Source organism: Dyadobacter pollutisoli (assembly GCF_026625565.1).
Classification (GTDB): Bacteria; Bacteroidota; Bacteroidia; order Cytophagales; family Spirosomataceae; genus Dyadobacter; species Dyadobacter pollutisoli.
In genome coordinates this window covers 2,597,719-2,655,389 of the sequence record NZ_CP112998.1, presented here as the reverse complement: position 1 = coordinate 2,655,389, position 57,671 = coordinate 2,597,719, and the positions used below count along the sequence as shown (strand labels likewise).

Genomic DNA, 57,671 nt, shown 5'->3' with positions numbered 1-57,671 from the left:
CACAACGGGAGAAGGATCGACCAAAGAAACGGCGAAGGAAATGAATGAAGCCACGCTGGAAAGTCTGATCGATTTTATCGGGGCGGCTAACCAGTTTGATGACATTACGATGTTGTCGCTGAGGTATTTGCCTAGCTAAATTAAAAAATGCAGCGTACTAACATTGAAAATCCCGGTCTGAGAGATCGGGATTATTTATTTAAGAGAAATAAATCATTGCGACACCAAAACAAGTTGTTACCAATTTGAGATGCTACGTCTAAATGAATGATTGAAATAATTATTCATCTTAAACTAGCTTTTCATGGAGTTGTTTGCCCGAGTTAAGAAATGCGTTTACGTCCCTGTCTTTAAGCGAAAAGCAATTTTCAAGTGGGTTCTCCCAACAATATCGATTGTGTTTGTAGCATTAAACCTGAACGCGCAGACCGAAAGCAAAAACTACATACTATCACGTCATTACAAACAGACAGGCGCCGATCCTAACGATGTAAGCAAGGTCAACATTCAGGTACAATATATCGACGGGTTAGGCAGGCCATTGCAAAATGTAGCGGTCGGGCAGAGCCCTACGGGCGCTGATTTAGTAGAGCCCATTGAATTTGATGCTTTTGGCCGCCAGGTAAAGCATTACCTTCCCTACGCAGCCCCGGGCAACGGTGCATTCCAGCCTGCCGCCCCTGCTGCCCATGCCGGGTTTTACGCTGCTAACGTCCCCAATTTAGAGCCTACTGACCTGGCCAGGGCTTACCGGGAAAAACTTTTTGAGCCTTCGGCACTGAACCGGCCGTTATCAGAAAGGGCCCCCGGCAACAAAAGTGCCTTTTCTAACATCAGTTACGGTGCTAACATGGCCGGTGAGGTAAAACGCTACGACTATGTTACCAATGCCAATATCCTGCTGACCGTCAGCAGCCAGGGTGAATACGCGGCAGGAAAGCTGTACCGGGTTCAGGCTATTGATGAAAACGGTAAGACTACCATCGAGTTCACCGACTTACAGGGAAGGCTTGTCTGCCGAAAGGTGGCCGCTTCCGCCAATGAAATACTGGCTACCTATTATGTCTACGATGATTATGGCCAGCTCCGTGCCGTCTTGCAGCCCCAGTACCAGGACAATGACACCACCGCTGACTACGCTTTCCTGTATGAGTATGACAACCGTGGACGCGTGGTAGTGAAGAAAATAGCTGGTGCAGACCTTGTAAATCTGGTCTACGATAATTTTGACAGGCAGGTACTCTCCCAGGACGCCGCGCAGCTTGCCCGAGGCGTTTGGGGTTTCACCAAATACGATGCATTGAACCGTGCAATACTGACTGGCGAGATCGCTTCTGCATCCAGCCGCGCTACTTGGCAGGCCAGTATCAATGCCAGCCAGGTGCACCATGAAGACAAGGCTGCGGGAGGGATTGGTTACTCGCTCGCCAATACACTTCCCAATATCGCCGAGGCCAATGTACTGGTAGTCAACTATTATGACGATTACTCTTTCCCAAAACCAGCTAACCTGGGCTATGTCAATACTTACAGCGTCAATGCATTAAACTCCGCCAAGGGCCTGCAAACCGGAAGCCGGACTCGGATGCTGGCAGGTGCCAATCAGTGGCTGACGAGCGCAACCTACTATGATGCTGAGTACCGGCCTGTCCAGACAGTCAGGGAACTTCACGATCTCGGTGCTGGTGCCATTGAGCGGGTTTCAATGCAATATAAATATGACTTGGCACCGGTGGTTGCCCAGGAAAAGACTGAGCAGGTCATTGCTACCGGTACCAATGTACATTTGAAAACTTACGATTACGACCATGCTGACAGGCTTTTGAGTATCAAAGAAAAGGTTGTCAATGGCAGCAAGTCCAGGGAAGCAGTCACCCTTGCCCAGCGTTACAATGCATTGGGCCAATTGCAGCACAAGTGGTTTCATTCAGAGGATGGCATTAATTTCCGCAGAAGGACCACCTACACCCATAACATCCGTGGCTGGCTTACCCAGGGACAGACTTTTTACAAAACCAAAGAAAACGAGCCAGATTCTTCATTCTACAACTTTGCGCTCAGCTATGCCAACGGGAACAACTATACCAATGGCAACATCAGCCAAATGCAATGGAGCGGAAAAGCAGAAAACAGTTTTACGAAAGGGCTGGCTTTTACCTATGATGGAGCTAACCGGCTTTTAGGGTCTACAGGACTGAACAATTACGCGGAAACAGAAGGCGGGATCAGTTACGATAAGAATGGGAATATCAAGACATTGATCAGGAGCGGCGTTGTTTTGGATAATTTGAGTTATGCTTACGTCGGCAATCGGCTTTCGGCTGTCACGGATGGGTCAGGGAGCAACTTGGGTGTGAAGAATGGGGTCAGCAATTATGGTTATGACGGCAATGGCAACATGACCGGCGATGGAAACCGGGGAGCAGTACTGACTTATAATTATTTAAACCTGCCCAAAACAGTGACCATTGGCGGCAAAACGCTAACTTATGACTATGATGCCGCCGGTACAAAGCATAAATATGTAGCTGATACATTGACTGCTAAGTACGCTGGTGGTTTTGAGTATGATCAAAGTAATGTATTTAAGAGGCTGGCGACTAGTGACGGGCAAGCTGTTTTCAGGAAAGACACCATTCGTTTTGATTATTTCCTGAAAGACCATTTGGGTAATGTGAGGGTGGTTTTTGATGAGAGGGGGCGGATTTTGCAGAGGACGGATTACTATCCTTTTGGGTTAGAAATTGATCGGAATGCGCCGTTGCAGATGCCTTCGGCCAGGAACAATGTGAACCGGTTGCTTTATAATGGGAAGGAGTTGCAGGTTGGGAGCGGGTTGGTGGATTATGGGGCGAGGATGTATATGTCGGAGATTGGTCGGTGGGGGGTGGTTGATCCGATGGCAGAGTTTTACCAGAGCCTATCCCCTTATAATTACACGGAAAACGACCCGGTCACAAATATTGATCCCGATGGCATGATGTCATTTACTGTTAATGGCTCAGATGACGAAATTTTAAAACGCGGAACACGGTTTGGGAGTATGGACAAGCGGGTAATAGGTGACTGCCCGAGCTGTCCCAAGGACAAAGCGTATGATATTTACCGGGATTCCAAGGAATTATTTACTTATGATGGGAAAACCGCCAGCGTATACAATAGCAAGGGGGAAATGGCAGAGCGGGCCGCAAGGCCTTCCGAAGCCACCACCATCGGCCTGCCCTTATGGTATAGTTTGGGCACCTTCGCCGAAAATGCACCACAAGTAGGCTTGAATGTCCTTAAGGTGGGTGTAACAATACCTTTGATGACGCTAGCTTTTGTTTTGAGCCCGACACCAGCTGGAGAAAATTCGACTGTAGATCAGTATGTTTTAAATTCGCATCAGGGGGCCAGAAATTGGAGAGATGACAAATTACTAAGTCCAGGTGAAATCAAGCAACTAGAAAAAAAGGGATGGAGTCATCATGACAAAAAGGGACGTGGCGGACAAAGAGATTTGTATAAAGACAAACAGGGAAATGTATATGAAAAACCTAAAGGGGGAAATGGCCCAGGGGAATTAATAGATTATGATCTAAACTAACTATAATTACATATGACTAAAAATAAAATACACCTTAGTTTCTGTATCTGGGATTTCGAAGATATAACTCATGATAAAATCACTGAATTGATCGGCAGAAATCCAAGTAAAATTTACAATAAAGGAGAAGCAAGAAATAAAGAATTCCCTTTAAGGATAACAAAAACAAACGGTTGGATATTGGATTCTACCGCCGATAAATCTATCCCATTTGAAGAACAAATGGATTCTCTTTTGGACATTCTCGAATCAAGAAAAGAGCTTTTAAAACCTATATGTAATAAATATTATTGTGAGTTTTCACTAGCACTATATATATATAGTGACGAGGAAAGTACACCAAGTGTTCATCTTTCTTCAAGATATCATGCGCTTGCAAAGGAGTTAAGCTTTGAATTTGATCTGGATTTGTATTGTTTGCAAAATGCATAAATAAACCACTCACCTGCCCAAAACTGTAACCATGCCGGTAAAACCCTAACTTATGTGAAGGACAGGTCGTTTACCGAAAAGAAACAATCCGTTTTGACTATTATCTGAAAGAACATTTGGGCAATGTTCGGGTGGTTTTTGATGAGAGGGGGCGGATTTTGCAGCGGACGGATTACTATCCTTTCGGGTTGGAGATTGATCGGAATGCTCCGGTGCAGACGCCTTCGGCTAGGAACAATGTGAATCGGTTTCTTTATAACGGGAAGGACTTACAGGTTGGGACGGGGCTTCTGGATTATGGGGCCAGGATGTATATGCCGGAGATCGGGCGATGGGGGGTGATTGATCCGATGGCAGAGTTTTACCAGAGCCTAGCCCCTTATAATTACACGGAAAACAACCCGGTCACAAATATTGATCCCGATGGCATGATGTCATTTACTGTTAATGGCTCAGATGACGAAATTTTAAAAGCGGAACACGGTTTGGGAGTATGGACAAGCGGGTAATAGGTGACTGCCCGAGCTGTCCCAAGGACAAAGCGTATGATATTTACCGGGATTCCAAGGAATTATTTACTTATGATGGGAAAACCGCCAGTGTATACAATAGCAAGGGGGAAATGGCAGAGCGGGCCGCAAGGCCTTCCGAAGCCATCACCATCGGCCTGCCCTTATGGTATAGCTTAGGTGCCTTTGCCGAAAATGCGCCACAAGTAGGTTTGAATGCCCTCAAAGTGGGTGTAACAATACCTTTGATGACGCTAGCTTTTGTTTTGTCACCGACACCAGCGGGGGGAAATTCGACTGTCGATCAGTATGTTTTAAATTCTCATCAGGGGGAAAGAAATTGGAGAGATGATAAACAATTAAGTGAAGGTGAGATACGGAAGTTAAAAAGAGATGGATGGGACCACCGTCAGAAAGGCAAACATGGGGGGCAAAGGGACTTATATAAAGACAAAGATGGTAATGTTTACGAAAAGCCCAAAGGAGGTAATGGACCAGGGGAACCAACAGGCTTTAATCTAAAAGAACTTTAACACAAATATTCTATGGATAAGAATGAAATACATCTTAGTTTTTGCATCTGGGGATTCAAGGATATAACCCATGATAAGTTGTCAAAGATATTAGAGATTGCTCCATCCAAAATTTTTATTGAAGGAGAAAGGATGAATCCTAAATTTTCGCAATTGGCAAAAGAAAATGGCTGGTTTTTAGATGCATCTACCGATAAGTTCACGCCTTTTGAGCAACAAATGGATTCTATTTTAGACTTACTTACGCCCAAAGTAGAACTTTTGAAACCCATCTGCGATATATATTACTGCGAATTCTCACTAGCCCTTTTCATTAATAATAATGAAGAAAGCACGCCAAGCGTACACCTATCTTCAAGATATCATGATCTTGCAAAAGAACTGAGATTTGAATTTGACCTGGATTTGTATTGTTTGCAAAATGCATAAATAAACCACTCACCTGCCCAAAACTGTAACCATGCCGGTAAAACCCTAACTTATGTGAAGGACAGGTCGTTTACCGAAAAGAAACAATCCGCTTTGATTATTACCTGGAAGAACATTTGGGCAATGTCCGGGTCGTTTTTGATGAGCGAGGGAGAATTTTGCAGCGGACGGATTATTATCCATTTGGGTTGGAGATTGATCGGAATGCTCCGATGCAGACACCTTCGGCTAGGAACAATGTGAACCGGTTTCTTTATAATGGGAAGGAGTTTCAGGTTGGGACGGGGCTTCTGGACTACGGGGTCAGGATGTATATGCCGGAGGTTGGGCGATGGGGGGGGGTTGATCCGTTAAGTGAAAAGATGCCAGCCTGGTCTCCATACAGTTACGGTTTCAATAACGCAATTAGATTTGTTGATCCTTCGGGGATGGCCCCTGATGACTTTGTATTTAATGAGAGTGGTAAATTTGTACGAATAGACGAAAACGATCAGCCAGATAAACTGGTCGTTGAAAACTCAAAAACGGGAGCAAAGCAAAATTACGACTTTGCGGATCCTCTGGCAGACCCTAAGGATATTAGAAATGGGACCATTACGACTCTCACTTTTGTTAGTGAAAAAGATATTCAAGCAATGATGGGCGGACAAGGGGCATTTGGATCCGGAAAATTAAATTTCGGATGGGAGAGCCAGGGAGGAGGTGACTTTGATTATTCATTCACAATACTTCCAAAGAAATACCCCGATGCAAATTTTGATGACAACACCATGAAATCCAATTCGTTGTTCCTCCCAAGCGGGGATAATACAGCCCATAATTTAATGAATTTTGGAAACTATTTATGGGCTGCAACTGGATATACAGTGGGTTTCAGCTACGGTGGCTTGCAGGTTGGTGCCCATGCAAATAGCAGACCCTGACCTTCCTTTTTTCGGTTTTGGACTCAATTACGCAAACGGTGGCAACTATAGCAATGGCAACATTTCTCAAATGCAATGGCTTAATAAAGACGAAGCCGCTTTTACCAAGGGACTTGGCTTTAATTATGATGGTGCAAACAGGTTAACCGCATCCGCGGGATTGCTGGGGTATGTTGATACGGAAAGCGGCATTACTTATGACAAAAACGGCAGCATTAAAACGCTGGCGCGGGCCGGAGCTGCGGTTGATAATCTGGGTTATGCCTACGTCGGCAATCGGCTTTCGGCTGTCACGGATGCTTCGGGGAGCAATTTGGGTGTGAAGAGTGGGGTTAGCAATTATGCCTATGATGGTAATGGAAATATGGTCACGGATGGGAATAGAAGTGCTACATTGACCTACAATTACCTGAACCTGCCCAAAACGGTAACCATTGCTGGCAAGACACTTACTTACGATTATGACGCGGCTGGCACCAAGCATAAGTATGTGACGGATACGCTGACTTTGAAGTATGCAGGGGCTTTCGAATATCGGGAGGTTGGGGCCGTTAATGCATTGTACCGGGTTGGGCTGAGTGAGGGGCAAGCGGTTTTGAAAGCTGGCAAACTGGCTTTTGAGTATTATTTGAAAGATCATTTAGGTAATGTAAGGGTGGTGTTTAATAACGACGGGGAGACATTGCAGCGGAGTGATTATTATCCTTTTGGGTTGAGTATTAATCGGGATGGGGCATTGCCGAAAGTGCAGAACTGGGTAAACAGGTATCTTTACAATGAGAAAGAATTGCAGGTTGGGAGTGGGTATTTGGATTATGGGGCCAGGATGTATATGCCGGAAGTTGGGCGTTGGGGTGTTGTGGATCCGATGACGGAGAAAAACAATGATCAAGCAGGTTACACCTACGCCATCAATAATCCCATCTTGTATACAGATCCTTTTGGGTTAGATACATCCAGCGCTAATGCCAACAAGCCTGTTCATCAGGGAGATGTGATTGTCTTTGACAACGGATCGCGTGCGACTCAAAGCGTGGGTGAGGCCACGGTATCTGGGCATGGGCGCAATGATCAATCGGCTAGTGTGACGATGCTTATACCAGGCGCTTTTTCTCCTATTTTCGGCCCTAGTTCTATACCAACGACTATGCCACGGGCATTACCTTTGTTGATACCGGTTGGTTATGCTGGGGTTGATGCCTATTTGAGAGGTCCTTCGGTTATTGAGGATATTGCCCGGCTTTTGGAGGGAATGGGGGTCGATAGTGAGGTTTTGAGGGGGCCTGAGGTTTTAGATTATAACTCCCCGCCAAAAACATTGCCTGGATTTCCGGATGCGAAAAAGGTACCCTCAAAAGATCAGAGAACAAGGTGGGTTACACCTGATGGTAAAATTTTGGAATGGGATTATCAGCGCGGAGAAGTAAGATTTAATCGACGAAATATTGTTTGATATTCCTATTGAATCTTTAAAGTCAATTTTTACCCCTTATGAGAATGATCCCAACTTAATTATGTCATACGACATAGCCGAAGAACAAGCATCTCAGTTGCAATTATTTAAAAGTATAGATTTTCACTTTTTCAACAACATATATCAAATGGAATGTTATCAAAAATGAACCCAAAACATCTCAGATGGAAAATTTTCTAACCTTTATCTGACACGACCCTTTAACGCGGTGAAAATATTAGACAAACACCACCCCTCAATACAAATCCGCCACAGGCTGATACCGCATTAATGCCAGCTTATAATTCTCGTGGTAGCGTTGTTGCAGTTCCGACCAGCAGAATGTGTCCAAAATGTGTTTTGGGAGGCTAGCGCGGGGGATGTATTGGTTTTTTTCAAATGTTTCGACGAAGTCATGGAGCGTTTCTGTGAGCTGCGCTATCGCCTCTTCTTCGGATTTCCCTTGCCGGTCTACGATTTTTACCTCGTGGTCTTTGTCGGACGGAACCATGGTCCGGATGTATTTTCCAAAACCGGAAAGATCGCTCGTGACCACAGGCGTCCCATGCATGATGGTTTCCATGGGCGCGTAACCCCAGGGTTCGTAAAGCGAAGGGAAAATTCCCAGATGGCAACCTCTTACAAATTCCAGATAGTCCAGAGAAAACAATGACGTTGTTCTTTCAATAAAATCTGCGTGGTAGATCACTTTCACAGGGTTGTGGGCCTCATTGTTGAGTCCATTGCGTTGGCAGAATTCGGCGATTTCGTCATGGTTTTCCAACTGATGGGTGGATACCGGTGGTAACCCTTCTCTTTTAAAATTGGCAAGCGCCTGGCGCCAGGTTTGTTGCAGGTCTTCGTCGATGAGTTCGTTCAGGTCAGGCAGCTTGTGACCTGTCGCACTGGTTACATTGGAATATATCCTTGGCCCAAGCTTGGCACTGATACTTTTGCAGATCTTTTGCAAGTCATGAAAACGCTGCCTGGCTTCCAGCACATCGGGACGGATGGTTTGGAAGGGTTGTTTTGAAATCATGAAAAACACAATCGTGAGATCAGACTTCCGGCGGATCAGCTCGGCGTTGAGCCTGGCCATGCTTTCCAGCGTAATGTTGAATCCCTTATTACGGAACTCGTACCTACCCGAGGAGAAAAAATAGAGCATTTTCTCCGTTTTGATGTGATAGCTTGGGAAAAATACAGCTTTCACAAACGCATCGATTTTGGCCCTGTGGAGTAAATGTTGTTCAAATACCTCGTGACCGACTCCCGGTTTTTTATGGATCCCGCTTCTGATCACGTTGTCGGGTGAACGTTCGAAAAAAGCTTCACATTCACGAGCAGTAATGTCACTATTGGCTACCAGGGTATGCGCGCTACGGGCAGCTGTTCTTTCCAGCGCAACCCTGCTTTCAATGCCGTACTGCTTCGCCTTTTGCAGCCAGTTGTATGAATGCTTTTTCGGGCAGTAGTGCTCCTCATTCGGTGCCAGATACCGGCCAAGTAGGGTAGCATGAGCCGTAAAAACAGTGGCAAGCCTTATTTTTTCCCGCATCAAACCGGTAAGGCTGCCCGCCGACATCCATTCGTGGTAATGGGCAATCACATCCTGAGAGATTTCCAGGTTTTCAATAAATTTTGTCAGCAATATTTTTGTGATTTCCCCGAATGCAATGACCTGATCCGTGAGCGGGTCTTTTTCAATCGTCGAAATGCCGTGGTTTTTCCAAAGTGTAGTTTTGGCGTCGTTTAAATGTTCACCATGAATTGAGGGCTTGATTAGCAGCACCTTGGGCCTGGCTTCGTTAAGCAGCCAGTAGCCATAATGTACCTCGTAACCCAGGCTGCGGACGTGTTGTACTGCCTCCGCCAGGGCAACATTTTCTATTTCGCGCACCGGACGGAAATCCAGTTTTGCTTTCTCCGGAATGTAAGGGCCAATCAGCATATAATTGTCCCCGTAAGTATCGAGCATGGTAGGAACTTTCGACTTGATGTACGTGAAAATTCCGCCGATCTGATTACAGACTTCCCAGGCAATTTCAAACAGAAGGGTATTCGGTTTCAAAATGATCAGAGGATTCGGCTGGTAAAATTTAATAACGTTAAGCTTCGACCTTCGGCGTGCATCGTTTTCTGCTCAGTAAAGCAGGATATTTCAATTAAATTTAATCACTTAAAGAAGTTAGCGTGAGAGATAAAATGCTAAGCAGAAAAATCGGAATGTAAACCTGACAAAAGCGGTGCTGAGATGTTAATGGCCTCTGATTGCATTGTATTGAGGAAATAAATTACCTTCGGAATCCCTAAACCAATGATTTTATAAAATGCAAAATTCAAACCCTCCTTCTCTCCGGCTGGATTCTATTGATGTTTTCAGGGCGTTAACCATGTTCCTGATGATTTTTGTGAATGATCTCTGGACTTTGGAAGATATTCCTGGCTGGCTGCTGCATAGTAAAGCGGCAGAAGACGCAATGGGGCTTTCAGACGTCGTTTTCCCGGGTTTCCTTTTTATTGTCGGGCTGTCCATTCCTTTCGCTATCGCCAACCGGAAAAAGAAAGGGGACAGCGATCGTACGATCGTTATGCACATTGCCGAGCGCACTTTCGCGCTGCTTTTGATGGGCGTTTTTATCGTCAACCTGGAAAACGCAATGGACCCCGGCATGGTTATTAGCAAGGATGTCTGGGGCATTCTAATGGTCGTAGCCTTCTTCCTGATCTGGAATGTGTATCCATCGAATCCTGATAAGAAGTTGTTTTACAATGGTTTGAAGATCGCAGGATACTTACTGCTGATCGGGCTCGCTGTCTTATACAAAGGCGGTACGCCCGAAAATCCTTCCGGAATGGGGACACGGTGGTACGGTATACTTGGGCTGATCGGCTGGTCTTATCTCCTGTGCGCACTGACCTACTTCTTTACACGTGATAAATTGCTTTTCGCGATCACTGGCTGGCTGTTTTTCGTATTATTCAATCTCGCAGATTTTGCTGGCTTGCTCGATTTTCTTGATCCTGTCAAGAGGTACGTTTGGATCGTTGGGAGCGGTTCAATGCCTGCTTTCGGAATGGCGGGAGTAGTAGCTTCCGTAGTTTACCGTCACTATATGAAGCAAACCGGCATCAGTCAGACCTATCTTTTGATTCTGATCGCATTGGGTGCGGTATGCCTTTTCTACGGTTTTGGAACGCGGCCATTCTGGGGAATATCGAAGATCAGGGCTACTCCTGCCTGGGTGGGAATATGCAGCGGGATCAGTTATTTTGCATTTGCCGCTCTTTTCTGGCTTGTTGATTTGAAAAAGACAAAAAAATGGGCGGAAGTACTGGCACCCGCGGGCACCGCCACCCTCACATGCTATCTGGTACCTTATATATGGTACGCCGTGATCACGATCCTGGACATCAGCCTGCCAATGTACCTGCGTACGGGTGTGGTTGGGTTGATCAAATCCGCCTGTTTTTCTCTTCTAGTGATTATTTTAACAGGACTCATCAACCGGTTAGGAGTCCGTCTTAAGATTTAGGCGGATAGGTGGTAAATTTCAGAGTCTTCGTCTTTATAGAATAGCAGTCAATTTTAAATTTAACGTAATGAACACGAGAAGATCATTTGTCAAAAAGAGTTTCGCGGGCCTGGTGGCGGGAAGTTTGGTATCGTTCCCTGACAACAGCAGCGCCGGCACTCTGAAAGAGAAAAAAGAAGATACATTCAAGCTGGCAATGGCGGGTTTCAGCTTTGTTAATTTTAAGCTGGATGAATCCATTGAAATGATGAAAAAGACTGATGTTCATTATTTATGTATCAAGGATTTTCATTTACCATATAAAAGTACCGCCGAGGAAATCGCCGCATTTCATGCCAAATTGAAGGCAGCCAACGTTACCGGATATGCCGTCGGGCCGATCTACACCAAAACGCACGAAGATATTGACAATGCTTTTGACTATGCCAAAAGGGTAGGTGTGAACCTGATTGTGGGCATACCGAATCATGAGGACCTGAAATATGTGGAGCAAAAGGTGAAGGAATACGATATCCGTTACGCGATCCATAACCACGGCCCGGAGGACAAGCTTTACCCAAATGCGACATCTGTTTACAATTTTGTCAAAGATTTGGACCCGCGCGTAGGACTTTGTTTTGATATGGGCCATAACAGAAGGGATAACCAGGATTCGGTCGCGGATATGGGCAAATATGCCAAACGTATTTTCGATATACATTTGAAAAACGTGACTGCGGCTACCAAAGATGGTAAAACCTGTGAGTTGGGCAGGGGAATTATTGATATTCCTGCTTTTGTCAAAATGTTGAGAAAAGTGAAATATTCGGGGTCTTGCGCCCTTGAATATGAGAAAGATATGAAAGATCCATTGGCTGGTATTGCCGAATCGGTGGGTTATTTCAAGGGAGTTTGTGACGTAGCTTAGGCAGGAAAAATCGTGTAAACTGCTGTAAAGTCATATTTTTGCAAGATCAAGGTTGATTTTTTACCATAACGACATAAGAAATGCTCAAAAACGTGCCCTTTGATCAATTGTCTGCTTACAAAAAGCTGAAAACGCATCACAAAACGATATCTCAAAAGCATTTAAAGAATCTGTTCGAGGAAGAGACAGACCGTCATAAGAAGTTTTCCATTCGGTTTGGCGACATTCTGCTGGATTATTCCAAAAACCGGATCACTTCCCGTACACGCTCGTATCTGGTACAACTTGCAGAGGAAGCGGGCCTGGCCGATGCTATTGAGCAGATGTTTACCGGTGAGAAAATCAATGCTACCGAAGGACGCGCAGTATTGCACACTGCCCTGCGTAACCGTTCCAATGAGCCTGTGCTGGCCGACGGAAAGGACGTAATGCCTGACGTGAATGAGGTCCTCGCCAAAATGAAGGACTTTTCAGGAAAGGTAAGATCCGGTGCCTGGAAAGGTTATTCAGGAAAAGAAATCACCGACCTCGTTAACATTGGTATCGGCGGAAGCGACTTGGGCCCGGTGATGGTGACCGAAGCTTTGAAAGCATACGGCAAGGTCGGATTGAATGTACATTTCGTATCCAATGTGGATGGTACCCACATTGCTGAAACGGTGAAGGCGCTGAACCCGGAGACGACGTTGTTCATGATTGCTTCTAAAACGTTTACTACGCAGGAGACTATGGCGAATGCACACAGCGCACGCACCTGGTTTCTTGAAAAAGCAGTAGATCAGGAGCATGTTAAGAAACATTTCGTCGCCATATCTACCAACCAGACCGAAGTTGAAAAATTCGGTATTGATCCTGAAAACATGTTTGGTTTCTGGGATTGGGTAGGTGGCCGCTATTCATTGTGGTCTGCGATCGGGCTGTCTATCGCCTGTTTTGTAGGTTTCCAAAATTTCGAGCAGCTATTGTCAGGTGCTCATGAAATGGACAAGCATTTCCGTACTACCAAGTTTGAACGTAACATTCCGGTCATTCTGGGACTCCTTGGAGTTTGGTATAACGACTTCTTCGATGCGCAAACGCAGGCGATCCTGCCTTACGATCAGTATATGCACCGTTTTGCAGCCTATTTCCAGCAGGGAGATATGGAAAGCAATGGTAAAAGCACCGGACGTAACGGGCAACCGGTTGGATATCAGACGGGCCCTGTTATTTGGGGAGAGCCTGGTACCAATGGTCAGCATGCCTTTTATCAGCTGATCCACCAGGGTACCAAGCTGATACCATGCGATTTTATTGCTCCGGCTGTGAGCCACAATCCCCTGGGTGACCATCATAAAATGTTGCTTTCCAACTTTTTCGCGCAAACCGAGGCATTAATGAACGGCAAGACTGAGGAAGAGGTACGTGCAGAACTAAAAGCCGCGGGTAAGAGTCAGGAGGAAATTGACTTTATCACACCATTCAAAGTATTTTCCGGAAACAGGCCAACCAACTCAATCCTGGTGAAAAAAATCACTCCGAAAGTTTTAGGAAGCCTGATTGCCATGTACGAACATAAAATCTTCGTTCAGGGTATTATATGGAACATTTTCAGCTTTGATCAATGGGGTGTTGAGCTGGGTAAACAGCTTGCTAACAAGATTTACCCTGAACTTCAAAACGATTGGCCGGTTACTAATCACGATAGTTCAACCAATGGACTGATCAATCAGTACAAGCGCTGGCGGTAACGATCCAGGACCATTGTTTTGATCCCCAAACCTAAAATAACACCAACAGCGTCTGCTACGGCGTCCCACCAGTCAAAAGTGCGGTCAAAGGGCAGAAGCTGTTGGTAAAATTCCAACCCCAGGCCATAAGCCATCCCTAATAGTACCAACATCCGTGTTTTTTGAGGATATGCCAGCAAAAACAGGATAATCCAGACCATGAACAGGCTGGAATGTACGATTTTGTCGAAGCCCATAATAGGAGCTGCCGGAATGTCCTTTCCTGGCCAGGTACAGGCCACCAAAATTAACAAAGTCCAAAACCAACCCAGCCAGCGCTGTCTTGCAATAAAATCAGTAATTGTAGAAATCAAATTAGACATCTTTGTTTTGAGTTAAAGAGGCAATTTAAAAAGCATTTTTCCAAGTTTAAAGCTTTGGATATTATATTGATTTTATTAATTATCTGCGACTTAGTTTTTAATTTTTTTTATTAAGTTTAGGTTTGATAAAATCGTTCCCTTATTTCAGATGAAGAAATTAATTTTTACATTCATTTCACTGTTCCTATTCCTTTCAGCGTCTGCGCAGGTTGTTTACCATTTTGAAGAAGGGTTGGGTGTTGGCCCGTGTCATCAGTATGGTCGTGAAGCACTTTACACCGACCAACTGGCGTATCAGCTATATAAAGGAATACTAGCTAAACCGCAGGACGGAATCTCGCTTTTGAAAAATGCCAAAGGTGAAGACATAAAATGGCGCAAGGTACAGGCCGACTCGACGCATCGTTTTCGCGGCGATTCTTTTTCCAATGGTTATGTTTATTTGACCTACGAATCCAAAAAGGAGCAGACTGCTATCCTGACGATTACCGGACACGATATGGTTTTTGTCAATGGCGTTCCGCGTGGTGGTGACCAGTATCGGTACGGCTGGATGCACCTTCCTGTTGTTTTGAAAAAGGGAAAAAATGAACTCTATGCCCGGGTGGCACGTTTCGGAAGATTCGGCGGCATTACTGCGAATCTCACCTTTCCTGCCAAACCTGTTTATTTGAATACTGAGGACCTGACCGTTTCGGACATTGTCCCAAGTCTGAAAAATGATTCTTTGTGGATTGGGCTGGTAGTTCAGAATGCTACTTCCAAAGCACTGGCCGGATTGCAAATAAAATCACTGCTTTCGGGAAAGGAAGTTTTGACGAACATTCCTGCTATTCCGCCAATGAGCTCTCGGAAAGTAGGCGTGGTTGTTAATGGATCCGACATTACTTCTCCTGGAAAACAGGATGTGGCTGTGACATTGATCCAGGCAGGCAAAACCATTGATCAGACAAAAATCGCTGTGCAATCTGTTGAAGAAGGCAAGCAGTACAGTCGCACATTTGTGAGCGACCTCGACGGAAGTGTGCAGTACTACGCAGTTTCTCCTCAAATTAAGGGCGGCGCATCTGGTCAGCCGGCACTTTTCTTTTCGGTTCATGGTGCAGAGGTTCAGGCGATTAGCCAGGCTCGTGCCTATAAGCCAAAGGATTGGGGCGTTTTAGTAGCACCTACCAATCGCCGCCCGCGTGGGTTCAACTGGGAGGATTGGGGAAGACTTGATGCGCTCGAAGTTTTAGATATCGCAAAAAAGCAGTATAATCCTGATCCGTCACGTATATATCTCACCGGACATTCAATGGGCGGGCACGGAACCTGGTTTCTGGGTGCTACTTATCCTGAAAAATGGGCCGCGATCGCACCATCAGCCGGCTATCCTACATTGTCTTCCTACGGCTCACACGACGGTATGATTCCTGACAGTGCTGGCTCACCGATTGAATCCATCTTGTTGCGTGCGAGCAACCCAAGCAATGTGCTGGCTCTGACTTCGAACTACAAAAGCCTGGGTGTGTACATAGCGCACGGTGACGCGGACAGGACCGTCTCGGTTAATTATGCCCGCCAGATGCGTGACATTCTCGGTAAATTTCACCGCGATTTCAGTTACTATGAGCACATTGGAGGAGAACATTGGTACGGTGATATCAGTGTAGACTGGCCGCCTATTTTCAACTTTTTCAGCTGGCATTCCATTCCAAAGGATACCGCTGTCAATACGATTGATTTTACTACGGCTAATCCTGGTATTTCTTCCAAAATGAGATGGGCGGGAATTCAGCAGCAAATTACTGCCTTGAAATACAGCCGTATTCAGCTGACAATGAACAAAAAAGATTCCGGCATTCAGGGCTTAACGAGTAATGTCTCATTGCTTTCGCTAAACCTCGATGCTTTTACGGTTGGCTCAAAAGTGAAGATCGCATTGGATAGTCTTGCCCCTCTCGAATATCAGGTAAAAGGCCAAAATGAGACTATTTATCTCAAAAAAGGAACGCAATGGCAGTTTGCATCAGCGCCCGCGTCAAGTGAAAAGAATACATTGCGGAATGGTACATTAAAGGACGCGTTCAGAAATAGAATGGTTTACGTGTATGCAACGGGTGGAACGAAAGAAGAGAAAGACTGGGCATTTGAAAAAGCAAGATATGATGCTGAGACCTGGTATTTCCGTGGAAATGGTGCTGTGGACATAGTCGCCGACAAAGATTTCGATCCCCGGAATTTCAAAGACCGCGGTGTGATTCTATATGGTAATAAAAGTACGAACCTGGCATGGGATAAAGTTTTGAAGAACTGCCCGGTTAATGTAATCAGTGGAAAAATTTCGGTAGGAACTCAGGAATTTATCGGCAATGACCTGGCGGCGTATTTCATCTGGCCACGTGCTGATAGTGATATAGCTTCGGTAACGGTCATTACCGGAACTGGCAAGAATGGATTTCAGGCAGCGAATGCCAACCAGTATTTCAGTGGAGGAAGCGGTTTCCCGGATCTGATGATCTTTTCAGCTGAAATGTTGAAGTCTGGAATGAAGGAAGTAAAGATGTCCGGATTCTTTGGCAATGACTGGTCTGTTGAAAAAGGCGAGTTTGTGAAGCAGTAATGTGATTGAAATATAATGAAAAACGTCAGGTGAGAGCCTGACGTTTTTTTATTGCTGATGAAGAATAATGTTGTTGGGTCGGCTAGCCATTATCGGCGAATTCCGGGTATAGCGTCATTCCGCCGTCAATGTAAAGTGTTTCTCCATTGACGTAATCCGAATCATCCGAGGCAAGCCAGCCTACTGCTTTCGCTACGTCCTGCGGAGTACCGATCCTTTTGTATGGTATCAGATTTAATAAGCCTTTGTACTTTTCGGGATCAGACCAGACTTCCTGGTTAATAGGAGTTTTGATTGCACCGGGACTTACCGAATTGACACGGATTTTGTGCGGCGCAAGTTCCTGGGAAATGGATTTCATGAACATCATCACGCCACCTTTTGAAGCGGCATAATTCACATGTCCTGCCCAGGGAATTACATCGTGTACCGAGCTCATCATCACGATCTTACCAATGGCAAGTTCGCTGTGGGAAACCTCGGAAGCCTCTTTTTCCTGCGCTACAAATTGTCGCGCGGCTGCACGGCAACATAAAAACATGCCGGTAAGGTTAACATCAATTACCTTTTGCCACTGTTGAAGGCTCATTTCCATGAATGGAGAATCTTTTTGCAACCCGGCATTGCTTACCAGCACATCCAGCCGACCAAATGTAGAAACGGTTTCCCTGAAAAGAGCCAGTACGTCGTCTTCTCGGCTCACATCTGCCTTCACCAGGATTGCACTTCCGCCATTGGCCAGTATTTCCTCCAATGTTTTTTGACCTTCCTCTGCATTAGAGGCATAGTTCACCACTACGTGAGCACCCTGATTTGCAAAATAGATGGCACAGGCTTTACCGATTCCGGAACTGGACCCGGTCACGATCACAACCTGTTCCTTAAATTTCAATTCGGGACCTATCATATGATTTCTTTTTCTATGGACTTTAATTTTTTCCAAACGCTGCGGTTGACATTTTTAACTGCCCAGTTTTTGGCAATTAAAATTGCTTTTGAAACCGCCTCGCGTGGAGAGATGTTGTTTGTTCTTAAAAGGTCTTGCGCAATAGCAACCGCTTTTTCGCGGGTAGTAGGAGATAAATACATCAACTCTGGTAATGCGATCCTTGCGTCCATATTTAGATTGAATTTTTAGTAACAGGTTTTTTAATTGATGATTTGTGTAATTCGTCTCAATAAAATTTAGTGCCAGTTATTCAGCGTGTGATTTAGTCATTAAAACGAAAGTGCGCTCCCCAATTTGCAGCATTGCGTGTAAAAAAAATCCCCATCTGGTTAAGGACGGGGATTTTTTCAGTTGAAGTCTTATTTAACTTCTTCAAAATTTACGTCCGTCACATCGTCGGTAGCGCCATTGCTATCGGCAGCACCCGCATTACCGGGGTTACCGGCAGGTTCGCCTGGTTGGCCTTCGCCACCCTGAGCGTACATTTCCTGCGAAGCCGCTTGCCATGCGCCGTTCAGTTTTTCCATTGCTGTGTCGATACCGGCTACGTCCTGGCTTTGGTGGGCAGTTCTCAATTCTGCCAATGCGCCTTCGATAGCTGATTTATTTCCAGCTGAAAGTTTGTCTCCAAATTCTTTCAATTGTTTGTCAGTCGAAAATATCAGGCTGTCCGCAGCATTGATCTTTTCAACTTTCTCACGCTCCGCTTTGTCAGCAGCTTCGTTCGCTTTTGCTTCTTCACGCATACGGGTGATTTCAGCATCGGTTAAACCGCTTGAAGCTTCAATTCTGATTTTTTGCTCCTTGTTAGTTCCTTTGTCTTTCGCCGAAACGTGCAGGATACCATTTGCATCCACGTCGAATGTTACTTCGATTTGCGGGGTACCACGTTGTGCTGGTGGAATATCCGACAAGTGGAAACGTCCAAGTGTACGGTTTTGAGTTGCCATAGGGCGCTCTCCCTGCAAAACGTGGATCTCAACAGAAGGCTGGTTATCAGCAGCAGTCGAGAATGTTTCTGTTTTCTTAGAAGGAATGGTTGTGTTCGCATCGATCAGTTTGGTGAAAACACCACCCAATGTTTCGATACCCAATGACAAAGGAATAACATCCAATAAAAGAACGTCTTTCACTTCACCTGTCAATACACCACCCTGGATAGCCGCTCCAACTGCAACAGCTTCGTCAGGATTGACGTTTTTAGAAGGTTTTTTGCCAAAGAATTTTTCAACTTCTTCCTGTACTCTTGGAATACGGGTTGAACCACCTACCAGGATCACTTCATTGATATCACTGTTGGTATATCCTGCATTTTTCATCGCCCTCTTGCAAGGCTCCATCATTCTTTGGAACAATGAATCTGCCAGCTGCTCGAATTTCGCACGGGTCAAAGTACGGACAAGGTGCTTTGGAATACCGTCAACAGGGAATATATATGGTAAGTTAATTTCAGTTTGTGTAGAGCTTGATAGTTCTACTTTCGCTTTTTCAGCAGCTTCTTTCAAACGTTGCAGCGCCATCGGATCTTTTCTCAGATCAACAGCCTCGTCTTTTTGGAATTCGTCTGCAAGCCAGTTGATAATAACCTGGTCAAAGTCGTCACCACCAAGGTGTGTATCACCATCCGTTGATTTTACTTCAAATACGCCTTCGCCCAATTCAAGGATTGACACGTCGAAAGTACCGCCACCCAAGTCAAACACAGCGATTTTCATATCGATATGCTGCTTGTCAAGACCGTATGCAAGCGCTGCCGCAGTAGGTTCGTTGATAATACGTTTCACATCCAAACCTGCGATCTGACCTGCCTCTTTGGTAGCCTGACGTTCCGCATCATTGAAATAAGCAGGAACAGTGATAACTGCCTCTGTTACTTCCTGGCCCAGATAATCTTCCGCAGTTTGTCTCATTTTCTGTAAAATGAAAGCAGAAACCTCCTGTGGCGTATATAACCTGTCACCGATGGGGATACGAGGCGTATTGTTAGGTCCTTTTTCTACGCTGTACGCAACCGTCTTCATTTCGCCGGTTGTGTCATCGTATTTTTTACCCATAAATCTTTTTATGGAGCTGATAGTATGCTTGGGATTAGTGATCGCCTGACGTTTGGCCGGTGCTCCTATTTTACGTTCACCGTTGTCCATGAACGCAACTACAGAAGGAGTTGTACGGGCACCTTCGCTGTTTGCAATTACAACCGGCTCATTGCCCTCCATGACAGCCACGCAGGAGTTCGTTGTTCCTAAGTCTATGCCAATAATTTTTCCCATTGTTCTATATTAAAGTTAAGTATAATTTGATGCTGTTTCCGTGACTGCACCGATCTTCATTACGGTCGTCCAGAGTTTTGTTAAAAACCCCGTACCAGAATCTTTAAGATAAAATGGGAGTGACAAAGTGTCAGGCCGGATTCGGCCTGACGATGGGATAGGGGGATTAGCTGATCATCTGACCCATAAACGGATCGCTTTGGCTTGCTGTGCCGGTTTCCACGTGACCTGCATAACGCATGATCAGGTCTGGTTCGCCTTTAACTTCAATGGAGAAGTCGTACCAATTGAAGCTTTTATCTAAAATGACGGAAACAACATTTCCTTTCATTACTTCCTGCGATTTGCGCGGGATCGTTACTGTTTGATTTTCAGCACCATATGCGTTGTCTTTTACTGTAACCGTACATTCTTTTGATGGATTGTTGTTTCTGATATCCAGTAAAATATTGCCCGTTGGCTTTTTGTTTTTACCGAGTTCATACCTGGGCGTAACCTCTATATAAGAGTTGTTTTTATTTCCCGAGTATTCCCTAAAAAAACCATTTGGTCCATACACCCGCAAATGGTATTGTCCATTTTCAAAATCGGCCAGATTCCACGCGCAGTCTATCGAATCACCTGCCTTCACAGCGTAATTCCATACTTTAACATTTTCGTCTTTGTATTTTCCAGGTGCATAAATGGCAAAAGGAGAACCGGCAGCTTTGTCGTGAAATATGTCATTTCCGGCTTTCAGTTTGATTTGAAATGCATTTTTGGCAGAGTTGTAAAAACTGCTAGCGTGCAATTCGTAAGGCAAAGCACAGGAAATACGTGTTCCTTTTTCCTGCTTTGGCATTACAGGTGATAGCAGCGGGTTTTGATTGACAGCATTAATCTCTTCCTGGGTTAATGCTTTATAGCCATTCGGGAGTTTTTTGAATCTTGCATTGTAAATACTTTCCATAAACTCATTCCTTTCCACAAAAGTCGGAAGCGGTATTTGCTGCCCGTCATATGGGGTAAATGAAGAAGTAAGGTCACCACAAATGGTACGTCTCCATTCACTGATGTTGGTTTCCTTGATCTGTTTTCCAGATTTATGGCTCACAAATTTCTCCAAAAACTGCAATATAGATGTATGATCAAAAACCTCCGAGCATACCTGACCACCACGGTTCCAAGGCGAAGCTATCAGAAGCGGCACGCGGAAACCAAGACCAATCGGACTTTCGCGACTGTCCTTTTTAGGCTTTTTGGTCATATCCTGTTCCAGCGTTACGAATTCCGTTTTGCAGTCAATTCCCTGCGAAACGGCACCAGTATCAGGTTTATATGGATTTGGAACCGAAAATGGAGGTACGTGGTCGAAATAGCCGTCATTTTCGTCATAGCAAAGAATGAAGATCGTTTTTTTCCAAACCTCAGGATCGGTGGTGAGGATATCCATTACTTCCGACACATACCACGCCCCGTACCAGGGCGAAGTAGGGTGGTCGGAGAAATTTTCCGGCGCTACCAGCCACGACACAGTAGGAAGGCTCCCACTTTTGACATCCGCCCTGAACTGATGGAGAATGTCTCCCTGCGGTGCTTTGGCCTCATGTTCAATGTCACCGTCGTGGTATTTTACGGTAGTTACTTTCCGGTAATCCGGGTCATTCTTGTTAGTTGTATATGCTTTTTGATGCAGGTTTTTGCTGCGTTTCGAGAGCTTTTCATAATTCTCGGGACTCCATCTCACCAGCTCTTCGCCTGCAAGTTGCAATAAGGCTTGTTTTTCCTTGATGGTTTTGGCCAGTGCATCGGCATCTTTTCCAGCTGCAACCGTTTTTAATTTTGCCTGGGCCTGCTCAATTTCAGCAGGTAATGCACCTTTTCTTTCTTTGAGATATTTCTGATAGCCGGTGTAAAAACGAATATTGTATTGCGTAAACCATTCGATCGGGTTGTCCGTAAAATTCGAAAGCCACGCGTCTTCTTCGCCTTCAAAACCGGTAGAAATGCTCAGTTCATTCTGGTAAATGCGCCAGGACACATTATTGTCTTCGAGTCTCTCGGGAAATGTGGTCCAGGAAGCCTCGGCGTCGTCCGAAACATTTTCATTTCTGACATTGGCGTAATGTTTCGGGTCGGGATTTTCACGAATTGTTCCCGTCCATAGATAAAGACGGTTAGGCGTGGTACCGGTTAATGAAGAGCAGAAATTTTGGTCACAAACGGTGAAAGCGTCAGCCATTGCATAATAAAATGGAATGTCTTCGCGATTATAAAATCCCTGCGTCAGGGGCATTCTGGCGTGTTCCTTATTGCCTGGCTGCTTGGCGATCAGCCATTGATCGTATTTACCATCGTTTCTGGCATCCACCTGGTTGGTCCAGGAATGGGGCAAAGAGCCCATCCAGGTAGCCTTGGATTCCTTCATGTTCAGCCGGAAAGGCACGTAGGTTTCTCCGAATGCATTGGTTTGCAACCAAACCAGGTTCTTGTTGGGTAAATTGATAGCTCTTGGGTCATTGAAGCCACGTACTCCCCGCAATGTGCCATAGCAATGGTCGAAGGAGCGGTTTTCCTGCATCAGGATTACCACATGTTCGGCATCCAGATAAGTACTGCCCTTCGCGGGATCAATTGCAAGTGCTTTTTGAATGGATTCAGGAAGTGCACTGAAAAGTCCGGTTGCACCGGTGAGCATAGTGGCTTTCCTGATAAATTCTCTTCTGGATTCCATGAGATATAAGGTGAGTGGCTTTACGGTAATACATTTTTTTTCACAAATGTACTATCCCGGCAAGAGCAGGATTTTATCCTTATGTGATGTTTTGTATTATTTATTACCAAAAAGACCGCCCAGCATTCCGCCAAGGTCAAGGCCACCAGATGTTCCCTGGCCAGATTGCGGAGCTGAAGATCCTCCTCCCATCAAACTTCCGCCCATTTTGATCAGGTCGTTCATGTCCAGTTTTCCGTCCGCCATTGCATAACCGATCTGGTTGAAATCAAAGCCGGAGCTTTGAGCAGGAGCCTGTGCCGAGCTACCTTTTGTTAAGCTTTCGATAATATCATTGAAATCAATGCTGGAATCACCTGGATTGCTCACCTTGCTGATCAGCCCGCCGAGCACGCCAGGAAGTACGGAATTTACAATGCCTCCGGCTGTCTGACTGTTCATGCCGAATTTTTCCATAATGGCGCCGATTGCTTTACTAGCAATGGAAGCCACTATTGGGTTATTCATGAGAGACGAAGACGATGTTGCGCTGTTACCTGACAATAGGCCCATCAGGCCTCCCAGGTTGCCAGCTTGTGCATGTTCCTGCAGACCACCTGTTATGGATCCCATCAGGGTATTCATAACTTCCTCATTATGTTCGTTGGGAACTGCGGGATTTTGGACAATGGCCTGTTGGGAATTTTCCTGAACAAGGCCTAGAAGTTGTTCTAACATGCTTATTTGGTTTTGAGGTACGTTTTTGATTATCACCTGCAATATCCAAATTTATGCAAAAAAAATCCCGCCGGTGAGGCGGGATGCTGTTTTATTTAACTTGATCAACGATCGCTTTGAATGCATCCGGATGATTCATCGCCAAGTCAGCGAGAACTTTTCTGTTTAGCTCGATGCCTTTTGCACTAAGTTTGCCGATGAAAGCAGAGTAAGATAATCCGTGGATACGTGCTCCGGCGTTGATACGCTGGATCCACAATGCGCGGAAATTACGTTTTTTCTGCTTACGACCTTTGTATGCGTAAGCCAAACCGCGTTCTACTGCGTTCTTGGCAACTGTCCATACATTCTTGCGACGACCGAAATAGCCTTTCGCGAGTTTTAAAACTTTTTTACGTCTTGCACGTGACGCAACGTGATTTACTGAACGTGGCATAATTTAACTGTTTTTGACAATCGGCGCTCTAATGAGTCTTGAAAAGCCTTTTATCGGGTTGAACAAAAAACCAGAATGGTGTTTAATCTTTTAATGGCTTTGGATTATTTTCCAAGCATTGCCATCACTTGCTTGTGGTTAGACTCATCGATCAGACCAGTTTTAACCAAACCACGCTTACGCTTGTTTGATTTTTTGGTCAGGATGTGACTGTGGAAAGCGTGTTTGCGCTTAATTTTTCCAGTGCCGGTCAGCGAGAAACGCTTTTTAGCTCCTGAAACGGTTTTCATTTTAGGCATGATTCAAAAAAATAATAATTGATAAAGAATAAAACAGCCCGCAAAATTAGTGAAAAGCTTTATAAAATGAAAATCGTGTCTCCGACTTGTAGTCAAAAACACGATTTCTATATCAATTGAAGACAACGCAGCGGGAATTATTTTGCTTTGGAAGGCGCAGGAGCAAGAATGATTGTCATTCTTTTTCCTTCCAGTTTAGGTTCCATTTCAAGCTTGCCGTAATCCGAAAGCGCTTCCGAGAATTTATTCAAAAGGTTAACCCCTCTTTCTTTAAACACAATAGTACGACCTACGAAATGCACGTACGCTTTTACTTTTGAACCTTCTTTCAAGAAATTTATCGCATGCTTCAATTTGAAATCGAAGTCATGGTCATCCGTGTTCGGGCCGAAACGGATCTCTTTAATAACTACTTTCTGAGCCTTGGCCTTAATCTCTTTCTGTTTCTTTTTCTGCTCGTACTTGAACTTCGAGTAGTCCACCACCTTGCATACAGGAGGGACAGCCGTCGGTGCAATTTCAACAAGATCAAGGCTTTGCGCCTTCGCAAGTGCTCGGGCCGTATTGATATCAACTATTCCCGGTTCAATATTTTCTCCAACCAGGCGTACTTCTTTTGCTGTAATTCGTTCGTTTATTTTATAAGGTTCTTCGGGAACTCTTAACCGTCCACTAGGGGGTCTTAATGCCATATAATTTGGTTTGGTGTTATTTTAGGTTTTTAGGTGAAATCGAAATCGTTAACACTCTGGTCACAAAAATAGTGCCTTAGTGCCGGAATAATAACAAAAAGTTAGAAAATCGTCAAATAATGGCAGCTTCTTTCTTGAAAAAACCGATAAATTCTTCAACTGTCATGCTTCCAAGGTCGCCTTCGCCTTTTCTGCGAACTGACAATTTGCCCTCCGCCATTTCTTTTTCTCCTACAATTAACATAAAAGGTACTTTGGTAACTTCCGCATCCCGTATTTTTCGTCCGATTTTCTCATCTCGGTGATCCACAAATCCGCGAATGTCGTGGTCCTGCAATTGGAAGAACACGTCTTCTGCATAATCTGCAAATTTTTCAGATATTGGTAAAATAGCGATCTGGTCAGGTGAAAGCCAAAGCGGGAATTGTCCGGCAGTGTTTTCGATCAAAATGGCAATAAATCTTTCCATTGATCCAAACGGTGCACGGTGGATCATCACCGGCTGGTGTTTCTGATTGTCGGAACCAGTATATTCCAGGCCGAAGCGTTTTGGCATCTGGTAATCAACCTGAATGGTACCCAGCTGCCATTTTCTGCCCAATGCGTCACGCACCATGAAATCCAGTTTCGGGCCGTAGAATGCAGCTTCGCCTAGTTCAGTAACTGTGCTCAATCCACGTTCCTGGGCAGCTTCAATGATCGCACTTTCTGCTCGTGCCCAATCCTCGTCCTTACCAATGTATTTTACTTTATCATTAGGATCACGAAGAGAGATCTGTGCGCTATAATCTTCAAAACCAAGTGATTTGAAAACGTAAAGTACCAGATCGATTACCCGTACAAATTCTTCCTTAACCTGGTCAGGCCGGCAAAAAATGTGCGCATCATCCTGTGTGAAGCCACGCACACGGGTCAGTCCGTGAAGCTCGCCGCTTTGTTCGTAACGATAAACGGTACCGAACTCGGAAAAGCGCAATGGCAAATCCTTGTAGGAGCGGGGAGAGGTTTTATAAATTTCGCAGTGATGCGGGCAGTTCATTGGTTTCAAAAGGTACTCTTCGCCCACATTAGGTGTTTTAATGGGTTGGAAAGAATCTTTTCCGTACTTGTCCCAGTGCCCGGAAGTCACATAAAGCTCTTTGCTTCCAATGTTGGGAGTGATCACAGGCAGGTAACCCGCTCTCGACTGTGCTTTGCTAAGGAAGGACTGAAGTCTTTCGCGCAGCATCGCACCTTTTGGCAACCATAATGGCAAGCCCTGGCCCACTTTTTCAGAAAAAGCAAATAATTCAAGTTCCTTGCCCAAACGACGGTGATCACGTTTTTTCGCTTCCTCCATTAAGGTCACATACTCTTCCAGCTCTTTTTGCTTTGGAAAAGTGATCCCGTAAATGCGGGTAAGCATCTTGTTCTCCTGCTTATTGCGCCAGTATGCGCCGCCAATGTTGGTCAGCTTTACAGCTTTGATAAAACCGGTATTCGGGATATGTGGCCCACGGCACAAGTCGGTAAACCCACCTTGTTCGTATAAGGTAATGGAGCCGTCTTCCAAACCATCGATCAGTTCCAGTTTATATTCGTCGCCTTTCTTTGTAAACAATTCCAGTGCGTCGGCTTTGCTGATCGGTTTGCGGATATATTCATTTTTCTGACGGGCCAGTTCAAGCATTTTCGCCTCGATCTTTGGAAAATCATCCTGAGACAAAGACTTATCGCCCAAATCCACGTCATAGTAAAAACCCTTTTCAATAGAAGGCCCCGTACCGAATTTTACACCCGGATAAAGCGCTTCCAATGCTTCTGCCAATAAGTGGGCAGAAGAGTGCCAGAATGTTGATTTACCGTCTTCGTCATTCCACGTCAGTAATTTCACCAGAGAGTCCTGCGTGATCTCGCGCGTAGGGTCCCAAATTTCACTATTCACTTTGGCGGCTATCACGTTACGTGCAAGCCCTTCACTGATACTGAGTGCGATGTCGAGTGCTGTTACTCCTTTCGGATAATAACGTTCACTACCATCGGGCAGGGTAATTTTTACTTGAGACTCGTCTTTCATTCAAAAATTTATTCTTGTGACTATGGTTCAAATCTTCTGCGGAGGGCCGCAGATTGCAAATCTATTCAATTTTAGCTTTTCGTGATGAGTCCACACGGATATTTGTCGTGCCGCGGGGTTGGATCACATTTATTTTCACCCGTGAAGTGTCCAGTAACTTGTAGGCGGAGCCGGGCGCTTCTTCGGGATAAAAATTTGAATAAGCACCTTCTTTTTCACGCAGCCTGATCCGGTACATACCATATCTCGCATCCTGATCGCCTGGGCTCAGCGTTAACGCAGTAGTGTAATATTCCCTGGCTTTGGTGAAATCTCCGGTTTTTTCATAACAATATCCGAGCATGTTATTGATTTCCTTCGATTGCGGTTTCAGCTTTATTAATTGTTCTAACGCTGGAAATGCCTTATAAAATTCCTGCAAATGAATAGCCAGTGTCCCGATCTGCAATAATGCTTCCTGATAGTTGCTTTTCAATGAGGCAGCTTTCTGGTAATTGATCAGGGCCGTGTCCGGTTTAGCCAGCAGGTTGAAAATTTCTCCTCTCTCAAAATACAAACTCGCTTCGTTCGGAAAGCTGCTGATCGCTTTTTCGTTGACCGCCAATGCCTGATCCACATTGTTCAGTTTTCTTAATATGATAATGCTCTGTTCGTAGGCACGCAGCAGTCGCGGATTTACATTAATGGCATAATTGAAACTGGAAAGACTTGCAAGCGAATCGCCCTGCCTGGCTTGCAGCATGCCTTTGACATAATAGGCAGAACCATCATAAGGTGCCATTTTCATAGCCTGGTTCAAATAACCCGCTGCTTCCCTGAACCGGCTTTTGGCTTGTAGAATGTCCGCGAGCAATATGTAAAGCTCAGGGCTGCTTTGCTGTAACACTTCGGCGCGTTGCGCGTCTTCCAGCGCATTGTCTATTTTACCAAGTTCGCGATTGACTTTTCCGCGAAGCAAAAAGTACTCGCTTACATTATCCTGTTCGTAAATCGATTCGTTAATGTCGTCAAGCGCTTCTGCGTATTGTTCCCGGTCAAAGTAAATGCGTGCTCGTTTGAAATAATTGACATCGGAGTCAATGCCGCGGTTGATAAGGTCTGTCAGGGAGAGTAGGGCGTCATTTTGCCACTGGGTCTTTGATTTTTTAATAACCGGGGGAATGCGCGTAGCATTTCTGGCATCGCTCTGGCAGGACTGAATGCATCCTGCGAAAGCGAAAAGTAGCAATAATGATATGTAATGAAAATAGCCTGACCTCATGCAATGTGAATGAGCAAAAACAAAATTAAATGATGCCGCTCATGACAATACAAAATTGAACATTCTTAGTGTATTTTAAATGCTTTGGTCTGAAAATCGGGAAAAAACGCCGAGCGGAAGGTTTTTACCAAATGAATCAGGGATAAATAATTCACCGAACTCATGGTTCATCTGCGTTCCGAAATGTGCTTTGATCAGGTTTTCGACGATCAATGCTGAAAACCCGAGTGAGTAGAGGTTAATGATGAAGAAGAAATTTTCCTTTTTCAATAACAGCGCGCACAGCCTCAGAATTTCGTTCAGGCTTTCTTCCAGCAGCCATTTTTCACCGTCAGGTCCGCGCCCGTAGGCTGGTGGATCGAGGATGATGCCATTGTACTGGTTTCCCCGGCGCACTTCTCTCTGTACAAATTTCAATGCGTCCTCTACTACCCAGCGAATGTTGTCCAGGCCGCTCAGTTCCATGTTTTCTCTCGACCAGCTGATCACCTGCTTCACCGAATCCACGTGTGTAACGTCCGCGCCCGCAGCCTTGGCCGCCAGCGAGGCAATGCCGGTGTAAGCAAAAAGGTTGAGAACGGAAGGCTTACTTTCAGGAATCTGTTTTAGCTTTTTGGAAATATAATCCCAGTTGGTTGCCTGCTCAGGAAATACACCCACGTGCTTGAAGGACGATAAAGCGAGTTTACTCCTTAAATGCAATGAATTGGTCCGGTACTGGAATACCCATTTGTCGGGCATCCCGGGTTTTGAGATCCATTGTCCTTTTTCCTGCGAATTTTTATCTCTTTTAAAAACAGCATTGGATTGTTTCTCCCATTCTTGTTCAGAAAGTGATTTGTCCCAGATCGCCTGAGGTTCGGGACGGGAAAGTATGTATGGACCGAAACGTTCCAGCTTTTCAAAGCCGCCGGTATCGATTAATTGGTAGTCAGTATGTTGTTCGGGAGTAAGTAGGATCATTTTTGACTTCGGCCGTCGGCTTTCGGCGATCGGCTTTATTTTGAAAAGTAATATAAAAAGTGCCGACAGCTGACGGCCGAAAGCCGACTGCCTAATAAGCAATCTTATTCAAATAAAACACATTCCGTCTTCCCCTTGTCTGCGGGTCGCCGGCTGCGTTGGTGATGCGTTGTTCGCCCCAGGCCAGGTAAAAGTTACCATACCAGTAATCAATGTCGTCGGTGCTGGTTTTTCGTACTTTGTCTCCTTCCACATTAGTCTCGTTGGGAATCACGCGGTCGCTGTCGATCACCTGGTTTCCTTTGATGATTTTGCTTCGGATCGCTCCATTATGGCTGTAAACAAGTCTGGAATTGCCATTAGAAAATGTCTGTACCTTGATTTTTTCGCGCAGCTCCATACTTTTTACATTGTCGAAATTGATGCTGTTGTCCCAAAGTAATTTTCCATTCTGGTCTACATCGGCGATAACGGCATGGGTATATGTAAAGCCGTCGAATATCTGCTGGTTATAACCCCGGCCGCCGTACATTGGATTCCACAGGTAGGGGTTATAGAGTCCCATTCCAAACGGATAACCGATCATGCTGCCATAGCCGAGCCCGCCCATCATGTTGGGGTTCTGGTAACGGTATTCGGGATAAAAAACCTCGGCTACCAGCAGGAAATTATTGTTTTTCGGTACAATGTCATGGACGAGCAAACGGTAGTTCAGTTTCAGATCGTCGCCGCTTTCTTTCTTCTTACGAATGCGTTTTTCAATCTTCTCCTGCTGCCGTTCATTCATGAAATTGAAGAAATTCTTAAAGTCGGTGAAACTGTGATAACTCGTGAAAACAAGTTCTTTATCGATAAATTTGCTGATATACAGCCCCTGGGACGCAGCGTTATTAGAACTCTGCATATTTCGGTAACCATAAGTACCGATTACGATCCTGACAGAGTCATTCAGTACTTGCAACCGCCCGCTCAGTAGCGAATAGTCCTCCTCGGGGTCTACAGCTACCTGTGCGTACAGCTCGCCTGTTTCCTCATACGACCGTGCTACGATCCGGGTTTGTCTGCCTTTTTTTACAGCAAAAGATACATTCACCAAATGATGCGCGGTATCCACTTCCACCGTCTGGATCGCGTTGGAACCTTTGATCGCCGACGGAAGGATCCTTGTCTGGGAGGTAGTCAGCTGCGTGTATATCAGTACCGGTTCATTGCGCACCATTCCAGCCATGAAAACAGCGTAACCCAGTGTTTTGAAGTCAGTGATTTCAAAACGGTCCAATGTGTTGATTGTGAATGTTTCAACAAACCCGGGGCCTACATTCACTTTCACGATCTGGTACAATGAGCTACGGTACCTGCTGAAAAGCAGAAACACCGCCTGGCCATCATAAGACGAGGCCATATAGTCCAGGTTGGATTCAATGGGCCCATCGATCGACCAGACCCGATCGAGGTTCGTATCAAATTTTTGTACATTGAATGTACCCCTGTCCGGTTTTGAAATTAACAAAACGCCCTGCTCACCGAGCGGAACGGTTTGGTAGGCAGAATTACTGGCCAGGGGCAGCTCGATCCGCTTCACTCCCTGCGCAAACACGGATAACGACCCGCCTGCGAAAAAGATCAGCGTAAAAGCCAGCTGTAAAAATGATCGCTGATTAAGATTCATGTGCCAACGCAACAATAATGTCAAATTCTTCGGGCTTTACTGCAACCACCGACAACCTCGACAGGCGGATCAGGTCCATACCTTTGAGGCGAGGGTCTGCCTTGATTTGTGCCAATGTAACAGTTTTTGGGAAAAGCTCAACCGGAACAAGGTTAACAACCACCCACGCTTCTTCTTCGGTAGTAGGATCGGGGTAATGCTCTTTCGAAACTTTGGCCAGTCCAACTACTTCTTTGCCTTCATTGCTATGGTAAAAAAGAATGGGATCGCCCACTTTCATAGCCATGAGATTGTTGCGTGCCGCATAGTTACGTACGCCGTCCCACATGCCTTCACCCTCTTTAACGAGATGATCCCAGGAATATTTAAATGGTTCAGATTTTACAAGCCAATGATTCATGATTCAAATTTAGGTATCTCAAAACTTAGAAATGTCGCGGTCGCCTCATCAGGGAAATTTAGGGAATTTACTGAAATCCGGCTGACGTTTTTCCAGAAAAGAATTCTGTCCTTCTTTCGCTTCCTCGCTCAGATAGTAAAGCAATGTTGCATTGCCCGCCAGTTCCTGGATACCAGCCTGGCCATCCAGTTCCGCGTTGAAAGAACTTTTAAGCATTCTGATAGATAACGGGCTTTTTTCCTGAATTTTTTTGCACCATGCCACCGTGGTAGTTTCCAGTTCTTCCAAAGGAACTACCTTATTCACCAATCCCATTTGCAATGCTTCCTGTGCGTCATACTGGTCGCAGAGGAACCAGATCTCCCGCGCTTTTTTCTGACCTACAACACGGGCAAGGTAAGATGCACCAAATCCGCCGTCGAAGCTTCCTACCTTTGGGCCTGTTTGACCGAAACGTGCATTGTCAGCAGCAATGGACAAATCACAAATCACATGCAGAACGTGGCCGCCACCGATCGCCCAGCCTGCTACCATCGCGATTACAGCCTTAGGGATAGAGCGGATCATCCGTTGCAGATCCAATACATTCAAACGGGGAACATGGTCTTCGCCAATGTAGCCGCCATGTCCGCGTACCGACTGGTCACCACCGGAGCAGAACGCTTTGCCACCTTCTCCTGTCAGTATGATCACGTCAATGCGCGTGTCTTCGCGGCAGATGTGCATGGCGTCGATCATCTCCGTTACGGTTTGCGGAGTGAATGCATTGTGTTTATGGGGACGGTTAATGCTTATTTTTGCAATTCCTTCGTGCAGTGTAAAAAGAATTTCCTCGTATTCTTTAATGGTTTCCCATTGAATTGAACTGGACATAAATCAGAAATGTAAATGAATAATGAATGCAACGGATTTTAAATGATAATAGCTCCGTCGGAATAATCTGCGAAATTACAGATAGTTTGGTTTTCCTTCCAAAACAAATGAATAAGATGACACGATTCCAACCATGTTCAATAAAATGATGTGGAAAATAAATACTACCGAACTCCCCAACACGCCCCGGCCAGAGCATGCCTATTTTTCCAAAGTGTTTGACTTTATGGAGTCATGGCGGCAGGGACAGATGGAATTTACTCTGCAAACCTCGGGATCGACCGGTACGCCGAAGCCGATCCAGGTTACACGAAAGCAGCTGACAGCCAGCGCACTCATGACTGGTAAAGCGTTGCAGATTGGCAAAGGTACCCGCGCATTGGTAAGCCTGAATGCGTCTTACATTGCCGGACTGATGATGCTCGTCAGAGGTATGGAGTTGGATTGGGAACTGACTATCGTCGAGCCTTCGTCGAACCCGATGATCGGTTTGCCACAGGATGAACATTTTGATTTTGTAGCCATGGTACCCATGCAGTTGACGGCCTGCCTGGAAGATAGCCGCACCCGGCAGTTGGTTAATAATCTCGGTAAGATATTGTTAGGCGGGGCGCCGGTAGGAGTGTCACTTCAAAAGAAAGTTTCAGATCTGCAAATTCCTGTTTATCAAAGCTATGGAATGACGGAGACGGTTTCTCACGTGGCCCTCAAAAAGCTGAATGGCCGTGATGTGACAGGCCGCTACTTTTTTTTACCGGGAATTAATTTTGGTACCGATGCGAGAGGTTGCCTTTTTGTGTCGGGAGAAGTCACTAATCAACTGGTAGTTCAAACCAATGATTTGGTTGAAATTTCCGGCAATACATTTGAATGGATAGGAAGGGCCGATAATGTGATCAATTCCGGCGGTATCAAAATCATTCTGGATATCGTTGATGGGCTGATCGCTGAGGTTTTTCATGATTTGAACCTGATGAATTCATTTTTTACATGGTACCAGCCGGATGAAAAGTTGGGGCAAAAACTGGTGCTAATCATTGAAGGCTCAGCGGAGTTGGTTGTCGAGACGGATATCCTTGCAGAAATTAGGGCGCGGGTTTCCGCCTATGAAACCCCGAAACATGTTTACTTTGTGGATCAATTTATAAAAACTGCTACCGATAAGGTGGATAAACGCGAAACAGTTCAACAACTTTTCGGATCATAACAATGGATAAAAATCTTCAGATACCAGGCCAGTACATCATTCGTTTTCAAACTGCAACGGTTGTTCCGGCTCCCTATGCCCATTTTTACACTTTGCAAGTGGACATTGAATCTGAAAACGACATCATGGTGGACTTTGGAATAACTTACACCGACCGGGAAGAACTGGATGAAGATGATCTGCTGGACGAGGGCTTTTCGCCGGACGACGACTACCAATGGAACGGATCTGTTCCGACTATCTGGGTTGATGAGTTCCGCGAAATACTTGAATCGTCCAAAACGATCCGCAGACGTGAGGAAAGCGAATTTGAGGATTTTGTGGAAGTAGAACTGGAAGAAAACGGAAAAAGGGTAACGATCTATCCGGTTGACAAAGAGCGCTGGTCGTATTTTCTTCAGGAATTTATCCAGGCTATTTTTGAAACAGGGGGCAGGGAAAATCCTTTCGAACTGACTTATGTCGACAATGACGGAGACAAAGAAACGGTCATCGATCTGAAAGCATCCTTCGCGAAAAAGACATTTACGCTCAGTAAAAACAAAAGTGCCCTGCGTAACCTGGACTGGACACAGCTGCAAAAAATAATGGATACGGTTTACAAGGCTGAATTTGTACCTGACAATGCATCTGATTCCAAGCCTTCGAAAAAGGGTAAATACATTACCGCAGGCGACGGACTTTGGTACCAGCTCGGGGTAGCGGTGCTTGAAACTACATCAAAAAGCAAGGATCTCGCGAAAATCGAATCATTGTTCAATACACTTGCCAAGTAACCAATTACTCGGCTTGCCGGTACTGACTTAGTTCGATCTGGAGTTCGTCCACCAGCTGGGCGACTCTTTCCATAGACGGCTGTGGTACTGGCATTTGCAGACTGACGAAAGCCTTTATTTCCCATACTTCGAGGACATCCTGCAGCGGAACTTCGAGTTCGGGGAAATGAGGGTTATCGGATGTCAACAGCAATATGCCCGATGTTTTGACGTGATTGAATGCATTTCTGTAAATAAGCCCGTGGCTTCTCAACAAAAAGACATACTGCATTCCGTCCTTGATATCATACCAGTTACGGATAAATGTCCCGACCAGCAGCGCATTGGGATAAACAAAATCCTCCCCGCTTTCGAACGCCCTATAATAGCCGGATGGCAGATTAGGCAGCTGAAATGACGGCAGACGAGTGAGGTAACCGGGATTTTGAAAATTGCTGATATACTCCTGCTGCAAGTTGCGCGCTACCCATTGAATGGTAGGATAGCTGCTTGCCCGGTCTTCCGCATTCGCATTGAACTGACTTCCCTGATATTGATTATTGAAAACGAGCGGCTGTTCGGCTCCCGCTGTAACCACAGGCTGCTGATACGCTGCGGGCTGGCTAGTCGGCCGGACAGGTGCCTGAGGCGCAACCTGTGGCACATCACCATTAACAGGTTTCAGATTGATCTGTCTTGAAACCTGCCGGAGCGGTGGCTCGGGTTGATGGTATGTCTCAATGATTTTAGAAAGCGGTTGCGGTTCTGAAAACGCTGGTATCCTTGTCTGTGCCGAAGGTTGTACCGTGCCTGAATGAGAAACCGTCATTGGACGTGACGCATTTAGAGGCAGCGACATGTCCGGCGTTTCCCTTAGTTTTCTGAGATCGTTTTTTAGCAAATTATCGACAGTAATGCCGAAAGCCGCCGCCATATTCTTCAAGTTAGTAAGATTGGGATTGGCGCGTGCTTCCTCATAAGCACCCAGTAAAGACCGCTTGATTGCGATCTTTCGGGCAAATTGCTCTTGTGTGAGGCCATTGAGCCTTCTGAGGTATTTAATGTTGTTGCTGACGATACTCATAACATGGCCTTTCAGTGAAAGTGCATACTAATTGACAAATCTTTTAGTAAAAAGCAAATACAGCCAATTTTACTCTACTGATAAATCTCTTTTTTCGCCGCTTTGAAAGTATTGGTAAGCAATCCGCAGATCGTCATTAGTCCTACACCGCCCGGTACTGGGGTGATGTAACTGGTTTTAGGGGCGACATCATTAAAGTTGACGTCTCCTTTGATCGAAAAGCCGCTTTTCTTGGTTGCATCAGCTACGCGGGAGATACCCACGTCGATAACCACAGCACCTTGTTTTACGTAATCAGCTGTCACAAACTCAGGTCTGCCCAATGCTACGATCAGGATATCAGCAGTCTGGCAGATTTCTTTCAGGTTTTGTGTTTTGCTATGGGTAATCGTGACAGTACAATTGCCCGGATATTCATTGCGCTGCATTAGAATACTCATCGGAAGGCCCACAATCTGGCTGCGGCCAATGACTACGCAATGTTTTCCGCTGGTTTCAATGCCTGCACGAATCAGCATTTCAAGAATTCCGAACGGTGTAGCGGAAATGTATGCGGGCAGCCCTTTGCACATTTTACCGACATTCACCGGGTGAAAACCATCCACATCTTTTGCAGGATTCACTGCCTCCATGATCGTGTTTTCTGAAATGTGTTTAGGCAAAGGAAGTTGTACGATAAATCCGTCCACATCAGGATCATTATTCAACGAAGCCACGGCATCAAGCAGAGCTTCTTCCGTAATATTTGGCTCAAAACGCAGCAGGGTAGAAGTAAATCCGATCTCTTCGCAGCTACGGATTTTGGAAGCTACGTAAGTTTCACTGGCGCCGTCCGCGCCTACCAGAATGGCCGCCAGGTGAGGCTTTTTCCCGCCGGCCGCGATCCATTTTTCTACTTCCTCTTTAATTTCAGATTTAATTTGGGATGAAATTGCTTTCCCGTCCAGTAGTTGCATTATTTATCGTGTAGTAAGAATTTTTTAGTCAATGTCTCCATGCCAGTCGTCGCCTTTTCCTGAATGAATGTCATGTTACGTTTCAGGTTGATCTCCGGTTTGGCAGGGTCAATAATGTAAATAGGCTTTCCGGCGGGTACATAATGAACAAGTCCGGCGGCCGGATAAACCGCCAGTGAAGTGCCTATAACCAGAAATATATCTGCCTCTTCGGTTACTTCCACCGCCGTTTCCATCATCGGTACCTCTTCTCCAAACCACACAATGTGCGGTCGCAGCTGGCTTCCTTCTTCGCACAAATCACCTGTTTTGAGCTCCCAGGATGTCATTTGATAGACCAGATCGGGGTTTTTTGTACTTCTGGATTTGAAAAGCTCGCCATGCAAATGGATTACTTTCGAAGAACCGGCGATTTCGTGCAGATTATCGACATTTTGTGTAATGATCGAAACGTCAAAATCTTTTTCCAGCTCCACCAATGCATAATGTGCCGCATTGGGTTTTACATCTGCTGCCTGTTTTCTGCGCTGATTGTAAAAATCGAGAACAAGCTCCTGATTTCTGATCCAGGCCTCAGGCGTAGCTACGTCTTCAATGCGGTAATTGTCCCACAAACCATTGTTATCACGAAATGTACTGATACCACTCTCAGCGCTGATGCCTGCTCCGGAAAGTACTACGAGTTTTTTCATGGTTTCGTTTTTGGGGTTAATCTATTGGTTTTGCCACGGATTCACGAATTTACACGAATTCAAATTTTCGGAAAGCATTCGTGCAGATTTGCGGCCGCTGCTGCGGTGAATCCGTGGCAAAATATAACATATAAACAATCAGCTTTTCTTAACCGCTTTTTTAGCGGCAGGTTTTTTAGCTGCCGGTGCTTTTGCTGCAGGTTTTTTAGCGCCGCGACCAGCCGGTTTATCAGGAGTTTCAGCAGCCAGTTTCACTACTTCCTCGTAAGTCAGGCTAGCCGGATCTGTTCCTTTTGGAATTTTGACATTCTTTTTGCCAAAAGCGATATACGGACCATACTTTCCATTCAATACCTTGGCTTCCGCATCTTCCGCGAATTCCTTGATCGTTCTGTTGCTATCCTGAAGACGTTTTTCGGCAATGATTTCAACCAATCGGTCTTCGGTTACGGACATTGGATCGTCGGTACGTGCAAGGGAAAAATACTTTCCGTCATGCTTTACGTACGGACCGAATTTTCCAATATTCACGATCAGTTCTTTCTCTTCAAACAAACCTACTTCACGTGGCAATTTGAAAAGCTCAAATGCCTCGTCGAGCGTAATGGTCTCCATCAGCTGGCCTTTTTGAAGGCTTGCAAATTTGGGTTTTTCCTCATCCTCGACATCACCGATCTGCACATAAGGCCCATACTTACCGATCCGCACCGATACCTTTTTGCCCGTCGCAGGATCTTCTCCCAAATCTCTGGAAGTAAGGCTTTTATCAATCGCCTCTTCTCTTGCTTCCGCTACCTTTTTCTGAAATGGCGTATAGAAATTCTTGATCATCTGGCGCCATTCAAGATGGCCTTCCGCGATATTGTCAAAGTCTTTTTCAACACTGGCGGTAAACGAGTAGTCGATAATGTCATTGAAATGGCTTACCAAAAAGTCATTAACCACCATTCCGGTACTGGTAGGGAATAGTTTTGCTTTCTCCGAACCGTAAACTTCCCGGTTAACCTTACTCTTGATCTCGTTATTGGTCAGGGTCATTTCCTTAAACTCCCGCTCTGTCCCCTGACGGTCTTCCTTTACAATATATTCTCTTCTTAATATGGTCGAAATCGTGGGAGCGTAGGTAGACGGACGCCCGATACCCATTTCTTCCAGTTTTTTAACAAGACTTGCCTCCGTATAGCGTGGAGGGTTTCTCGTAAAGCGCTCAGTTGCTTTCATATCCGCCAGATTCAGGATCTGGTTAATGTTCAATGGGGGTAACATTCCCTTCTGCTCTTCGTCGCCTTCGTCGTCACTGGATTCCAGGTATACCTTCAAAAATCCTTCAAACTTGATCACCTCGCCTTGCGCGATGAGTTCTTCGGACGTAGTTGAAATAGCAATGGTAGCAGTGGTACGTTCCAGCTGCGCATCCGACATTTGAGACGCAATAGCACGCTTCCAGATCAGTTCGTACAAACGTTGCTCATTACGGTCACTACTTGCTGATAATGTAGAAAAATCAGTCGGACGAATGGCTTCGTGAGCCTCCTGCGCCGATTCAGATTTGGTCTTGAAAATCCTCTTGTTATAGTAGTCGTGTCCGTACTCAGCGGTAATCTGCTGTCTGGCCTTTTCCAGTGCTTCTTCCGATAAGTTGGTCGAGTCGGTACGCATGTAGGAAATCTTTCCTGCCTCGTAGAGCCTCTGTGCAACTGTCATGGTCTGCGCTACGGAGAAACTCAGTTTTCTGGACGCTTCCTGTTGTAATGTAGAAGTTGTGAATGGCGGTGCAGGTGTTTTTTTGGCTGGTTTAACTTCAAGATTTTTAATAGAGAATTGTGCGCCTATGCATCTTTCAAGGAATTTGAAAGCTTCTTCTTCTGTCGTGAAATTCTTGGCAAGTTCGGCATTCAATATTTTGCCGTTGCCCAGGTCAAAATGAGCAGTTATTTTAAAGCTGCTTTTACTTCTGAACGCGTCAATCTCCCTTTCGCGCTCCACTACAATGCGCACAGCAACTGATTGTACGCGTCCCGCCGAGAGATTGGATTTACCAATTCTGATTTTTTTCCAAAGTACCGGTGAAAGTTCATAACCCACGAGCCTGTCCAGAATCCTTCTTGCCTGCTGGGCGTCTACCAGGTCAACGTCGATGATTCTCGGTTTTGATATGGCATTCTGCAAAGCCGTTTTGGTGATCTCACGGAATACGATTCGTTTGGTGTCATCCGGCAGGCCGAGTGCTTCTTTTAAATGCCATGATATAGCTTCTCCTTCACGGTCATCATCCGTTGCCAGCCACACTTCGGCGCCTTTGGCAAGCTTTTTCAGCTCAGAAATAACCTTTACTTTATCGGATGAAATCTCGTAAGACGGCTGGAAATCATGCTCAACATCAACACCCATATCATGTTCAGGAAGGTCACGGACGTGTCCAAAACTGGACTTGACAGTGAAATCCTGCCCTAAATAACTTTCAATGGTTTTGGCCTTCGCCGGTGATTCTACGATCACCAGATTTTTTGACATAACTTTTGATTTAAGGGATCTGGTACCACTTTGAATGTCCAAATATAGGGCACATTCCTGCAAAAAATCAAAGCGCCTGAAAAAAGGTAATTTTAAACCTCAGCAGATCAGGACGTTTTTACCGGACGATTTTTAAATAATTTCCGAAATGGAGGGGATGGCAGAACAAAAAAAATTATGACGTGGTTATCTAAACGTACTATTAGTATATAATCATGCTAAATAGTAGTGAAAAAGCATTCGAATGCCTTCGGATATTTTGTAATTTCGTACTTTCGCGTGTTTTATTGACAACAGATATTCCCAAAATTTGATTAATTACTATGGCTTTTAACTTGGACATGATGAAGGGTATTATGCCCGAATGCAAGAAGGAGTAGAAGCGGCTCGTAGTGCTCTAATGACCGTTTTATAAATCTGCCTTTAACATTTGAAAAGATTTCGAATATGAATATTTATCAGGATTACATCAAAGAAATAGAAGAAAGAAAAACCCAGGGGCTTAATCCCAAGCCAATAGATGGTGCCGAATTGCTGGGGGAAATCATTGCACAGATTAAAGATCCAAATAACGAATATCGGGAAGACTCCCTTCGGTTTTTTATTTACAACACTTTGCCGGGAACTACCAGTGCCGCTGGTGTGAAAGCCAGGTTTTTAAAAGAGATCATTTTGGGAGCATCTCTGGTAGAAGAAATATCGCCTGCTTTCGCCTTTGAGTTATTATCTCATATGAAAGGTGGCCCTTCCATTGAAGTATTGCTCGACCTGGCCCTGGGCGATGACCTGTCTATCGCGACAGAAGCTGCAAGGGTTCTTAAAACACAGGTTTTCCTTTATGATGCTGATATAGACCGCCTGAAAGAGGCATATAAGAGCAACAACGAAATCGCCATAGATATTATTAAAAGTTACGCTCAGGCTGAGTTTTTTACGAAACTGCCGGACGTTCCCGACGAAATTAAGATCGTTACCTATATAGCTGGTGAAGGCGACATTTCAACCGATTTGCTTTCTCCTGGTAACCAGGCCCATTCAAGATCGGACCGTGAGCTACATGGTTTATGTATGATCACTCCAAAGGCACAGCAGGAAATTAAAGCACTTCAAGCTGAGCATCCTGATAAAAGCGTGATGTTGATAGCCGAGAAAGGCACAATGGGCGTGGGGTCATCCAGAATGTCAGGAGTGAACAACGTGGCGCTTTGGACTGGTAAACAGGCAAGCCCGTATATTCCCTTCGTCAATATTGCCCCGATCGTGGGAGGTACAAATGGTATCTCTCCGATTTTTCTTACTACAGTTGATGTGACCGGTGGTATTGGAATTGATCTCAAAAACTGGGTTAAAAAGGTTGATGCAGACGGTAACATTGTCCGCAATGAAAGCGGCGATCCTGTTCTCGAGGAGGTCTACTCTGTTGCAACCGGTACTGAGCTGACCATTAGCATAAAGAATAAAAAGCTATACAAAGGCGATCAGGAACTGATTGACATTTCTAAGGCACTGACGCCTCAGAAAATGGAATTTATAAAAGCTGGCGGATCATACGCGATCGTATTCGGTAAAAAGATCCAGACAGTTGCCGCGAAGATTCTGGGTATCGATATTCCGCTGGTATATGCTCCGTCAAAAGAGATTTCTCACGAAGGACAAGGCCTTACAGCAGTTGAAAAAATCTTCAACAAAAATGCAGTTGGTACCACTCCCGGCAAAGTTTTGCACGCCGGTTCCGATGTTCGCGTAGAGGTTAATATCGTAGGTTCGCAAGATACAACCGGTTTGATGACTTCTCAGGAATTGGAGTCAATGGCTGCAACCGTGATTTCGCCAATCGTTGATGGCGCCTACCAGTCAGGATGTCACACTGCATCAGTATGGGATAAAAAGGCGCAGGCAAACATTCCGAAGCTGATGAAGTTCATGAATGATTTCGGTTTGATCACTGCCCGTGACCCGAAAGGCGAATATCACTCCATGACTGACGTGATCCACAAAGTTCTGAACGATATCGTTGTGGACGAGTGGGCGATCATTATTGGTGGCGACTCTCACACGAGGATGTCCAAAGGGGTTGCTTTTGGAGCTGACTCAGGAACAGTTGCGCTTGCGCTTGCTACCGGTGAAGCGTCAATGCCCATTCCGGAATCAGTGAAGGTAACTTTCAAGGGTGGAATGAAGGATCACATGGATTTCCGTGATGTGGTTCATGCTACCCAGGCTCAGATGCTTCAGAAGTTTGGTGGAGAAAATGTATTTCAGGGCAGGATCATTGAGGTTCACCTTGGAACGCTTCCTGCTGACCAGGCATTCACTTTTACAGACTGGACGGCAGAAATGAAGGCAAAAGCTTCTATCTGTATATCTGAGGATGATACCCTGATTGAATCACTGGAGATTGCGAAAAGCAGAATCCAGATCATGATCGACAAGGGTATGGACAATCACAGACAGGTTTTGCAAGGATTGATTAATAAAGCGGACAAGCGAATTGCAGAGATCAAATCAGGCGAGATGCCAGCTTTGGCTCCGGACGCAAATGCAAAGTACTACGCTGAGGTGGTGATTGATCTGGATGTGATCGTTGAACCAATGATCGCGGATCCAGACGTTAATAATAAAGACGTTTCTAAGCGTTACACGCATGATACCATTCGTGCGCTCTCTTACTATGGGGACGATAAAAAAGTGGATCTTGGTTTTGTCGGATCTTGCATGGTTCATAAGGGGGATTTGAAAATTGTTTCTCAGATGCTTAAGAATTTAGAGGAGCAGCAAGGTAAGGTAGAGTTCCATGCACCGCTGGTAGTAGCAGCACCTACATATAATATTATAGAAGAGCTTAAAAGTGAAGGTGACTGGGATGTGTTGCAGAAATACTCCGGTTTCGAATTCGACGATAAAGCCCCGAAAGTGGCGGCACGTACCGAGTACGAAAATATGATGTATCTCGAACGTCCCGGCTGTAACCTCTGCATGGGAAATCAGGAAAAAGCGGCCAAAGGAGATACAGTTATGGCAACGTCGACTCGTCTTTTCCAGGGAAGAGTTGTGGAAGATTCAGAGCGTAAAAAAGGAGAGTCGCTGCTTGCATCCACTCCGGTAGTTGTGCTGTCTGCAATCCTTGGACGAATCCCTAACCTGGCTGAATACAAAGCTGCAGTGGTTGGCATTGATATGACCAAGTTCGCACCTCCATCAAAACAATTGAGTAGATAGTCATTGGTGGCGCGATTTTTGACAGTCGGAATGTATCAGCATTAATTTAATTACTATGGCTTTTGACTTAGACATGATTAAGGGCGTTTACGCCCGTATGCAGGAAAGAGTAGAAGCTGCTCGTAAAATTGAAGGGCGGCCTTTAACTTTGGCAGAGAAGATTTTGTATTCCCATTTGTGGGAAGGAAAACCCACTCAGGTTTACGAGCGAGGTAAATCATATGTAGATTTTGCTCCTGACCGTGTGGCCATGCAGGATGCTACTGCGCAAATGGCTCTTTTGCAATTTATGCAGGCTGGAAGGCCGCAGGTTGCTGTTCCATCTACTGTACACTGTGATCACCTGATCCAGGCTGAGGTAGGAGCAGCCCAGGACTTAAAGAACGCTGTTGATAAGAATAAAGAGGTTTACGATTTCCTTTCTTCTGTATCCAATAAGTATGGTTTGGGATTCTGGAGAGCGGGAGCGGGTATCATTCACCAGGTAGTGCTTGAAAATTACGCTTTTCCTGGCGGTATGATGATCGGTACGGATTCTCACACGCCTAATGCAGGTGGTTTGGGAATGATCGCCATCGGTGTCGGCGGTGCGGATGCCAGCGATGTTATGTCCGGCCTTGCCTGGGAATTGAAAATGCCTCGTTTGATCGGCGTTAAACTAACAGGAAAGCTGAGCGGATGGACTGCTGCTAAGGACGTAATTCTATGGGTAGCAGGACAATTGACAGTAAAAGGTGGAACCGGATACGTAGTTGAATATTTCGGAGATGGTGCAGAAAGCATTTCAGCAACCGGAAAAGCAACCATCTGTAACATGGGTGCGGAGATTGGGGCAACAACCTCTATTTTCGCCTATGACGCCAGAAGCGCAGCGTATCTGAGAGCCACTGAAAGAGCTGACGTCGCGGATGCTGCTGACGCAGTTAAGCAATATTTGCGTTCTGATGATGAAGTATATGCAGATCCGGCGACTTATTATGATCAGCTGATCGAATTAGACCTTTCAACATTAGAGCCGCATGTAAACGGACCTTTCACACCGGATTTGGCATGGCCACTTTCAAAATTTGCTACCGCAGTAAGAGAAAACGGCTGGCCGGAAGTACTGTCAGTAGGGTTGATCGGGTCCTGTACCAATTCCAGTTATGAAGATGTGAGCCGCGCGGCGTCCCTGGCGCAACAGGCTGTTGATAAAAAACTGACTGTAAGCTCAGAATATACCATTACACCAGGTTCTGAACTCGTTCGCTATACGGTGGAGCGCGACGGTTATCTGGATACATTTGCACAAATAGGTGGTGTTGTGCTGGCGAATGCTTGCGGGCCTTGTATTGGTCAGTGGGCACGTCATGGCGCTGAAAAAGGCGAGAAAAACTCAATCATTACATCATTCAACCGTAACTTTTCGAAACGTGCCGATGGTAACCCCAATACGCACTCGTTCGTAGCTTCTCCTGAAATCGTTACAGCATTGGCGATCGCAGGTCGTCTTACTTTCGACCCGCGCAAGGACACATTATTGAACTCGGAAGGTGTTGAAGTAATGCTAGACGAACCAAGTGGTTTGGAGCAGCCGATCAGAGGATACGCAGTAGAGGATGCCGGTTATCAGGCGCCTGCCGAAGATCCAAGCAAAGTTCAGGTTTTGGTAAGTCCTACTTCTGATCGTTTGCAGCTCCTTGCGCCTTTTCCTGAATGGGAAGGTACAGATCTTACCGGTTTGAAATTGCTTATTAAAGCAAAAGGCAAATGTACAACTGACCATATTTCAATGGCCGGCCCATGGTTGAAATACCGTGGTCACCTTGACAATATCTCTAATAATATGTTGATCGGCGCGGTTAACTTCTACAATGAGAAGACCAATGCCATCAAGAACCAGCTTTCAAATCAGTACGCAGAAGTTCCTGCGGTGCAGCGTGACTACAAAGCACACGGCATCGGAACAATTGTGGTAGGGGATGAAAATTACGGTGAAGGTTCGTCACGTGAGCATGCAGCGATGGAGCCAAGGTTCCTCGGAGTACGCGCGATCCTGACCAAATCTTTCGCACGTATCCACGAAACTAACCTGAAGAAGCAAGGAATGCTTGCGTTGACTTTCGCGAATACTGCCGACTACGACAAAATTCAGGAAGACGATACCATTGATATTCTCGGACTGCAGACATTTGCAGAAGGACAGCCTCTCACGATCGTATTACACCACAATGACGGTACGACTGAGGAATTCCCTGTAAACCATACTTACAATGCCCAACAAATCGAATGGTTCAAAGCAGGTTCGGCATTGAACATTATTCGTAGATCAGTGGGAGCATAAGAAACGGCTGTCAGCTTTCGGCCATCGGCAATCAGTTTTTATGCCGACTTCCGATGGCCGACTGCCGATGTCAACGCAACATCCTCTCCCTCTGCCTGGAATACGATTGTACCAGGAAGATAAACATACCTGTCATAATGGAGACATCGGCCATATTAAAGATGCCGGTTTGAAAGACGCCGAAATTAATATGCATGAAATCCGTCACCGAGCCGTGTACCAGCCGGTCGTAAATGTTGCCGATACCGCCTCCGATCGCAAAGCTCAATGCGAGCGCACTCATCCAGCTTAGGTTCTTTTTCAACAAAATGTAAATGATACCGAAAAATAAGGCGATGAGTGGTATGACGGAAAGAATGATAATTTTCAGTGTTTCAGGCAATGCGCTTCCAATGCTCAGAAAAGCACCGGTATTTTCTACATACGTGATCGTTACGTAGTCTTCAATTACATCAATGGTTTCATAAAAACCGACATTCTGCCTGATCACATTTTTTGAAATCTGGTCGCACCCGATATTAGCGACCAGAATGCACAGGATCGATATATTTCTGACAACCCGACTGGATTTGATGGGTAACATTTACTTTGTTAGACTTTTAATGGGTGTAACCTTAACCTCCTTGAATTCAACCTCCGAGCCCTCAGACTGTAATGCGATTTGCCCTTTTTCGGCAGTTGCATTATAACCATAGTTCACCAGCTCACCATTCAGCCACACTTTAATGGAATTTTTCAGGCATTCAATTTTCATCGAATTCCATTCGCCCAGCGGTTTTTCCGTACCGTCCGTCAGGTTAGGAATGCGACGTAGCTTGTCACCATTCACTCCCCATTTCTCTTTCGGGCCCCGTCTTTTTTCCATGTCAGGAACGGTAATGTCCTCCTGAATACACCAGAAATCACCTGCATTCTGATTCATCATTTGTATCTCGATGGATTTTGGGAACATTTCATAAAGCGCTCTTGAAGTCGAAACAAAAACAAGTGCGCCGCAGTTGCCCGGTTTTCCTGCAAAACGGTACTGGAATGTTAAACGAAAATTCTGGTACTCAGCGTCTGTGATCAGGTGACCGCCCGGTGTTCCCATACTGACAAGTAAGCCGTTTCTGATCAAAAATGGACTTTTTACTGTCGGATCTTTATCCATTTCCGGAACGTCGACATGCCAGCCTTTCAGGTCTTTTCCATTCAAAAGATCTTTGGTTTGACTATGCGATTTTTGGTAAACAAGCAAGATCAATGCACTCAGCAGCAGTACCAGTTTTTTCATTTTATTCAAGACTATTTTTAGTTTTAATGGTATTTGGAACGGAAAAATTAAGCAATAATAGTGGCACTTGGGCTATTCAGGTACAAAATGTAGGAGATATCCTTTAAATTGAACTTTCTGCATTCTGAAAACCTATTAGTTGTGATGAAAAAACTACTCTTGCTGGGTATGCTGCCTTTTCTGGGCTTTAATGCATCAGCCCAAAAAATTAATTACGATGTGTCATTCCCCAACCTCGTACACCATGAAGCTAACATTGCGGTAACCGTCACCGACGTACCGCAAAAGGAACTTGTTTTCCGTATGAGCAGGTCGTCGCCGGGCAGGTACGCCACACATGAGTACGGGAAAAATATTTACGATGTGCTCGCATTTGACAAGGCCGGAAAGCCTCTACCCGTTCAGCGGGTCGATGGGGACATATATAAGGTGTCCGGAATTGATGGTTCTGTAAAAGTCCAGTATACATTATATGCCAACCATGCGGACGGTACTTATGCCGGGTTGGATCAAAGTAGCGTCCATTTGAATGCGCCCGCGACTTTTATGTGGGTCAAAGAGTTGGAAAAAGCGCCCATCTCGGTGAAATTTGAGTTACCCAAAAATCGACAATGGGTGATTGCAACGCAGCTCAAACCAGGAAGTGACGCAACTACATTTACAGCGCCCGACCTCCAATATTTTATGGACTCGCCTATCAAAATAGGCAGTCTGATCATGAAGGAATGGACGGTCAATAACCCGGACAAAACGCCTGCAAAATTCCGGCTGGCATTGGAAGCAACTTCGACCGACTCGCTGGCAGACAATTTCGCATACAAAATCAAACGCATTACACAGGAAGCACTGACGATTTTTGGTGAGTTTCCAGTCTTTGATTTTGGTCAGTATACATTTCTGGCGAGCATCAATCCGTACGTTAAAGGCGACGGAATGGAGCACCGCAACAGCACAATGATCACATTGCCTGTGGCTTTCAATGGTGCCAATAACCTGCTGGGCGTTTTTTCTCACGAATTCTTTCACACCTGGAATGTGGAGCGTATCAGACCGAAAACGCTTGAACCATTCAATTTTGAAAAGAGTAACATGAGCTTCGAGTTGTGGTTTGCCGAGGGTTTTACCCAATACTATGGCGATCTTATTCTTGCCCGGGCCGGATTTGACTCTCCTGCAGAGTATTGCCAGACTTTAACGTCGCTCGTGAATACCAAAGAAAATACACCGGGGGCAAAACGGATTTCACCTGTACAGGCTAGCTGCAATGCTGTTTTTGTGGATGCTGGCGTTGCGGTGGACAAGACGAATTATCCTAATACTTATACATCTTACTATCCATATGGAGCGTCCATTGCCCTGGCTTTGGATCTGGAACTCAGAACTCGCGGGCTGACATTGGACGGTTTTATGAAAGCGCTTTGGGCAAAACATGGCAAACCTGAAATCCCTTACCAGGTGTCAGATCTGCAAACGGTACTTGCCGTTTTTTCAAAGGATAAAGTGTTTGCGGAAAGCTTTTTTCAAAAGTATGTCAATGGTAATGAGTCATTTAACTACGCTCCTTTGCTCCAAATGGCCGGTTTGTCACTGAAAAAGCAGTTTGAAGGACAGCCTTGGATAGGGGATATGCGATTTAAAGAAGGTACTGAGCTGACTGTACAATCCAACACAATTATTGGCACGCCGCTATATGCTGCGGGAATTGACATTGATGATCAACTCGTGAAGGTTGATGGTAAAACTGTGGGAACACAGGCAGAACTGACAGCAATTGTTAAAGCGCACAAACCGGGAGAAAATGTTACCATTGACTATCGTCATCGCGGCGAAATTAAATCCACAATGCTCACGATTGCTGAAAATCCAAGGCTTATCGTCACGCTGAACGAAGAGGCAAATTTGCCTGTAACAGCCGAAATGAAGAAATTTCGTAAAGAGTGGCTGGATAGCAAGATTAAATGATTGACAGAAGTTGCACACAAAAAAGGCCGGAATCCCTTCCGGTCTTTTTTGTGTGCAGATGTTTTTATTGAGTTAGCAGCAGTTTTTTTGTTTCAGTTTCATTTCCCTTTTTGATCTGCAAAATGTAAATCCCAGCGGGAGCGTTGTTCAGCCTGATCTGCTCCTGATGATTTCCTTTACCTTTTACTTGGCTATTGTACCACCGCTTGCCCTGCATATCGGTTACCGTGATGATCCCCTCGCTTCCGGCTTTAAGATTGAATTTCGCTTCAAAGTGGGACGTAGATGGGTTCGGGTATACAGTCAGAGCATCTTCAAAGCCGGTGGTTTGCGTTTTGGCTTCCGGCGCGCCCATTCGCGTATTCGCCCCTCCGCCAGTTACACATATTTTATCCTGACGACAGCTCGGCCCGGCTAGTCCTTGAATCCGAACGTTGTTGTTACCTTCCACAAGCGCGATGTTAATGATCTCTTCTCTCCAAACAATGTTCCAGCTATAAGTCGAGGGCAGTTGCACCGATGGCAAAACCACACTGCCATTCACAGAAAAACTAACAAGCGCATTACCAGACGCATAGTAACGTAATTTCAATTGGTAAGTTCCGGCAGCTTTCACGCCATTCACCGCGTACTCAACATAATGATTGTAGTTGTTTTTATCACCACGTGTAAATCCTCCGGATGCATTCGGATCGTCGGTTACCGGGCCGTTACCATTAGAAGTTTCAGCTTCCAGGCACAGACTAAAAGGTTCTCCCGTCGGCGGCTGACAGTTGGCTACCGTAATCGAAGCCGTCGCAGTTTTGTTGGTACAGCCGTTTTTGGAAGCTGTGACGGTATAATTGAATGCCCCATTGGTCCCAGGCGCATTGGTATTGACTGATATGCCAGCCAAATTGATTCCATTACCGGTCCATTGATAAGATACGCCGCTGCAATTAGCTCCCGTGCAGCTGGCTGTGAGACTGATCGCGGCCGAGCATGCAGGAGTAGCAGTGGAAGGAGCTGCGGTAACATTGAAATCACATTCAACAGGCACGCTACCCACATGAACAGTCAGGTTCGCGGTTTTGTCCGGACATCCTGCTTTGGAAGCTGTGAGGGTGTAAGTGTAATCGCCGGGAGCGGACGGCGCATTGACATTGGGTGACGAGCCGGTCGCATTGGCACCGTTTCCTGTCCAGGCATAGGCGACACTTCCACAGTCCGCGCCGGTGCAATTGGCATTGAAAGTCATGGCTTGCTGCGGCGTGTAAGACTGTAAATTGGCCGTTGGCGCGATGGCAAAGTTGCAGGTGACAGGATCCGGGTCGGGATTTTGTGAGCCGCTGCCGGTAACACAAATTTTATCCTGACGCAAAGCATACCCAGGTAACCCCTGAATACGGAGCGTATTATTTCCCTGGTTTAGCGTCACATTAAACGTTTCTTCCCTCCAAACAATGTTCCATGAGAAAGTAGCCGGAAACTGCACCGAAGGAATAACCGTGTTACCATTGACAGATACACTGGCCAATGCATTACCGTTGGCATAATAACGGAACTTGACCTGATGCACGCCTGTCGCTTTCACACCATTCACCGCATATTCGACATAGTGGTTGTAATTGTTTTGATCGCCCCTTGTTTTTCCTCCGGATGCATTGGGGTCGCCGGTTATCGGACCATTGCCATTGGAGTTTTCAGCTTCCAGGCACAGACTAAAAGGTTCTCCCGTCGGCGGCTGACAGTTGGCTACCGTGATCGAAGCTGTCGCAGTTTTGTTGGTACAGCCATTTTTGGAAGCTGTGACGGTATAATTGAATGCACCATTGGTTCCAGGCGCATTGGTATTAACCGATATACCAGCCAAATTGATTCCGTTACCAGTCCATTGATAAGATACGCCGCTGCAATTGGCTCCCGTGCAGTTCGCTGTGAGACTAATGGCGGCCGAGCAGGCAGGCGTGGCGGTGGAAGGAGCAGCGGTAACATTGAAATCGCATTCAACGGGCACGCTACCCACATGAACAGTCAGGTTCGCGGTTTTGTCCGGACATCCCGCTTTGGAAGCTGTGAGGGTGTAAGTGTAATCGCCGGGAGCGGACGGCGCATTGACATTGGGTGACGAGCCGGTCGCATTGGCACCGTTTCCTGTCCAGGTATAGGCGACACTTCCACAGTCCGCGCCGGTGCAGTTGGCATTGAAAGTCATGGCTTGCTGCGGCGTGTAAGACTGTAAATTGGCCGTTGGCGCAATGGCAAAGTTGCAGGTGACAGGATCCGGGTCGGGATTTTGTGAGCCGCTGCCGGTAACACAAATTTTATCCTGACGCAAAGCATACCCAGGTAACCCCTGAATACGGAGCGTATTATTTCCCTGGTTTAGCGTCACATTAAACGTTTCTTCCCTCCAAACAATGTTCCATGAGAAAGTAGCCGGAAACTGCACCGAAGGAATAACCGTGTTACCATTGACAGATACACTGGCCAATGCATTACCGTTGGCATAATAACGGAACTTGACCTGATGCACGCCTGTCGCTTTCACACCATTCACCGCATATTCGACATAGTGGTTGTAGTTGTTTTGATCGCCCCTTGTTTTTCCACCGGATGCATTCGGGTCACTGGTTATCGGACCATTGCCATTGGAGTTTTCAGCTTCCAGGCACAGACTAAAAGGTTCTCCCGTCGGCGGCTGACAGTTGGCTACCGTGATCGAAGCTGTCGCAGTTTTGTTGGTACAGCCGTTTTTGGAAGCTGTGACGGTATAATTGAATGCCCCATTGGTCCCAGACGCATTGGTATTGACCGATATACCAGCCAAATTGATTCCATTACCGGTCCATTGATAAGATACGCCGCTGCAATTGGCTCCCGTACAATTGGCTGTGAGGCTGATGGCGGCCGAGCATGCTGGCGTCGCAGTTGAAGGAGCAGCGGTAACATCGAAATCACATTCGACGGGTGTGTTGGTGCAATTGCCGCCCGTTACCATTGGGCAGAAATAAGTATCAAGCCAGGTAAGCCGTTGGCTTATAAATGAATGTATATAGTTAAGCCCTCCCGAGCGATTGGCGCCGCCGTACTGATCCTGTGCCACCAGGCTTTCCCGTTCGTATACCAAATTGGAGTTCAGTGTATTATAGCTCGTTGAGAATCTTCCTTTTAAGTTATTTTCCGTCAATAAATTTTGTCTCAATGCGAACCACCGGGTAGCCAGTTTGTTCTTAAAGTCATCTGGATTAAGCATGAAAAGCCGCTTGTAAAGTCCATTGGTACGTTCTCCCTCAACCCGATTGCTCCTTGAACCATCCGGAAAATACGACCAGGTGCCGTCCAGGTCCCAGGGAACAAAGAAGTAAGGTTGCCCCTGGTCATATTTCGCGAGAAAATAGTTTTTCTCCATATTATCCTCCACAAGCAGAAGGTTGGTAAAAATGAAGTAGTCGATCAGGTTATCGATTTTCATAAGGTTGCCAATGTTGTTTTTGAAATCATTGTCAGACGATTCAATGACTGCTTTCAGGAAATTGTAATGATTTTGCCAGTCGCTGTAATCCGGGTATTCAAGTTCCCAATGTTGCCAATCAGCGCTGCCGGGATCGGCTTTGGCAACTCCTATGCCTGCAAAAGAAGATGAAAGTGACCAGTCGTCTGCTTTGTAGAGCTCGCCATGCGTAACGCCCCCATCTTCTTTTTTGAGCTGCAATTGTTTTCGGTCCATGTCTTCGGCAAAGCCGTAAACACCCAGGTAGGATTTATTCATGAAAACTTCCACATATTTCATGCGGATAGAGGATATGGCTTTCGGTTCGGATGCGGCATAGTAAACCTTATGCATGTCTATCCACAAATTATGCGAAATCATGTTGTTGGCACGTATTTCTTCATTCCACAGCGCGAGGAAAAGCCAGCGTTTGTCACTTCTCAAACCCAATAGTGACTCGTCTTTATTCTTACCGGCCGCGTCTTTTAACTGAACCCGGTAGGACTTTTTTGGAAAAAATGCGGAACTGTTTCCTCTGATCCTGATCGCCATATTGGAATTATAAGGCGTTCCTTTTCCATCGGAAAGAGATATAGCGCCCGGAATTTCGTCGACCTGGTTGATTTGTGTGGGATCCGGTATTTGCAGATTAATGACGGGAAGCTCAGTAAAATAGAGGCTGTAACTTTTGCCACTGTTGGTAATCGTATATTTGACGCCTACACTTAATGTATTAATGCCATTTGCAAACGTGAAGGTCTGAGCATCAAACTTGATCTGAATCGGAAATACTGTTATCTGTGCCGGTGTTGGCAATTGGTCGCATACAATCAGTTTTCTCGGTTCGTCAATGTAAAAACGGTAATTGTCGATGGGGATTTGAGCTTGTACGCAGTAGCTGCTTAAAACGAAGGCCAGAATGGCCAGGCAAGAGGTAAAATTTTTCATAGTGGTATATAATTGATGAGTAAAAATTGATAAATCCAAGATATAATATGGAGATGCCAAGACAAATTTAAATTTACTGCGGTATCTTATAGGTACCGTTAAATAAGAAGGTGGAATTTGAGAACAGTAAGTTCGTTGAGTATCAATGTATTATAGAATACTTTCAAATTTTGGTAGTAATATTACGACGTACGAGAAACGTATAGCCTATTCCTGCTTTTCTGAGAGGTATTTCCAATATCTCCTGGGTACATGACGGATGTGCCACTGCATATTTTTACGGGCCTGGATGTTGGTGTTTTTGAAATACTCCTTCCATGTGAGATTTTTCGGGAGCGAGCAATTTGAGGCAGGTTTCGGTAGGCATTTCAAGATTAATGCTCATGCGGTCGGCATAGAGACCGGCCTCTTTCATCAGTTCTTCGCTGGCTCCCGGCGCTCCGTCTGGATAAAATTCCCAACTTGTCACGTATCCGTTCAAACATATTAAATTCAATGATTAAGTTAGTCTGCTTAAAATAATGAAGCCGGATAATCAGTTATATCAGCAAAATATACTCCGTTTTAGTGCTTGAAAATATCAAAGTTTTGATACTGTTGAAATCTTTTACTCAAAAATCGTTCCCAAGTGACTGGAAAGCAACGCTGCTTTCCACATTGACAATCATCGCCTGTGTAGGTACGCTGAGCGCCCAACCCGATGAACCAAGGGTGACCCGCTATAACGGAAAGGTGAGCCAGCAGTTTGTGATGAATAAAGAAACGCCCATCATTGATCATTCAACTGGTAAGCGGATCAGCTATGCCACTTACGATGAGCTGCTGACGAAGAACCCGGGTAAATACAAAACTCAGCCGATATTCGACAAATATGGAAAACCTTCGTCTTTTGAAGTGATTAAAAAGAGCCAGTTAATGATCCAAAGTGACGGATCGGTGATGCAGAATCCGGATCTGATGCCGGAAATAGGAGAGCCCATCGCACCTTTTGTGATGACTGGTCTGGATGGAAAAGAGTATAATTCTGAGAAATTAAAAGGAAAGTATATCCTGCTTGGCTTTTGGGTAAAGTTTGAAAAACCACTTTATACATTGGCCAGCACCAAGGTAATTTCCAGTTTTATTGATGGAAACCGGCAAAAAGGTGTGGAAATTGTGTCATTGGGCACCACATTAAATACCGAGGATGAATGCCTGGACGCTATTCCCAAACGTAACTGCGGCTTTGTTCCAGTGCCCGATTCTTATGGTTTTAACCATCGGTACAAGATCAGCGAAACACCTTATTTTATCCTCATTGATAGAAAAGGAATAATAAAGGCTATGGCTCCCCATACCGAATTTTCTAAGATCAGTGAACTGGTTTTGAGATAATTAGCCCAGCTGTCCACTGATCCTGTTGAATAGCAGCTCCGGTTTCCAATCTCTTTGCTTCCCGAGTAACATGCGGCGTGAATGTTTGCGTATTTCAAAACGATGTTCGTTCAGGAATTCCATTGCGGCTAGATTGGCGATCGGTAATACGGCAGAGTCGTATTCCTGAATGCGTAATTTCATCAGTTCCAGCCCTGCTTCATTGTTGTGAGCGATAATCGGCCCGTCGCCCCAGCCCGGAATGTAAAAGCCATGTACCTGGTTTTCTTTAAGGTAAACTTTCATTTGTGAGAGGAAATCTTTCAATATAGCGCTGCGATCTTCTCCTGAAACCATTCGGTCCAGCGCCAAAACCTGTGCATTGAATTTGTCCTCGTACGGAATAATGTTGGGCGATATAGGGAGAGCAACCGGCCCGGTTTCCAAACGAAGGTGAGCATATTGAGTTTCAACTTCGAAGCCCAGTTTTTTATAAACCGGATAACCATATTCCGTAGCATCCAGGTATATGGTTTCGTAGCGGTTTCTGTCAATATCGTCGATCAGAGAACGAGTGACCGTATTTCCAAGTCCCTTATTCCTGTGATCGGGATGCACGACAATACAGGCAAGCCAGGCCGTATCGCTATGAAAAACCGACGTTCCGATGGCCACCATTTGCCCGTTTTCCTCAATTTTAACAGGTGAACAAACATCAGATTCGATAAAATACCGGAATCTCGGAATCAGATCGCCCCAGTCAGAAGGTTGAAGAGCCGGCAGTTGTTCAAGATCTGCCGGCAGAAATTCGGAACTATTCATTTTCAATTTGATCCTGCTGGTTATGATGACTTCATGTTAGAAACACAAAATTCTCAAAATTCTTCTTCCAACAGCTTAAAATGGGCGATTTTTCTTTGCCAGTTAATAAATGAGTAGTAAAAGAGCAAAGCGAATGCGATCACGATACCGGCTAGTATGATGTATTTGCGCTGGGTAAATGCAATTTCGGAAGTTAGAAACAAGAGCAGCGACGAGCCGTAAATGATGGAGGACAACATTGAAAATACGGAGATCTTTTTCAATGTATCCACTTGCCGGGCAAGCGACTGCTTAATGTTTACAGCATTGACCGGGTTTTTAGTGAAAAAGTAGCCTATGAGGTTGTTGGTCAGGTACATTAAAATGCTCACTACTAACAACATATTGACATAAAAGGGCTTTTCAGCGCCATCAAAGCCGTCGTAATAAACAAAAAGCAGTATCGTAAGTAATGTAGCTTCAATAATGAATTTTAAACGGACTTTTTTCAGCGAGGGATGGTTCTGAATTTTGGTCATCATTTCAAGCTCTTTTTCTGTCAGAGATTGGCCGCCAGCGTTTTGCCAGCCGGATTTCAAGTCATCGATGTTCATATTATTTTTGGTTTAAAATGGATTTGAGTTTTTCTTTAATCCGGTTGAGCCGTACACCGACATAGTTTTCGCTGATACCGGTGATGTCGGCAATTTCCTGGTAAGAATAATCTTCCAGATAGAGAGAAATAAGTGCCTTTTCTGAATCATTGAGCTGCCTCAGGGCCCTGTACATTAGTTCTTCCTGCTCTGAAATATCAGTTTCCAAATCAGCGTGCTCCGGCAGATCGTCCGACAAACTAATGTTGACCTTTGACTTTCGGTAAACTGCAATGGCGGTGTTAAGGGCGATCCGGTAGATCCAGGTACTCACTTTCGATTCCTGCCTGAAACCAGGGAAAGCGCGCCAGAGCTGAAACACGATTTCCTGGAAAAGATCTTGCTGATCCTCCTTCGTGTTCCGGTACATCCGGCTGATTTTGTGAATGATATTCTGGTGTTCCTTAATAGTTTGCAGGAAAATCTTTTCCATAAAATTCCGATCATTTCACAATAGGTTGCGGTTTTGACCAGAATCTTACAGTCAATGTGAAATATTTACAGATTTCCGCAAAAAAATCTTGGGCAGGAAGGATAATTTATAAGCTAACGTTTTGACCTTCACGTACATGGGCGATCTCGCCCTGGCGCACGGGGCGGATCTGATGAAGGAACAGAGTTTCAACGGCGATGGTCTTCCCATCGAGGGTTACGAATTCCACCTCAAAACCTTTTCCATTCTGATGCGTCATAACGACTGTTCCAACATCACCGATTTCCAATCCAAGTTCTGCGATGTTTTCGGCAAGAACTACTTTGTCAAATTCGTTTATCGTCATGTTAAGAAGGAAATTTCCCCGCGCAAGCCATTTCTAGCAGCGCATGGATAAAATCATACTGGTTAGAGGCACTATATCCAAATTTACGAAAAAATATGGCTTTCGATCTGCCTTCCGGATGATCAAAATTTAGTAAATAGCCTTCAATCTTATTAATAGCTACAATTGCTTTGGTGCAATTCGGTAATTTCGACAGATAGAGAACGGAAGTGTTTCTATTGGACGCTATTTTTAGAAAAAGGTCACTTTATTATATTTGATAAACCATAGACACCGATATGAATATCATTACAACAGATCAGCTGAAAGCTTTTATAAGGGATGAAAATCCGGTTTTGATTGATGCGCGGGGTGGGGCGGATGCTTTGAAGCATTTTAATTCGGGACATCTGGAAAACGCATTATTTGCGGATCTTGAAACAGACCTTTCCGAAAAATCAGCAAATGCCGCTCACGGAGGCAGGCACCCGCTTCCTAAACCTGAGAACTTTGGAGAATTTTTGGGGAAACTTGGAATAGATCCGTCGTCCATTGTAATCGTGTATGATGACAAAAAAGGCGCGAATGCAGCGGCGAGATTTTGGTGGATGCTCAAAGCCGCAGGCCACGAAAAGGTGTACGTAGTGAGTGGAGGACTGGATGCTATTGCAAAAGCAGGACTATCAATATCGAAAACGACTTCCATTCATTCCAAGAAGGAACCATACCCTGTTACCGAATGGAAATTGCCGGTTATTGATGCAGATTTCGTTTCTAACGTTGCCAGCAACCCGGAATTTATGGTCATTGATGTCAGGGAAAATTACCGGTATGTAGGTGAGAGTGAGCCAATAGACCTGGTTGCAGGCCATATTCCCGGTGCAGTCAACATTCCTTACACGACTAACCTGGACGAAAATGGGGACTTTAAATCAGTGGATGAATTGGCTGTAAAATACCGCGAGGCCATTGCAGATCGTGACCCCCGGAATGTTATTGTGCATTGCGGCTCGGGTGTAACTGCCTGCCATACCTTGTTGGCAATGTCGGAAGCCGGACTGGACGGAGCCGGACTATATGTTGGTTCATGGAGCGAATGGTCACGTAATGACCGACCAGTTGCCACCGGGATCAAATGAAACGAAGACCAATATATTTCGCTGAAATAAAAGCGAAATACATTGGTCAATCGTCAATGGTCATTGGTCAATGGTCCCTAAATAGATTTCAAATACAAATAAAGTGACGCCAGTTCTGTTTTGGTGTACTGAGCCGTCATTTTCCAGGGCATGTCATCGTTTTTCAGCACATGTCCTTCCGGTGTTTTTCCGGTAGTCAATGTTGTAATGAACTGCTGCTGAGACCATTTTCCGACATGGCCGGAACTGGTAATGTTAG

Annotated in this window: 51 protein-coding genes (2 of these 51 only partly in view); 20 read left to right on the top strand and 31 right to left on the bottom strand. The window is 45.3% G+C overall.

What is annotated here, in order from left to right; translation table 11 throughout:
* The 9 genes from ON006_RS10930 to ON006_RS32430 form a co-directional block, all read left to right on the top strand.
* Nucleotides 1-139 carry the 3' end of a PP2C family protein-serine/threonine phosphatase gene (locus ON006_RS10930; RefSeq protein WP_244819816.1) on the top strand. 1,043 nt of this gene lie to the left of the window's left edge, so 139 of the gene's 1,182 nt are visible here — the last part of the coding sequence; its start codon lies off the left edge, out of view; it ends in the stop codon at nucleotides 137-139.
* A gap of 258 nt (nucleotides 140-397) precedes the next feature.
* Nucleotides 398-3,586, top strand: coding sequence for a DUF6443 domain-containing protein (locus ON006_RS10925; RefSeq protein ID WP_244819815.1), 3,189 nt, complete (start codon nucleotides 398-400; stop codon nucleotides 3,584-3,586).
* Between the two features lie 12 nt (nucleotides 3,587-3,598).
* On the top strand, nucleotides 3,599-4,018 hold the full coding sequence (locus tag ON006_RS10920; RefSeq protein WP_244819814.1) for a DUF4279 domain-containing protein: 420 nt from the start codon (nucleotides 3,599-3,601) through the stop codon (nucleotides 4,016-4,018).
* A 116-nt stretch (nucleotides 4,019-4,134) separates the two neighbouring features.
* Nucleotides 4,135-4,527, top strand: coding sequence for an RHS repeat domain-containing protein (locus ON006_RS10915; protein WP_244819813.1), 393 nt, complete (start codon nucleotides 4,135-4,137; stop codon nucleotides 4,525-4,527).
* Nucleotides 4,512-5,060, top strand: coding sequence for a polymorphic toxin type 33 domain-containing protein (locus ON006_RS10910; RefSeq protein ID WP_244819812.1), 549 nt, complete (start codon nucleotides 4,512-4,514; stop codon nucleotides 5,058-5,060). The genes ON006_RS10915 and ON006_RS10910 overlap by 16 nt, the downstream gene beginning before the upstream one ends.
* A gap of 12 nt (nucleotides 5,061-5,072) precedes the next feature.
* Nucleotides 5,073-5,489, top strand: a complete 417-nt coding sequence (locus tag ON006_RS10905; RefSeq protein ID WP_244819811.1) for a DUF4279 domain-containing protein — start codon at nucleotides 5,073-5,075, stop codon at nucleotides 5,487-5,489.
* A gap of 116 nt (nucleotides 5,490-5,605) precedes the next feature.
* Nucleotides 5,606-6,412 carry an RHS repeat domain-containing protein gene (locus ON006_RS10900; RefSeq protein ID WP_310590188.1) on the top strand — a complete coding sequence of 269 codons (807 nt, stop codon included), beginning with the start codon at nucleotides 5,606-5,608 and terminating at the stop codon, nucleotides 6,410-6,412.
* The gene (locus ON006_RS10895; protein WP_244819809.1) at nucleotides 6,321-7,865 is read left to right on the top strand and encodes an RHS repeat-associated core domain-containing protein; all 1,545 of its coding nucleotides are present in this window, start codon (nucleotides 6,321-6,323) and stop codon (nucleotides 7,863-7,865) included. Before ON006_RS10900 ends, ON006_RS10895 begins: the two co-directional genes overlap by 92 nt.
* The gene (locus ON006_RS32430; RefSeq protein ID WP_445438764.1) at nucleotides 7,858-8,034 is read left to right on the top strand and encodes a DUF7683 domain-containing protein; all 177 of its coding nucleotides are present in this window, start codon (nucleotides 7,858-7,860) and stop codon (nucleotides 8,032-8,034) included. Before ON006_RS10895 ends, ON006_RS32430 begins: the two co-directional genes overlap by 8 nt.
* 87 nt (nucleotides 8,035-8,121) lie before the next feature.
* Here the strand turns inward: ON006_RS32430 and ON006_RS10890 are convergent, their stop codons facing one another.
* Complete coding sequence (locus tag ON006_RS10890) at nucleotides 8,122-9,936, bottom strand: glycosyltransferase (RefSeq protein WP_244819808.1); 1,815 nt, start codon at nucleotides 9,934-9,936, stop codon at nucleotides 8,122-8,124.
* A gap of 259 nt (nucleotides 9,937-10,195) precedes the next feature.
* Here ON006_RS10890 and ON006_RS10885 point away from each other — a divergent pair, with 259 nt between their 5' ends.
* From ON006_RS10885 to pgi, 3 genes are all read left to right on the top strand, one after another.
* Nucleotides 10,196-11,401: a DUF5009 domain-containing protein gene (locus tag ON006_RS10885; protein WP_244819807.1), complete on the top strand. Its 1,206-nt coding sequence runs from the start codon at nucleotides 10,196-10,198 to the stop codon at nucleotides 11,399-11,401.
* A gap of 67 nt (nucleotides 11,402-11,468) precedes the next feature.
* The gene (locus ON006_RS10880; protein WP_244819806.1) at nucleotides 11,469-12,308 is read left to right on the top strand and encodes a sugar phosphate isomerase/epimerase family protein; all 840 of its coding nucleotides are present in this window, start codon (nucleotides 11,469-11,471) and stop codon (nucleotides 12,306-12,308) included.
* A gap of 80 nt (nucleotides 12,309-12,388) precedes the next feature.
* Nucleotides 12,389-14,038, top strand: coding sequence for a glucose-6-phosphate isomerase (gene pgi / locus ON006_RS10875; RefSeq protein WP_244819805.1), 1,650 nt, complete (start codon nucleotides 12,389-12,391; stop codon nucleotides 14,036-14,038).
* Here pgi and ON006_RS10870 read toward each other — a convergent pair.
* Nucleotides 14,017-14,400, bottom strand: a complete 384-nt coding sequence (locus tag ON006_RS10870) for a VanZ family protein (protein WP_244819804.1) — start codon at nucleotides 14,398-14,400, stop codon at nucleotides 14,017-14,019. The genes pgi and ON006_RS10870 overlap by 22 nt on opposite strands.
* Before the next feature lie 148 nt (nucleotides 14,401-14,548).
* On the opposite strand from ON006_RS10870, the gene ON006_RS10865 reads away from it, so the two are divergent.
* Nucleotides 14,549-17,005, top strand: a complete 2,457-nt coding sequence (locus ON006_RS10865) for a carboxylesterase family protein (RefSeq protein ID WP_244819803.1) — start codon at nucleotides 14,549-14,551, stop codon at nucleotides 17,003-17,005.
* A gap of 82 nt (nucleotides 17,006-17,087) precedes the next feature.
* Here the strand turns inward: ON006_RS10865 and ON006_RS10860 are convergent, their stop codons facing one another.
* The 14 genes from ON006_RS10860 to menB all read right to left on the bottom strand — a co-directional run bounded on the left by ON006_RS10860 (nucleotide 17,088) and on the right by menB (nucleotide 32,303).
* Nucleotides 17,088-17,912 carry an SDR family oxidoreductase gene (locus tag ON006_RS10860; protein WP_244819802.1) on the bottom strand — a complete coding sequence of 275 codons (825 nt, stop codon included), beginning with the start codon at nucleotides 17,910-17,912 and terminating at the stop codon, nucleotides 17,088-17,090.
* A complete protein-coding gene (locus ON006_RS10855) occupies nucleotides 17,909-18,124 on the bottom strand; it encodes a hypothetical protein (RefSeq protein WP_244819801.1) in 216 nt (71 codons plus the stop codon). Before ON006_RS10855 ends, ON006_RS10860 begins: the two co-directional genes overlap by 4 nt.
* A gap of 189 nt (nucleotides 18,125-18,313) precedes the next feature.
* On the bottom strand, nucleotides 18,314-20,224 hold the full coding sequence (gene dnaK, locus ON006_RS10850) for a molecular chaperone DnaK (protein WP_244819800.1): 1,911 nt from the start codon (nucleotides 20,222-20,224) through the stop codon (nucleotides 18,314-18,316).
* A 166-nt stretch (nucleotides 20,225-20,390) separates the two neighbouring features.
* On the bottom strand, nucleotides 20,391-22,937 hold the full coding sequence (locus tag ON006_RS10845) for a phosphocholine-specific phospholipase C (RefSeq protein ID WP_244819799.1): 2,547 nt from the start codon (nucleotides 22,935-22,937) through the stop codon (nucleotides 20,391-20,393).
* 96 nt (nucleotides 22,938-23,033) lie between these two features.
* Nucleotides 23,034-23,654, bottom strand: a complete 621-nt coding sequence (locus tag ON006_RS10840) for a hypothetical protein (RefSeq protein ID WP_244819798.1) — start codon at nucleotides 23,652-23,654, stop codon at nucleotides 23,034-23,036.
* Nucleotides 23,655-23,745: 91 nt separating this feature from the next.
* The gene (gene rplT, locus ON006_RS10835) at nucleotides 23,746-24,090 is read right to left on the bottom strand and encodes a 50S ribosomal protein L20 (protein ID WP_244819797.1); all 345 of its coding nucleotides are present in this window, start codon (nucleotides 24,088-24,090) and stop codon (nucleotides 23,746-23,748) included.
* Nucleotides 24,091-24,194: 104 nt separating this feature from the next.
* Entirely contained in the window at nucleotides 24,195-24,389 is a 195-nt protein-coding gene (gene rpmI / locus ON006_RS10830; RefSeq protein WP_244819796.1) for a 50S ribosomal protein L35, read from the bottom strand.
* A 137-nt stretch (nucleotides 24,390-24,526) separates the two neighbouring features.
* The gene (gene infC / locus ON006_RS10825; protein WP_244819795.1) at nucleotides 24,527-25,081 is read right to left on the bottom strand and encodes a translation initiation factor IF-3; all 555 of its coding nucleotides are present in this window, start codon (nucleotides 25,079-25,081) and stop codon (nucleotides 24,527-24,529) included.
* A 112-nt stretch (nucleotides 25,082-25,193) separates the two neighbouring features.
* Nucleotides 25,194-27,137: a threonine--tRNA ligase gene (thrS, locus tag ON006_RS10820; RefSeq protein WP_244819794.1), complete on the bottom strand. Its 1,944-nt coding sequence runs from the start codon at nucleotides 27,135-27,137 to the stop codon at nucleotides 25,194-25,196.
* Nucleotides 27,138-27,198: 61 nt separating this feature from the next.
* Complete coding sequence (locus ON006_RS10815) at nucleotides 27,199-28,398, bottom strand: tetratricopeptide repeat protein (protein ID WP_244819793.1); 1,200 nt, start codon at nucleotides 28,396-28,398, stop codon at nucleotides 27,199-27,201.
* 75 nt (nucleotides 28,399-28,473) lie between these two features.
* Nucleotides 28,474-29,361: a class I SAM-dependent methyltransferase gene (locus ON006_RS10810; protein WP_244819792.1), complete on the bottom strand. Its 888-nt coding sequence runs from the start codon at nucleotides 29,359-29,361 to the stop codon at nucleotides 28,474-28,476.
* Between the two features lie 91 nt (nucleotides 29,362-29,452).
* Entirely contained in the window at nucleotides 29,453-31,030 is a 1,578-nt protein-coding gene (locus ON006_RS10805) for a hypothetical protein (protein WP_244819791.1), read from the bottom strand.
* Complete coding sequence (locus tag ON006_RS10800; protein WP_244819790.1) at nucleotides 31,020-31,430, bottom strand: EVE domain-containing protein; 411 nt, start codon at nucleotides 31,428-31,430, stop codon at nucleotides 31,020-31,022. Before ON006_RS10800 ends, ON006_RS10805 begins: the two co-directional genes overlap by 11 nt.
* Nucleotides 31,431-31,478: 48 nt before the next feature.
* Nucleotides 31,479-32,303 (bottom strand): 1,4-dihydroxy-2-naphthoyl-CoA synthase, encoded by an 825-nt coding sequence (gene menB / locus ON006_RS10795; RefSeq protein ID WP_244819789.1) that lies wholly within the window; start codon nucleotides 32,301-32,303, stop codon nucleotides 31,479-31,481.
* A 145-nt stretch (nucleotides 32,304-32,448) separates the two neighbouring features.
* Here menB and ON006_RS10790 point away from each other — a divergent pair, with 145 nt between their 5' ends.
* Together ON006_RS10790 and ON006_RS10785 are read left to right on the top strand one after the other, a co-directional pair.
* On the top strand, nucleotides 32,449-33,510 hold the full coding sequence (locus ON006_RS10790; protein WP_244819788.1) for an AMP-binding protein: 1,062 nt from the start codon (nucleotides 32,449-32,451) through the stop codon (nucleotides 33,508-33,510).
* A gap of 2 nt (nucleotides 33,511-33,512) precedes the next feature.
* Entirely contained in the window at nucleotides 33,513-34,286 is a 774-nt protein-coding gene (locus ON006_RS10785; protein WP_244819787.1) for a hypothetical protein, read from the top strand.
* A gap of 4 nt (nucleotides 34,287-34,290) precedes the next feature.
* Here ON006_RS10785 and ON006_RS10780 read toward each other — a convergent pair whose 3' ends face one another.
* The 4 genes from ON006_RS10780 to topA all read right to left on the bottom strand — a co-directional run bounded on the left by ON006_RS10780 (nucleotide 34,291) and on the right by topA (nucleotide 39,511).
* A complete protein-coding gene (locus ON006_RS10780; RefSeq protein WP_244819786.1) occupies nucleotides 34,291-35,349 on the bottom strand; it encodes a helix-turn-helix domain-containing protein in 1,059 nt (352 codons plus the stop codon).
* A 74-nt stretch (nucleotides 35,350-35,423) separates the two neighbouring features.
* Complete coding sequence (locus ON006_RS10775) at nucleotides 35,424-36,305, bottom strand: bifunctional 5,10-methylenetetrahydrofolate dehydrogenase/5,10-methenyltetrahydrofolate cyclohydrolase (RefSeq protein WP_244819785.1); 882 nt, start codon at nucleotides 36,303-36,305, stop codon at nucleotides 35,424-35,426.
* On the bottom strand, nucleotides 36,305-36,997 hold the full coding sequence (locus ON006_RS10770) for an SIR2 family NAD-dependent protein deacylase (protein ID WP_244819784.1): 693 nt from the start codon (nucleotides 36,995-36,997) through the stop codon (nucleotides 36,305-36,307). The genes ON006_RS10775 and ON006_RS10770 overlap by 1 nt, the downstream gene beginning before the upstream one ends.
* A gap of 138 nt (nucleotides 36,998-37,135) precedes the next feature.
* Nucleotides 37,136-39,511 (bottom strand): type I DNA topoisomerase, encoded by a 2,376-nt coding sequence (topA, locus tag ON006_RS10765; RefSeq protein WP_244819783.1) that lies wholly within the window; start codon nucleotides 39,509-39,511, stop codon nucleotides 37,136-37,138.
* Between the two features lie 447 nt (nucleotides 39,512-39,958).
* On the opposite strand from topA, the gene ON006_RS10760 reads away from it, so the two are divergent.
* Nucleotides 39,959-42,730 carry a bifunctional aconitate hydratase 2/2-methylisocitrate dehydratase gene (locus ON006_RS10760; RefSeq protein WP_244819782.1) on the top strand — a complete coding sequence of 924 codons (2,772 nt, stop codon included), beginning with the start codon at nucleotides 39,959-39,961 and terminating at the stop codon, nucleotides 42,728-42,730.
* A 55-nt stretch (nucleotides 42,731-42,785) separates the two neighbouring features.
* Nucleotides 42,786-45,053 (top strand): aconitate hydratase, encoded by a 2,268-nt coding sequence (locus tag ON006_RS10755; RefSeq protein WP_244819781.1) that lies wholly within the window; start codon nucleotides 42,786-42,788, stop codon nucleotides 45,051-45,053.
* Nucleotides 45,054-45,123: 70 nt separating this feature from the next.
* Here ON006_RS10755 and lspA read toward each other — a convergent pair whose 3' ends face one another.
* Nucleotides 45,124-45,636, bottom strand: coding sequence for a signal peptidase II (gene lspA / locus ON006_RS10750; RefSeq protein ID WP_244819780.1), 513 nt, complete (start codon nucleotides 45,634-45,636; stop codon nucleotides 45,124-45,126).
* A complete protein-coding gene (locus tag ON006_RS10745) occupies nucleotides 45,637-46,326 on the bottom strand; it encodes a 3-keto-disaccharide hydrolase (protein ID WP_244819779.1) in 690 nt (229 codons plus the stop codon). It lies immediately after the preceding gene.
* A 144-nt stretch (nucleotides 46,327-46,470) separates the two neighbouring features.
* On the opposite strand from ON006_RS10745, the gene ON006_RS10740 reads away from it, so the two are divergent.
* The gene (locus ON006_RS10740; protein ID WP_244819778.1) at nucleotides 46,471-48,288 is read left to right on the top strand and encodes a M61 family metallopeptidase; all 1,818 of its coding nucleotides are present in this window, start codon (nucleotides 46,471-46,473) and stop codon (nucleotides 48,286-48,288) included.
* 64 nt (nucleotides 48,289-48,352) lie between these two features.
* Here ON006_RS10740 and ON006_RS10735 read toward each other — a convergent pair whose 3' ends face one another.
* From ON006_RS10735 to ON006_RS10725, 3 genes are all read right to left on the bottom strand, one after another.
* Nucleotides 48,353-52,708: a CotH kinase family protein gene (locus ON006_RS10735; protein ID WP_244819777.1), complete on the bottom strand. Its 4,356-nt coding sequence runs from the start codon at nucleotides 52,706-52,708 to the stop codon at nucleotides 48,353-48,355.
* A 207-nt stretch (nucleotides 52,709-52,915) separates the two neighbouring features.
* Entirely contained in the window at nucleotides 52,916-52,981 is a 66-nt protein-coding gene (locus ON006_RS10730) for a hypothetical protein (protein ID WP_244820522.1), read from the bottom strand.
* 4 nt (nucleotides 52,982-52,985) lie between these two features.
* Entirely contained in the window at nucleotides 52,986-53,189 is a 204-nt protein-coding gene (locus tag ON006_RS10725) for a hypothetical protein (RefSeq protein ID WP_244820534.1), read from the bottom strand.
* Nucleotides 53,190-53,305: 116 nt separating this feature from the next.
* Here ON006_RS10725 and ON006_RS10720 point away from each other — a divergent pair, with 116 nt between their 5' ends.
* Nucleotides 53,306-54,082 (top strand): TlpA family protein disulfide reductase, encoded by a 777-nt coding sequence (locus tag ON006_RS10720; RefSeq protein WP_267609978.1) that lies wholly within the window; start codon nucleotides 53,306-53,308, stop codon nucleotides 54,080-54,082.
* Here ON006_RS10720 and ON006_RS10715 read toward each other — a convergent pair whose 3' ends face one another.
* The 5 genes from ON006_RS10715 to ON006_RS32325 form a co-directional block, all read right to left on the bottom strand.
* Nucleotides 54,083-54,883, bottom strand: coding sequence for a GNAT family N-acetyltransferase (locus ON006_RS10715; RefSeq protein WP_244819775.1), 801 nt, complete (start codon nucleotides 54,881-54,883; stop codon nucleotides 54,083-54,085).
* Between the two features lie 53 nt (nucleotides 54,884-54,936).
* Entirely contained in the window at nucleotides 54,937-55,476 is a 540-nt protein-coding gene (locus ON006_RS10710) for a hypothetical protein (RefSeq protein ID WP_244819774.1), read from the bottom strand.
* A gap of 1 nt (nucleotide 55,477) precedes the next feature.
* Nucleotides 55,478-55,948 carry an RNA polymerase sigma factor gene (locus ON006_RS10705; protein WP_244819773.1) on the bottom strand — a complete coding sequence of 157 codons (471 nt, stop codon included), beginning with the start codon at nucleotides 55,946-55,948 and terminating at the stop codon, nucleotides 55,478-55,480.
* A 106-nt stretch (nucleotides 55,949-56,054) separates the two neighbouring features.
* Complete coding sequence (locus ON006_RS10700; RefSeq protein WP_255772860.1) at nucleotides 56,055-56,294, bottom strand: DUF4926 domain-containing protein; 240 nt, start codon at nucleotides 56,292-56,294, stop codon at nucleotides 56,055-56,057.
* A gap of 1 nt (nucleotide 56,295) precedes the next feature.
* On the bottom strand, nucleotides 56,296-56,490 hold the full coding sequence (locus ON006_RS32325; RefSeq protein ID WP_374760211.1) for a DUF6883 domain-containing protein: 195 nt from the start codon (nucleotides 56,488-56,490) through the stop codon (nucleotides 56,296-56,298).
* Between the two features lie 82 nt (nucleotides 56,491-56,572).
* Between ON006_RS32325 and ON006_RS10695 the strand changes: the two genes are divergently transcribed.
* Complete coding sequence (locus tag ON006_RS10695) at nucleotides 56,573-57,412, top strand: sulfurtransferase (RefSeq protein ID WP_244819772.1); 840 nt, start codon at nucleotides 56,573-56,575, stop codon at nucleotides 57,410-57,412.
* A gap of 77 nt (nucleotides 57,413-57,489) precedes the next feature.
* On the opposite strand, the gene ON006_RS10690 is transcribed toward ON006_RS10695, so the two are convergent.
* A protein-coding gene (locus ON006_RS10690; protein WP_244819771.1) for a c-type cytochrome crosses the window boundary here: on the bottom strand, nucleotides 57,490-57,671 show its final stretch. Its footprint extends 694 nt past the window's final position; 182 of the gene's 876 nt are visible here — the last part of the coding sequence; its start codon lies off the right edge, out of view; its stop codon occupies nucleotides 57,490-57,492.

What these genes read in the sequence shown, in the direction of transcription:
- ON006_RS10920 (WP_244819814.1), top strand. Translation starts at nt 3,599, where the DNA reads ATGACTAAAAATAAAATACACCTTAGTTTCTGTATCTGGGATTTCGAA.
- ON006_RS10910 (WP_244819812.1), top strand. Translation starts at nt 4,512, where the DNA reads ATGGACAAGCGGGTAATAGGTGACTGCCCGAGCTGTCCCAAGGACAAA.
- ON006_RS10905 (WP_244819811.1), top strand. Translation starts at nt 5,073, where the DNA reads ATGGATAAGAATGAAATACATCTTAGTTTTTGCATCTGGGGATTCAAG.
- ON006_RS10885 (WP_244819807.1), top strand. Translation starts at nt 10,196, where the DNA reads ATGCAAAATTCAAACCCTCCTTCTCTCCGGCTGGATTCTATTGATGTT.
- ON006_RS10880 (WP_244819806.1), top strand. Translation starts at nt 11,469, where the DNA reads ATGAACACGAGAAGATCATTTGTCAAAAAGAGTTTCGCGGGCCTGGTG.
- pgi (WP_244819805.1), top strand. Translation starts at nt 12,389, where the DNA reads ATGCTCAAAAACGTGCCCTTTGATCAATTGTCTGCTTACAAAAAGCTG.
- ON006_RS10870 (WP_244819804.1), bottom strand. Translation starts at nt 14,400, where the DNA reads ATGTCTAATTTGATTTCTACAATTACTGATTTTATTGCAAGACAGCGC.
- ON006_RS10865 (WP_244819803.1), top strand. Translation starts at nt 14,549, where the DNA reads ATGAAGAAATTAATTTTTACATTCATTTCACTGTTCCTATTCCTTTCA.
- ON006_RS10860 (WP_244819802.1), bottom strand. Translation starts at nt 17,912, where the DNA reads ATGATAGGTCCCGAATTGAAATTTAAGGAACAGGTTGTGATCGTGACC.
- ON006_RS10855 (WP_244819801.1), bottom strand. Translation starts at nt 18,124, where the DNA reads ATGGACGCAAGGATCGCATTACCAGAGTTGATGTATTTATCTCCTACT.
- dnaK (WP_244819800.1), bottom strand. Translation starts at nt 20,224, where the DNA reads ATGGGAAAAATTATTGGCATAGACTTAGGAACAACGAACTCCTGCGTG.
- ON006_RS10845 (WP_244819799.1), bottom strand. Translation starts at nt 22,937, where the DNA reads ATGGAATCCAGAAGAGAATTTATCAGGAAAGCCACTATGCTCACCGGT.
- ON006_RS10840 (WP_244819798.1), bottom strand. Translation starts at nt 23,654, where the DNA reads ATGTTAGAACAACTTCTAGGCCTTGTTCAGGAAAATTCCCAACAGGCC.
- rplT (WP_244819797.1), bottom strand. Translation starts at nt 24,090, where the DNA reads ATGCCACGTTCAGTAAATCACGTTGCGTCACGTGCAAGACGTAAAAAA.
- rpmI (WP_244819796.1), bottom strand. Translation starts at nt 24,389, where the DNA reads ATGCCTAAAATGAAAACCGTTTCAGGAGCTAAAAAGCGTTTCTCGCTG.
- infC (WP_244819795.1), bottom strand. Translation starts at nt 25,081, where the DNA reads ATGGCATTAAGACCCCCTAGTGGACGGTTAAGAGTTCCCGAAGAACCT.
- thrS (WP_244819794.1), bottom strand. Translation starts at nt 27,137, where the DNA reads ATGAAAGACGAGTCTCAAGTAAAAATTACCCTGCCCGATGGTAGTGAA.
- ON006_RS10815 (WP_244819793.1), bottom strand. Translation starts at nt 28,398, where the DNA reads ATGAGGTCAGGCTATTTTCATTACATATCATTATTGCTACTTTTCGCT.
- ON006_RS10810 (WP_244819792.1), bottom strand. Translation starts at nt 29,361, where the DNA reads ATGATCCTACTTACTCCCGAACAACATACTGACTACCAATTAATCGAT.
- ON006_RS10805 (WP_244819791.1), bottom strand. Translation starts at nt 31,030, where the DNA reads ATGAATCTTAATCAGCGATCATTTTTACAGCTGGCTTTTACGCTGATC.
- ON006_RS10800 (WP_244819790.1), bottom strand. Translation starts at nt 31,430, where the DNA reads ATGAATCATTGGCTTGTAAAATCTGAACCATTTAAATATTCCTGGGAT.
- menB (WP_244819789.1), bottom strand. Translation starts at nt 32,303, where the DNA reads ATGTCCAGTTCAATTCAATGGGAAACCATTAAAGAATACGAGGAAATT.
- ON006_RS10790 (WP_244819788.1), top strand. Translation starts at nt 32,449, where the DNA reads ATGATGTGGAAAATAAATACTACCGAACTCCCCAACACGCCCCGGCCA.
- ON006_RS10785 (WP_244819787.1), top strand. Translation starts at nt 33,513, where the DNA reads ATGGATAAAAATCTTCAGATACCAGGCCAGTACATCATTCGTTTTCAA.
- ON006_RS10780 (WP_244819786.1), bottom strand. Translation starts at nt 35,349, where the DNA reads ATGAGTATCGTCAGCAACAACATTAAATACCTCAGAAGGCTCAATGGC.
- ON006_RS10775 (WP_244819785.1), bottom strand. Translation starts at nt 36,305, where the DNA reads ATGCAACTACTGGACGGGAAAGCAATTTCATCCCAAATTAAATCTGAA.
- ON006_RS10770 (WP_244819784.1), bottom strand. Translation starts at nt 36,997, where the DNA reads ATGAAAAAACTCGTAGTACTTTCCGGAGCAGGCATCAGCGCTGAGAGT.
- topA (WP_244819783.1), bottom strand. Translation starts at nt 39,511, where the DNA reads ATGTCAAAAAATCTGGTGATCGTAGAATCACCGGCGAAGGCCAAAACC.
- ON006_RS10760 (WP_244819782.1), top strand. Translation starts at nt 39,959, where the DNA reads ATGAATATTTATCAGGATTACATCAAAGAAATAGAAGAAAGAAAAACC.
- ON006_RS10755 (WP_244819781.1), top strand. Translation starts at nt 42,786, where the DNA reads ATGGCTTTTGACTTAGACATGATTAAGGGCGTTTACGCCCGTATGCAG.
- lspA (WP_244819780.1), bottom strand. Translation starts at nt 45,636, where the DNA reads ATGTTACCCATCAAATCCAGTCGGGTTGTCAGAAATATATCGATCCTG.
- ON006_RS10745 (WP_244819779.1), bottom strand. Translation starts at nt 46,326, where the DNA reads ATGAAAAAACTGGTACTGCTGCTGAGTGCATTGATCTTGCTTGTTTAC.
- ON006_RS10740 (WP_244819778.1), top strand. Translation starts at nt 46,471, where the DNA reads ATGAAAAAACTACTCTTGCTGGGTATGCTGCCTTTTCTGGGCTTTAAT.
- ON006_RS10735 (WP_244819777.1), bottom strand. Translation starts at nt 52,708, where the DNA reads ATGAAAAATTTTACCTCTTGCCTGGCCATTCTGGCCTTCGTTTTAAGC.
- ON006_RS10715 (WP_244819775.1), bottom strand. Translation starts at nt 54,883, where the DNA reads ATGAATAGTTCCGAATTTCTGCCGGCAGATCTTGAACAACTGCCGGCT.
- ON006_RS10710 (WP_244819774.1), bottom strand. Translation starts at nt 55,476, where the DNA reads ATGAACATCGATGACTTGAAATCCGGCTGGCAAAACGCTGGCGGCCAA.
- ON006_RS10705 (WP_244819773.1), bottom strand. Translation starts at nt 55,948, where the DNA reads ATGGAAAAGATTTTCCTGCAAACTATTAAGGAACACCAGAATATCATT.
- ON006_RS10700 (WP_255772860.1), bottom strand. Translation starts at nt 56,294, where the DNA reads ATGACGATAAACGAATTTGACAAAGTAGTTCTTGCCGAAAACATCGCA.
- ON006_RS10695 (WP_244819772.1), top strand. Translation starts at nt 56,573, where the DNA reads ATGAATATCATTACAACAGATCAGCTGAAAGCTTTTATAAGGGATGAA.